Below are 56,822 nucleotides of genomic sequence, written 5' to 3'. Positions count from 1 at the left end.
AAAGTTTGCAGGTTTATTATTCAACTTTGAGCTTACAGAAAATGGTCCTCCGTTTGGTGGTAGCAAAGAAGAATATTTAAACTATTTTAGTCCGTATTTTGAAACTTTAGTCTTTGAACCCTGCTACAATTCTATTGCTCCCCGAAGCGGAAATGAATTGTTTTTTATATTTAAGAAAAAATAACTGCGCCATGCCTACATCAAATATTATTTTAAATAACGAGCAAATTAAACATAAGATCAAGCGTATAGCGTATCAAATTTATGAAAGCAATGTTAATGAAACCTATATTATACTCGCTGGTATCTCAAAGAGCGGGTTTACTTTTGCTAAACGCTTAAAAGCTGAATTGGAAGAAATCTCCGATCTAAAAATAGAGCTTTGTGAGGTAAAGGTAAACAAGAAAAACCCTTTAGATGAGGTTAAGACCTCTATCCCTGCCTCTGCCTATCAAAATAAGTCCATCGTTCTAACAGACGATGTTTTGAACTCGGGAGCAACCCTTATCTATGGTGTAAAACATTTTCTGGAAGTTCCTTTAAAGCAATTTAGAACTGCAGTGCTAGTAGATAGAAGTCATAAAAAATATCCCGTTAAAGCAGACTTTAAAGGGATATCTCTTTCTACTTCTTTAAATGAAACGGTGCAGGTAAGCTTTGCAAAAGGAAAAGATAAAGTAGAATTACTATAGCTTTGCTTCTATCTCTGTTACAATTTCTTGGGGAGTTTTTCCTTCAACATCAATCAACACATCTGCCTGATGGTAGTAGAAGGCCCGTTCAAACATATGTTTTCTAACAAAGTTTTCAAGATCTGCCTTATTAACAAGATGGCTTATCATGGGCCTAGAGTCTTGCTCTTTACTTAAGCGCTCAGTTAAAAACTCTACAGAGGCTTTCAGGTAGATAGTTTTAGAGGAAGTATTATTTTTAATAAGGTCCATATTCATTCCATAACAAGGAGTTCCTCCCCCTAGTGCTACAATCATATTTGATGGATCTTCTAAAATATCAGTGAGGACACGAGATTCCAACTTTCTAAAATAGAGTTCTCCTTTCTCCTTGAAAATTTGAGAAATGGATTTTTGCTCTATTAAACTAATTTGATCATCCAAATCTATAAGAGGATAATCTAATTTTGCTGCAAGCTGTCTTGAAACTACCGATTTACCGACACCCATGTAGCCGGAGAGAAATATTTTCATACTGAAAAAGAGAGGTTTACAAATTAATTTAAAACATTTGCAAATTTATATCAATTTCTTCTTGAAAAATAAATTAATGATAGTATATTTGCACCCGCATTACAGAAAACAATGCACATCATGATCTGGTAGCTCAGTTGGTAGAGCATCTCCCTTTTAAGGAGAGGGTCCTGGGTTCGAGCCCCAGCCAGATCACTTTTTTAAGTTAGTTCTTATTTATATTGAAAATTTAGATCTGGTAGCTCAGTTGGTAGAGCATCTCCCTTTTAAGGAGAGGGTCCTGGGTTCGAGCCCCAGCCAGATCACTTTTTAAATTCTATAACTTTTCTTTGAAGTTATAATAGCAGCCCTTAGAAAGATCTTTTCTAATCGCTCATTAGCCCGGGTGCTGGAATTGGTAGACAGGCATGGTTGAGGGCCATGTGTCCATTAGGGCGTGCGGGTTCAAGTCCCGCTCCGGGCACTCAATCTCATTAGATGTTAACCACTTTCTTTTTAATTGTCGTAACACTTCACTTCCCCTTCTATTCTTTCAATATTGTAAAATAGCGTGTTCCATCAGGAACCTCATATTTCAATATTTCATTGTACCAAACTTTTTTAGCCAGAGTATTATTATCACTTAAGTTAAACGCTACTTTTAAGATGTCTTGATCGCCATTAGAAAACTCTAGTTTCGTTTCTGAATAACTATTATCTATAATATTGTCGCTGGGAAATATTTGTAAATAACTCTCATCTTCAATTTCAATAATAGAAAATCCCTTTGATGCATCCATGTTGCCATTATAATATGCTTTCCATTCTCCTGCTTTCTTATAAAAGATATTCACATCAGCTGCCGTATAAATTCCCTCCTCAGGATCAAATAAATTGCGACCTTCTGCATTTACAAATTTGATAGAAACTGCTGTATCAATATTAACGCAACACAAAGAGCGTCCTTCGCTTTCACAAGCATAAAAATACTGCACAGCATTAGAAGTATAATAATCTTTTTCATATTGACAATATTATAGAGAGTCTGCTCTTAGATTCAACAATTTGATGATTCAGGTTTAAAAATAGTAAGCTACTAAAGACTAATAAATAATATTATATTCATAAAATATATTTAAAAAATTTGATAATCGAATATTTTAAGTAATTTTGTTTAATGTTTTAAATAAATGATTAAACATTTTGTTTCATCAGTCTAAAACATATTATTTTCATTAGATTTAGAAATGGAGCATCTGAAACAAAATTTTAGCATCAAAGATCTAGAGCACCTTAGCGGTATAAAAGCTCATACCATACGTATTTGGGAGAAGCGATACAATATTTTAAACCCGGATCGCACAGAAACCAATATTAGAACCTACGATCTCAGTAATCTTCAAAAGATCTTGAATGTAACCTTTCTAAATGAACATGGCTATAAAATATCCCGAATAGCCAAACTAAGTGATCCAGAGATCAATAAAATGGTAAAAGAGGTTGCTGCCAGTGCCAGTGAGGAAAATCGTGCGGTAAATTCCTTTAAAATCGCCATGATTAATTTCGATCAGGCCTTATTCAATGGAACCTACAATCTTCTGCTTCAAACTAAATCCTTCAGAGAAATATTTCAAGAAGTTTTTATTCCCTTGTTAAATGAGATTGGACTGCTTTGGCAAACGGATACTATAAATCCGGTACATGAACATTTTTTAACAGGAATGATTAAACAAAAACTTTATTTGAATATTGCACAACTCGAAGAAATTGAAAATTTCGATAAAGACGAACTATATGTACTCTTTCTACCGGAGAATGAGATACATGATCTAGGCATTCTCTATCTTAATTACGAGCTCAACCTACATAATAAAAAAACCATCTACCTAGGACCCAGCATGCCTTTACGAGATATGAAATACCTACTGGAAATACATCCTAATATAAAATTTATTAGCTATCTAACTATAGTTCCAACTGAGTTACCTGACTTTATTGATGAATTTACCAAGGAATTATGTACTGACAAGGCTCGAGATCTCTATTTATTAGGAGGAAGAATACAAAATTTAGAACCAGAAGATTTTCAACAAAATATCAAGATTTATAAGTCTATTCCAGAATTTTCAAACGAACTAATTTATAATGACTAAAAAAGTAAGCATAATTGGTTCGGGATTTGCCTCCTTGGCAGCTTCTTGCTATCTGGCTAAAAACGGATACCAGGTAACTATTTTTGAAAAAAACGATGGTATAGGTGGACGTGCGAGACAATTCAAAAAAGATGGTTTCACTTTCGATATGGGACCTTCATGGTATTGGATGCCAGATGTATTCGATAGCTTTTTCACAGATTTTAATAAAAAAACTTCAGATTACTACCAGCTGAACAAACTCAATCCCGCCTACAAAGTTTTCTTCAACAAAGATGAAAGCATAACAATAGAAGATACTTTAGAAAAAATATATGCTGCTTTTGAAATAGAAGAATCAGGAAGCTCGGTAAAACTAAAAAAGTTTATTGATCACGCACAAGACAATTACAACATTGCTATTAAAGACTTGGTTTACCGCCCTGGAGTTTCTCCTTTAGAGCTGGTAACAGCAAAGACTATTAAAAAGATAGGGCAATTCTTTAGTACGATCTCCAGAGATGTGCGCAAGGAATTTAAGAATGAAAAGCTTATCCAGATATTAGAGTTTCCAGTGCTATTTCTAGGTGCTAAACCTAGTGATACACCATCTTTCTATAGCTTCATGAATTACGCCGATTTCGGATTAGGAACATGGCAACCAAGGGGCGGTATGTTTCAAGTTATAAAAGGGATGGAACAACTGGCGCTTTCCCTTGGTGTGAAAATACAGACGAATGCAAACATAGAAAAAATACATATTTTAAATAAAAAGGTAACGTCCATCAAAATTAATGGAGAAGTTATAGATACTGATATCGTTGTAAGCGGTGCCGATTACCATCATAGTGAAACCTTGCTAGAGCCAGAACACCGACAGTATTCAGAAAATTACTGGGAGAAAAAGACCTTTGCGCCTTCCTCCCTGCTCTTCTTTGTAGGATTTGATAAAAAATTAAAGAATGTGCATCATCATAATCTGTTCTTTGATGTAGATTTTGATGCCCACGCCAAAGATATTTATGATGAACCAAAATGGCCATCAGAACCACTATTTTACGCAAATTTCACTTCGATAACAGATCCTGAAACAGCACCAGAAGGTTGTGAAAATGGCTTTTTCTTAATCCCGTTAGCTCCGGGACTAAAAGATACTCCAGCCCTTAGAGAAGAATATTTCAATAAAATACTAAGTCGGTTTGAAGAAATAACAAACCAAAGTATTAGAAATAACGTACTTTTTAAAGAATCCTTTTGTGTAAACGATTTTATTAAAGACTATAATAGTTACAAAGGAAATGCATATGGCATGGCAAATACCCTTTTACAAACCGCTTTTTTGCGCCCTAAGCTAAAAAGCAGCAAAGTAGAAGGTTTATTTTTTACCGGACAATTAACAGTGCCGGGGCCGGGAGTACCTCCTTCCCTTATTTCAGGAAAATTAGTTTCCGGACTCATTCAAAAAGAACATAAATTATGAAATCAATTTTTGATACAGTTTCAAAAGCCTGCAGTAAAACTGTAACCCAGGCTTATAGCACGTCCTTCTCCCTGGCAACCAAAATGCTGGCCCCGAGCATTCGCCAGGATATATACAATATTTATGGTTTTGTTCGATTTGCCGATGAAATCGTGGATTCCTTTCATGGATACAATAAAGAGGAACTTTTAGAGGACTTCAGTAATGACCTATACAAAGCTATTGATAATAAAATTAGTTTAAATCCAATTCTCAATTCCTTTCAGGAGACCGTTCATAATTACGGGATTGAAAAATCATTATATGATGCCTTTTTAAAAAGCATGAAGTTAGATCTGCATAAATCAGTTTATCTTACACAACAGGAATATAAAGAGTATATTTATGGCAGTGCCGATGTGGTTGGCTTGATGTGTTTAAAGGTATTTGTAAATGGCGATCAGAACAGGTATGATGATCTAAAAGAATCGGCAATGCACTTAGGTTCGGCATTTCAAAAAGTCAATTTCTTAAGAGATCTAAAAGCCGATTTTGAAGATCTTAGTAGGAGTTATTTTCCTAATACTAATTTGAATGCTTTAGATGAAACAAGCAAACAGCGAATTATTAAAGAAATCGAGGCCGATTTCCATGAGGGACTAAAAGGAATTTCCAAACTACCTGTAGAAGCCAAATTCGGAGTTTACACAGCTTATATCTATTATTATAAATTACTGCATAAATTGAAAAAAACTCCATCTTTAGAAATTAAGAATAAAAGAATAAGTGTGCCCAACTATCAAAAAGCGGGACTATTAGCAAAATCATACATATCATATAGATTAAATTTAATATAATGGATATTTTACTTTGGATCTTGGTATTTTTAGGAACCTTCTTAATAATGGAGGGAATGGCTTGGTTTACTCACAAATATGTAATGCACGGGTTTTTATGGAAACTCCATGCAGATCATCACAGGAAGGACCATAGCAGTTGGTGGGAACGCAACGATTTGTTCTTTGTTTTTTATGCAATTGTAAGTATCAGTTTCTTCCTGTCATGGAAATACAACGACCTGTGGATTGGCTTACCTATTGGCGCTGGAATTCTAGCTTACGGAATTGCCTATTTTACCGTGCATGATATTTTTATTCATCAACGCTTTAAGATATTCAGAAATGCCAATAACCGGTATGCTAAAGGTGTGCGTCGTGCCCATAAAATGCACCATAAACATTTAGGGAAAGATCACGGGGAGTGTTTCGGAATGCTTTGGGTACCAATTAAATATTTTAAGAAATAGATTCTTAAAATAATCTTCTATGTCTAAAGAGTTTGATTACATCATAATTGGCGGAGGACTGGCAGGACTGCAGCTTGCGTTAGCATTTCATAAAGATGATTTTTTCAGTAATAAGCGTATAGCCATCATTGAACCCTCTTCAAAAAAGAGCAATGATAAAACCTGGTGTTTTTGGGAAAAGGGTCCGGGAAAATGGGATTCACTTATTACCAAACGATGGACAAAAGCAAACTTTTTTTCTTCTGAAGGAAAACTTGAATTAGCACTCCTACCCTACACCTACAAAATGTTGAGATCTATTGATTTCTATGATTTTGCTCAGGCTGAATTGCGAAAAACAACACAGTTTGAATTCATAGAAGATCTCATTATAGATATTGACGAAAAAAATTCTATTGCAATAGGAGAAAAGGACACCTATTTTGTAACCCACTTTTTCGACAGCCGTGTTTCCAACGAGTACCTCGAAGACAATGCTTCTACTAAGATCTTTCAACATTTCAAGGGATGGATGATTGAAACCCCTTCATCGCAATTCAATCCTTCAGAATTCACAATGATGGATTACAGAGGGAAGTATAAAGACACAACAAGTTTTATATATGTACTTCCTATTTCTGAAACAAAAGCGCTGGTAGAATCTACTTTTTTCACCCCTTTCCTGACGGAGGATAAAATATATGATGAAATGCTGAAAAAATATTTGGAGAAAAATTTACAGCTTTCAGAATACAAAATATTGGAAACTGAAAAGGGAATTATCCCAATGACTGATTTTCCTTTCCATAAGCACAGTAATTCCAAAGTTACTAAAATAGGAACTGCGGGGTCTTGGGTAAAGGCTTCAACGGGATATTCCTTTAAGCATACAGAAAAAAAGATAAGTTTGATGCTACAGAATATTAAACTGGGGAAACGCCCTTCTTATAAATTGCTTAAAAAAAGATCAAGATGGTATGATGCTATTTTCCTTGATGTTCTTTTTAACAATAATGAAATGGGAGAAGAATTATTCGCCAAATTCTATAGAAAAAACTCTATCGAACACATCTTTGAATACTTAGATGAAGAAACTTCATTAAGAGAAGAATTAAAAATAATGTGGTCCTTATACCACCCTGAATTTATTAGATCTTTCTTCAGAAAAACATTCTAATTGAGATATTACTCCTCCAATAATTTATCTATAGTCTCCCTTACACTTGCGCTATTCCAATTTGCTGAACCCACTTTTTCAATTACTATTTTACCGGTCTTATCTATTAAATAACTGGTAGGCAAGGTAGAACCATTTAAAGGTTTTGGGGCTTCACTTAAGGGCCTGTATGCTGGAAGGCTATAGTTCTTTCTGTCCAAAAATCCTTTAACAGCATCTCTGTCTTCTGAAGAAACAAAAAGAAAAACCACTTTATCTTTATAATCCTGATATAACAACTCATAACTTGGCATTTCAGCAATACAGGGAGGACACCAGGTAGCCCAGAAATTTATTAGCACCACTTTATCCTCATACTGAGAGAACTCCACTCTATCCTTGTTATTTTTCTCCAAGACCCAGTTATAATCTACCAGACGTTCTCTATCCTCTTCAGAAGTAACAGACGGACTGAAAGAAAGCAACTTATTTACAAATATTTGGATAGGCTTACGTGTTCCGGGAATAATAAGAACCAATACTATTAGAGCGGTAATAATATTAGACCATTGATTTTTGAATAATTTCATGCTTTAAAATTTCAGGTTTAGTCGAAATATTGCTGATCTCTTTCAGGGAATAAAAATAATCCTGAAATTCTAAATTTCATAGAAGTGAACAAAAAAAAACTCCCACAAAAGCGGGAGTTTTTCGTTCAAATTATACAAATGTTTAACCAGCATTTTGCAATTTAATCAAATTTAAAGCAGATCCTTTTCTGAACCACTCGATTTGAGAATCGTTGTAAGTATGGTTAACCATAACTATATCTTTACTTCCATCGGCATGTACAACTTCTATAGTAAGTTGCTTGTCTGGCGCAAAGTTTTCAAGGTCGATAATGTTAAACGTATCATCTTCCTGAATAAGATCGTAATCACTTTCATTAGCAAATGTAAGACCTAACATTCCCTGCTTTTTCAGGTTGGTCTCATGTATACGCGCAAACGATTTTACCAATACAACCTTCACCCCTAAATGGCGAGGTTCCATAGCTGCATGCTCACGTGAAGAACCTTCTCCATAGTTATGATCTCCCACAACTACAGTTGGAATTCCGGCTGCTTTATAGGCACGAGCCACTGCTGGCACTCCGTCATACTCTCCTGTGATCTGATTTTTCACAAAGTTGGTCTTCTTATTAAAGGCATTGATAGCACCAATAAGCATGTTATTAGAAATGTTATCTAAATGACCTCTGTAACGCAACCATGGCCCGGCCATAGAAATATGGTCGGTAGTACATTTTCCAAAGGCCTTAATAAGCAATTTAGCTCCTGTAAGGTTTTTACCATCCCAAGGCTTAAACGGCTCTAATAATTGTAAACGCTCGCTATCTGAAGCAACCTTAACTTCAATTTCACTACCATCTGGTGATGGAGCTACATATCCGGGATCTTCAACATCAAATCCCTTTGGAGGAAGTTCAATTCCTGTTGGTTCATCCAACATCACTTCTTCTCCATCTTCATTTAATAATTTATCTCTGGTAGGATCAAAATCCAATCTTCCGGAAATTGCAATTGCCGCTACCATTTCAGGAGAACCTACAAAAGCATGGGTGTTTGGGTTTCCATCAGCTCTTTTAGAGAAGTTACGGTTAAAAGAGTGCACAATAGTGTTCTTCTCTTCCCCTTTTCTATCACTTCTATCCCATTGCCCGATACATGGTCCACATGCATTGGTAAAAATAGTAGCATCAAGATCTTCAAAAATCTGAAGTAATCCGTCGCGCTCTGCTGTAAAACGGATAGTCTCAGACCCCGGGTTAATACCAAAATCAGATTTCGCCTTAACCTTTTTATCTACCGCCTGCTTAGCAATTGAAGCGGCACGGGTTAAATCTTCATAAGATGAGTTGGTACAAGAACCAATTAGTCCCCAGTCCACTTTAATAGGCCAGTCGTGTTTTTTAGCTTTCTCAGCCATTTCAGAAATAGGAGTAGCTAAATCTGGCGTAAATGGTCCGTTTAAATGGGGACGAAGTTCAGAAAGGTTGATCTCAATTACTTCATCAAAATATTGCTCAGGGTTAGCATATACTTCTGCATCTCCAGTAAGGTGTTCTCTCACTTCATTTGCAGCATCGGCTACATCAGCTCTATTGGTAGCTCTTAAATAACGCTCCATAGAATCATCGTATCCGAAAGTAGAAGTCGTTGCTCCAACTTCAGCTCCCATATTACAAATAGTACCTTTACCGGTACAAGACATAGAGCGAGCTCCTTCTCCAAAATATTCAATAATTGCTCCGGTACCACCTTTTACGGTTAATATCCCTGCAACTTTAAGTATAACATCTTTTGGAGCTGTCCAACCAGATAATTTTCCGGTTAATTTTACTCCAATAAGTTTAGGGAATTTAAGTTCCCAAGCCATTCCAGCCATAACGTCTACAGCATCGGCTCCACCAACACCAATGGCAATCATTCCAAGTCCACCGGCATTTACCGTGTGAGAATCGGTTCCAATCATCATTCCACCTGGGAATGCGTAGTTCTCCAATACAACCTGGTGAATAATACCTGCACCCGGTTTCCAGAATCCAATTCCATATTTATTAGAAACAGATTCCAAAAATTCAAATACTTCGTGACTGCTTTTATTGGCGGTTTGAAGATCGATAGCAGCTCCCATTTTTGCCTGGATCAAGTGATCGCAGTGTACCGTAGTTGGTACTGCAACATTCTTCTTCCCTGCCTGCATAAATTGTAACAACGCCATTTGCGCAGTTGCATCTTGACAAGCAATACGGTCTGGAGCAAAATCTACATAGTCCTTCCCTCTGGTAAAACCTCGTGTTGCATTACCATCCCATAAATGAGAATAAAGTATTTTTTCTGAAAGTGTTAAAGGCTTACCAACCACTTCACGTGCTTTTTCTACACGCTCGGTCATTTGGCTATAAACCTTCTTGATCATATCAATATCGTACGCCATTTCTTGTTTGATTTAATGTTCTAAAAAGTCTTGCGAAATTACGAATTATCGCTGGATTTTAAAAATCATAGGCTTATTTAGCAATTCGCTAACAATAATTTAATAATTCTTAAAATATGAATATCAAATTTAAGCAAATCGAATTTAAAGAGATAAAAATTAGGAATTTGACAAATTAAGACGACTTTCTATTACTCATAGTATTCTCTTGTAGCACTTAATTGCTGTATTAAAAAATGTAAAAGCAGCAACACCTTACTATTAGGCCATTAACCGGAAAGTTGAATATAAAGCGACTTAGGAATTTAGAATAACTGCCTTATAATATCTTCTTCGGTTAACCCCTCTGCCTCCGCTTTATAATTTCTAATAATTCTATGGCGAAGAATGCCAATTGCCACAGCTTGAATATTTTCAATATCCGGAGAGAATTTACCATTTAACAACGCATGAGTTTTTGCAGCCAATACTAAATTTTGTGAAGCTCTTGGTCCTGCTCCCCAATCTAAGAAGTTATTAACTATCTCTGGTGCTAGTTCACTTTGAGGTCGGGTTTTCCCAACCAGTCTCACCGCATATTCTACCACATTATCAGCCACAGGAACTCGTCTCACAAGTTCTTGAATATTAATGATCTCCTCTAGAGTAAACAACGGATTGATATTAGCTGTATTAAAGCCGGTGGTAGATTTAACCACGTCGACTTCTTCCTGAAAAGTGGGGTAGTTCAGATGAATGGCAAACATGAACCTATCTAACTGAGCTTCTGGTAAAGGATATGTCCCTTCCTGCTCGATAGGATTTTGAGTCGCCAGAACAAAATAAGGCAAACTCAATTTATAATGATTACCTGCTACTGTTACCGCACGTTCTTGCATCGCCTCTAAAAGAGCAGCCTGAGTTTTTGGCGGGGTTCTATTAATCTCATCAGCCAAGATGATATTTGAAAAAACCGGCCCTTTAATAAATTTAAAGTGCCGGTTTTCATCTAAAATTTCTGAACCTAAAATGTCGCTGGGCATTAAGTCTGGTGTAAATTGAATTCTTTTAAAATTCAAACCTAAGGCTTCAGCAATTGTATTAACCATTAAAGTTTTAGCTAAGCCGGGCACGCCTATCAATAAAGCATGTCCTCCAGAAAATATAGCAAGTAGAATTTGATCTACCACCTGCTCCTGACCGATAATTACCTTAGCAATTTCCTGCTTCAGGCGTTTATGTTTTTCAACTAAATCTTTAACGGCAGCAACATCAGACATTCGTAATTATTTAATTTTTTAACCAATTACTGTTATAATCGCAGTTACGATATTTCCCGTTTAGTTTAATATAGGTTTCCGCAATTTTTTCCTGTTGCCATTTATCAATAGCTTTTAATTGCTTGTCACGTAAAGCCAGTTCTTTTATCTTCAAATAATCCTGAGCAAAATTTGCTTTATGCTCAGGGTATCTTTTATCTAAAGTAATAATCTTATAAAAAACTCTTCCTGTACGATCCTGATCGGTTAACACAAGAGACACTTCTCCTTCTTCCAAATTTACAACCTGACCATACAGATCTGGATCTATTTTAGTTAATTGAAACCTCGTATCACCATTAGTAGGATTAATAAGTTTTCCTTTGTTCGCTGCCGTTTCTTCTTCGTCTGAAAACTTTTTCGCAGCCTCTCCAAAACTTAAATCTTTTGAAACTACGGCAGTTCTAATACTATCTATTTGCTTCTTCGCTTTTTCAACAGTAGCGTTGGTAACATCTGGGATTAGTAAAATATGTCTTATCTCTAGGTTTTGCCCTATTACCTTTTCTACTTTAATGATATGGTATCCAAACTGAGATTCAAATGGCTCACTTACTTCTCCCTCTTGTAAACTGAAGGCAGTATCTTTAAAATCCTTATCCAGACCATCTTTTCTGGTAATTATCATTCTACCACCATCACTACTTGATCCCGGATCCTGAGAGTATAATACTGCTTTGGTTGCAAAGCTGGCATCGTTATCTATGATATCTTCTCTAAATTGATTAAGTCTTTCAATTACCTTGTGTTTTTCACTTTCAGGGATTTCTGGTTTTATTATAATTTGCGATATTTCAACCTCATCGCCAAAAATAGGACGTTCTTCCTCTTTTATCCCCTCAAAATAAGCTCTTACCTCGTCAGGAGTTATTTCTACATTCTCTACAATATTTCGTTGCATTTTACTTGCAAGTTCACGTTGCTTATTCAATTCGAACATTTCATTTCTAAACTCCTGTTCAGAATCTCTTTTATAGAATTTCAAGACCTTATCTATAGAACCTAATTGCCCCACCATCCCGGTTATTTGCTGATCTACAAAACTTCTTATCTCTGCATCGGACACCAAGATACTATCCTGGATGGCATGATGAGCATATAGTTTATTCTCTAAGATGCTTCCTGCTAACTGGCAATCGGTAACATCGGCAGTAGAAACTCCCTGACTTTTAAGATCGGCATACATCATATCAACATCGCTGTCTAATACCACATATCCACCAACCACAGCTGCTATTCCGTCTACTTTGGTTCGCTTAAATTCTTGTGTTTTAGTCTCTTCTTTAACCAGTTCTTCCTTAGGTTGTATTGAAGTACTATCGGTTACTATTACTTCTTGTGCTTTGGCTTGTTTGCCAATCCCTACTATTAAAAGTAAAGCTGCGCAGTTATTGATTATAAATTTCAAATTGTTCGTTTTCAATTGCATCTTTTGTTATGTCTTTTTCTAATTCTTTAACCAGATTTGCTTTTCGCTTATTTAAAATAATCTGTTTTATTGTGGAAGTTGCATATTCCAGCGGTGCCTGGTCATTTCTTAACAGTAAATCATTTACATACACCAAATATACTTCTAATGAATCTTCAAGCTGAAGAAAATTCGCTTTTTTTAATAATTGTGATTTATTCCCGTCGTTAAGCGGCCTAATTCTGTCGTATACAGATTTGGTGCTTACCCAAACAGAATCATTAAACGAATAGGCTTTAAACTGAAGGGAGATCTTATCCAGTTCGCTTTTATCCTGATCGTTGAAACGTATGAATTTCTTCTTTATATCAGAAAAATCAATGCTATTCTTATCAAGGTTGATATATCTCAATTTTACAAGATCTTCATTCAATCTAAAATTATCCAGATGTTCCTGATAGTATTTTTTGATCTCATTTCCATTAAAAGAGGTATCTAATCGCTTAGCAACCAAAGCATCGGCATAAGCCTTAGTATACAGTTCATTCTTATAGTTTCGCACCAATTCATCAAATTCGTTTTGCTGCTCGCTACTTAAATTGAATTTAGCTCCGTCAATTAGCAGCTGTTGGGTGGCCCATCTATTTATAAAATTAGACACTATTAACGTACTGTCTTCTGAAGAAATACCTTCTCCTACCAAGGCTTCAACATCTTCCTTATAAAGATAGCTGTCATTCACCCTGGCAATAGGTTCTCGCTCCTCGGCCTTTTCAAAATAATTGCATGCCTGAAGAAACATCAGAACTAATATCACAGTAAATTTCAAGATGTGTTTCCGCATCAATTTCATAAAATTAATATTGATTCTCCTACAAATAAGAATTAGGTTGAAAGACAATCAAATAAATAAAAAATATCCCGACAAAAATAAGAAATCCTCTTGCATGTACAAGCTAATACCTAAACGTTTCCATAATCAGGAAATTATACAATAAAAATCAAAATTCTATTTAACTTAGAGAATCCTAAAAAGGCTGTATTATGAACTACTCAAAGGAGATCATTATTCATGCCCCCCGCGAAGAAGTTGTTGCTAAATTGAAAAATCCTAAAAATTTTAAGCACTGGCAGAAGGGGTTTATTTCATACAAACATATTACCGGGATACAGGGAAAGCCGGACGCCCGCTCCAGACTGAAGTATAAGATGGGGAATCGTAAAATTGAAATGATAGAAACTATAATTAAGGAAAACTCACCTAACGAATTACATCTTTCCTATGATGCCCAGGGGGTTTTTAACATTCAAAAAAATTATTTTGAAGTAGAATCGGAAAATGCTACACTTTGGATATCTTACAACGATTTTGAATTCTCCGGCTTCATGAAAATCTTGGGAACACTAATGCCCGGTATTTTTAAAAAACAATCCTTGAAATATATGCAGGATTTTAAAGCCTTTGTTGAAAACGGAACGAGCATATTGAACAAGTAATTATAATAAATGGAAAGACAAATTAAACTGATATGGGACTTTCGTGGTCCGCAATCTTTACCCACAGCAAAGCATCATGAAATACATTTGAAAGATTTTATTTTGGCAGAGAACTTAACCGATTGGGATATTACCGGGTTCGAGCAAATCACAGAAATGCATTCCATCGCGTTTTGGGTAGTACCAGAATCTCAAATATTAAAATATCGAGATATCCTTAAGCCAAATCGGGCTGTAGTATATACTTCCCCAGAAATTTAGCCATTTTTATTCTACATTATTAAATTGACTCATTTATATTTGTTGAAAATCAAATAAAACATGAAGAATTTAATTTTAACCTTAGTATTAATTTTATCGGCATTAGGTACCCAGGCCCAAACCAAATTAGGGACAATAGATGCGGAATATATCTTGGCTCAAATGCCTGAAAATTCCAAAGTAGAAGATAGCCTAAAAGCATACAACCTTACTCTGCAGGAAGATTTACAAGCTACCATAAAAAAATATGAAACCGCGGTAGCCGATTACCAGGCCAATAACACCACCTACACCGAAGAGATAAAAAAGACTAAAGAAGGTGAGATTATAGGAATGGAGAATGAGATCAAAAACTTTAGACAAAAAGCTTCTTTGCTACTTCAAATGAAAAGAAACGAACTCACATCGCCTCTTTATAAAAAAATTGATGAGGCCATGAAGGCAGTTATCTCATCTGAAGGGTACACGCAGATATTGAACGTTACCACTAACGGATTAGCTTATGCCGATCCAAAATTTGATATTACCGATACGGTTCTGCAAAAATTAGGATTAAGCGCTAAATAATAGCTATAATCAAAACGAAAAAAGGGCTCTGAAAATTCAATTTTCAGAGCCCTTTTTATTGATAATCGATGTTTATTATCTACTATAATTAGGAGATTCTTTTGTAATAGAAACATTGTGAGGGTGACTCTCATTGATTCCTGAAGAGGTAATTTTTACAAATCTACCTTTCTCTTTTAAAGTTTCAATATCCTTAGCACCACAATAACCCATTCCGGCGCGTAAACCACCTACAAACTGATAAATACTTTCTTCGAGATCTCCCTTATAAGGAACTCTTCCCACAATACCTTCAGGCACTAATTTTTTAATATCATCTTCAACATCCTGGAAGTATCTGTCTTTAGAACCTTGCTTCATAGCTTCAACAGACCCCATTCCTCTATAAGATTTGAATTTTCTACCTTCATATATAATAGTTTCTCCAGGAGATTCCTTTGTACCTGCCAATAATGATCCTAACATCACACAATCGGCTCCTGCAGCAATAGCTTTTGGAATATCACCGGTATAGCGAATTCCACCATCAGCAATAACAGGAATTCCTGTTCCTTTTAAGGCGTTAGCCACTTCAAGAACGGCAGAAAATTGAGGAAATCCAACTCCGGCTACTACTCTTGTGGTACATATAGATCCTGGTCCAATTCCCACTTTAACGCCATCTGCCCCCGCTTCAACTAAATATTTTGCAGCTTCAGCAGTTGCTATATTTCCAACGATGACTTCCATCTTCGGAAATTTTGCTTTTATTTCTTTTAAAACTCCAACTACACCCTTAGTATGCCCGTGAGCCGTATCAATAATCAAAGCATCAACTCCGGCGTTTACCAAAGCCTCTGCACGCTTTACTACATCAGGTGTAATTCCCAGAGCTGCTGCCACACGTAATCTTCCGTAACTATCTTTATTAGCAAGAGGTTTTTGGGTGAGTTTTGTAATATCTCTAAAAGTAATTAGTCCAACCAACACTTCTTCTGCATTGACTACAGGTAGTTTTTCAATCTTATTTTGCTGCAATATTACCTCAGCTTCTTGCAAAGAAGTTCCTTCTGAAACCGTTACCAGATTTTGTGATGTCATTACTTCAGAAATAGGGCGACTGTCGTTCTTCTCAAAACGAAGGTCTCTATTGGTAACTATCCCTAATAATTTTCCATGATCGTCCACAATTGGAATTCCTCCTATGCTATGCTCCTTCATGTTGTTCTTTGCATCTCCAACTACAGCAGTTATTGGAAGTGTTACGGGATCTATGATCATTCCGCTCTCTGCCCGCTTCACCCTTCTAACTTTTAACGCCTGTTCCTCGATGGTCATGTTTTTATGAAGCACGCCTATACCACCTTCTCTGGCTATAGCAATTGCCATTTTACTTTCGGTCACGGTATCCATTGCGGCCGATACAATAGGAACGTTAATTGGAATATTTTTTGTGAATTTTGAGCGAATGCTTACATCTCTTGGTAGAACATCAGAATAAGCAGGAACTAAAAGTACGTCATCGTAAGTAAGTCCTTCGCCAACAATTTTAGAATCGTGTGCAATCATAGCAATTAAAGATTTAATTGCGTGCAAATATACCACTTTTTAAGGAATGTAACCTTGTGATACTTAGCTTAATTTATATTTTTTAAATAATAGCTGATATAAGATAATTAGCACCGAAATACAGAAGATTAGAGTCATCAAAACCCCGGAGATCATTACCAAATATTTCATCCAGCTTACCCCTTTCCACATCAAATATATCCCTCCAAAGGTTATTAATATTGAAAAGAAAGGTTCTATAATTAGAAAGAATTTAAGCTTTTTAGGAAGTTGTGTAAAAACCATTATTCCACCTAAAAGAAAGAAGATAAAAGACATGGAAAGAATATGAGTGTGCACGATGGTAAGCATCTCTCGTTCGCCTTTCTCAAATTTCATCACAGCCACATCCTCCACATCTTCATTACCCATATAGTTTTCCTCTATTCCATCCGGTGTAGTGGTATCGGTTTGATTCACAAATAACAGACCGGTAAAATACCCCACACTTAAAACCATAACAAATACAGCCAAAAATGTTTTGATCTCCTTTGGAAGATTAAGAAGTAGTCCGTTATATCTCATTAAAGTAATTCTTTTGCTGAAGTAAGCCCACAGTGTCGAGAATATCATTCACTGCGGTTATCATAGACCTTACCGAAATGGTTGCACCGGAAATAGCCGCTATATCATTTAGATTATCTTTTGAAGACTTCCCTATAAATTGTTTTAGCCATCTTTTACTACCTATTTCCCCTCCATATTCTTCCCTATAAATAAGAACTTTGGTTTTTGCTATCTTCAAATTATTATCAAAAATAACCAAATAATCAAACTGTGCTGTTTTACTAGGAGCTTTATCTACGTATACGTAACCTAACACCTTCCCCTTTGCCGAGATCTTTGAAAAATTATCTTTACTTATTTTAGCAGGCAGTTTTAACATTGTAGCTTTATCTACTTTTACTTCTGAAAATGTATAGCCACTAACTTCAAAAGTACTTTTCACCTCTTTATCAATTCTCTTTTCCAAATTTTTCGGAAATGCGAAAGCCATCAAGAAGAAGCTGGTTAGTACAATTATAAATATCCCTTTCAGTTTCATAATGCAAAAATATTACTTTGTAACCTATTGGTCAATTAAAATACCAAAAGTTGAAACCACCATAGCCGTCTCAACTTTTAACATCTTTAAATTGAATGAAAATTAGAACCAAACACCAATTCCAAGATTGAATTGATTTTTAGAATTATTATTCAATTCATTATTCTTTATTTGATAATCTCCTTTAAAGACAACCCCCGGAGCTACGTGATAGCTAAGTCCCATTGTTAAATCATCTCTATTATAAGCAGCATTTTCAACCAAAGCGCCATCAGTATCGGCATGAGTATCATACATTTCATAACGAGTAAACGCATACAATCTTTGAGCATTGGTTTGAGGCAATAAATTATATGCAGCTTCAAGATACCAGCCAGATAATGCGCTTCCAAGATCTTTACCTGTTAAGGCGTTGTAAGCTTCGCTATCTTCAATAGAAGCATAGATATACTGACCTCTAGCGGAGAATTTATTATATACATAACGAGCATCAAGCCCTAGCATAGCCAATCCAACATCAGCCCCATCAATATGATCAATTTCGTCATCTGCTTGCGTTCTACCGAAGTATCCAGAAAGCCCCATTCTTAAACCTGGAATCCCGTAATAATCAACCTTTGCTGAAAGATTTGGTTTATTAACTGTAGATTCGATACCTTTTTGACGTCCTCCTCTTAGTCCATTGCTTCCCCCTAATAAACCTGTACCATCAGCATTTGTAGATTTAAATCCGTTAAATAGATAAGCCTGATAAGATAAAGAAGCGCTGTTCACTCTTCCAGAAACCCCTACTCCAATTTCCCTCCATGTACTTGGAACTATAGATTTATCTACCATTGGCCGCTCCACACCGTTGAAAGTTGTAGGTTCATGATATTCATTAACAATCCCCATTGGTACTAACATTAAACCTGCTCTCAAGTTCAAGTTATTAGCCACATTATAGTTAACAAAAGCTTGCTCTACATATACTTCTTTTACATGCTCGAATTCAATTTCAGATACAAACTGAACTTTATCACTGAATTGATATCCCAATAACATTACAAGACGATGCACGTCTAATTTTCCATTATCTCCTTCCGGCTGATTATATACCACTTCTCCATAAGCCCCAATTGTAACTGCATTCCCATTATTTGCAGATAAAATTCTTTGCGCTGCATTTTGTTGTTTCTGCGGATCAAAAGTGATGGAATCTTGTGCTGTTTGAGAAAAACCAAGTACCGAACTTGCTACTAATACCAATGAAAGTATCGCCTTTTTCATTTAATTCTTTATTTAGACTTGTTTAAAATAAATAATAATTTCGGGCGCAAAGATAGCTATGAAAATGGGTTACACAAATTTTATTTAGATCCTGTTTAAATAAATAACTTTATTCTAACCTAATGAAACTCTGAGAAAATCTTGCTAGCCTCATTGTATGCAGATTCGAAGCTGGTCATTTTAATATTGGTTTCTGCTTTTTTTGAAGTAAAATAAGACACTAATTTTTCGGTAGGCATATTCCCGGTAAGTTCATCCTTCGCCATAGGACAACCCCCAAAACCCTGAATGGCTCCATCAAATCTTAAGCACCCCCCTTTATAGGCTGCATTTATTTTTTCATACCAGGTTGATGGTGTGGTATGGAGATGAGCCCCAAATTCTATATCGGGATATTTAGGAATAAGGTTAGCAAATAAGTATTCAATTACCTCGGGTGTAGAACTCCCTACGGTATCGGAAAGAGACAATATCTTCACTCCCATATTAGAAAGTCTCTCTGTCCACTCCCCTACAATATCAATACTCCATGGATCTCCATAGGGGTTTCCAAAACCCATAGAAAGATATGCCACCACTTCCTTATTGGAAATTTTAGCAATCGCTAATATTTCACTTAACGTCTCTACAGATTGAGCAATTGTTTTATGGGTGTTTCGCATCTGAAAATTTTCAGAAATAGAAAATGGATACCCCAGATACTGAATATTGGAATGTTTGGAAGCATCTTCTGCTCCTCTGGTATTTGCAATTATTGCTAAAAGTTTACTCTGAGTGCTGGAAAGATCAAGACCAGCCAGCACTTCGGCAGTATCTGCCATTTGAGGAATGGCTTTGGGCGATACAAAACTGCCAAAATCTATAGTATCAAATCCGCAGCGTAATAAGGATTGAATATACTGGATCTTTTTTTGAGTAGGGATAAAGGTTTTTATGCCCTGCATAGCATCTCTGGGACATTCAATAAGTTTGATTTTATCCATAAATCAAAGATACTATTTTACACATCATATAAAAATTTCGTGTTTTCATTAAAAATTCCAGAAAAGTAATTTATGAAGGCAGTCTTCACCATACCGAAAAGCAAATAATTATATTTAATTATATCAGAATAAAAATTGCAATTCCAATGAAAACAAATATTTGTACCCATTTCAATATTAACCCGAAATGAGAATGACCTTTAAGGTAATTTGAGATCTTACCTGCAAGTAAAGCTATCGTTCCAAAAATAAAAAGAGCCTGTAACATAAATAAAAAACCTAGCATGTAAAATTGAAAAACCGTATTGTTATCAGACCACAAAAAACCTGGAAAGAAAGCTAAAAAAAAGATGGTAACCTTTGGGTTTAAAACATTCATTATAAACCCCTGCTTAAATAATCTTAATGAGGACTTTACCGGAACGTTTTCTTGAGTCAAACTAATATTCGCATCACTTTTATAAACTTTATATGCTAAATAAAATAAATACAGAGTTCCAAATAATTTGATCAGAAAAAAAAGATTTTCCGATTCCTTGATTATTGCTGAAACTCCGAAAGCCACCAGGCTTGTATGAACAAGAATACCGGAGACAAGCCCTAAAGCAGTAACTATCCCCGATTTCTTACCATTGGTAATACTTTGCAACAAAACATAAACTATATCCGGCCCCGGAGACAAGGTTAGCAATATTGATGCTGCTAAAAAAGGAATGAGCTGAGCTATCACAGGATAAGATCTTTATTTTTTTGCAAGAATTGCTTTATTAATTCTTTTAATTAACCCTGGGCCTTCGTAAATAAAACCTGTATATATTTGAACCAAACTTGCTCCTGCCTCTAACTTGTCTAATGCATCTTGTGCTGTGCTAATTCCGCCAACACCTATAATAGGGAAAGCCTTTCCACTTTTTTCAGATAAAAATCTAATAACCTCTGTAGACCTTTCCTTTAGTGGCTTTCCACTCAGCCCCCCCATTTCATTTTTATTTTCAGACTTCAATCCCTCTCTTGAAATAGTTGTATTCGTAGCAATTACTCCAGCAATTTTCGTTTCAGTAACAATATCTATTATATCTAATAACTGCTGGTCGGTAAGATCTGGAGCTATTTTAAGAAGAATTGGCTTTGCAGAAGGCATCCCATTATTTCTTTCCTGCAAAGTATTTAGCAATTTTGTTAGCGGCTCTTTATCCTGAAGTGCTCTTAGATTAGGTGTATTAGGCGAGCTTACATTCACTACGAAATAATCTACATAATTAAACAAGGCATCAAAACAAATTATATAATCCTGAACAGCATCTTCATTAGGAGTGGTTTTATTCTTACCTATATTCCCCCCTATAAGTACATTTTTATTTCGTCTTAGGCGTTTCACAGAAGCTTCTACACCTTCATTATTGAATCCCATTCTGTTGATAATAGCCTGATCTTCCTTCAAACGAAATAAACGTTTTTTTTCATTTCCTGGCTGAGATTTAGGAGTAACCGTTCCTATTTCTATGAAACCAAATCCAAGACCATCCAGTTCTTTATACAACTTTGCATTTTTATCGAAACCAGCTGCCAATCCCACGGGGTTCTTAAATTTAAGACCAAATACCTTTGTATGCAAACGGCGATCATTTACTTGGTATGCGCCTTTTAAAACTCCGGCTAAACCTGGAATTTTAAATGCGTTCTTTAAAATTTTAAAAGTAAAATAATGAACCTTTTCAGGGTCAAACTTAAAGAGTATGGGTCTAATAAGTGTTTTATACATATTCGGCTGGTTTGCACAAAAATAGTTTAATTTGAAAAACAGCAAGAAGACTATAACGAATTTCTGGTTTGTTTTATATTTTTGATTTCTATAACAAGGTCCCACGCCACAACTTTGTACCTTGGCAACCCTTTATAAAGAATATTTAAAGCGCTTTTAAGCAGAAAAAAATTAACTATTTATCGACCTTCAAAAATGATTTCAAAAAGTAATATAATTGATAGATTTACCAGTTACGTAACCATAGATACCGAAAGTAATCCGGAAAGCGAAACAACTCCCAGCACCAAAAAACAATGGGATCTTGCCACTAAATTGGCTGATGAGCTTAAAGTTATGGGAATGGCTGAAGTTGAAATTGATGAAAACGCATATGTAATGGCAAGCCTTCCCACGAATGTAGCGCATAAAGTCCCGGTAATTGGCTTTGTTTCACATTTCGATACTTCACCAGATTTTACAGGAAAAGGCGTAAAACCACAAATAGTTGAAGACTACGATGGGAAAGATATAATTCTTAATGAGGATTTAGACATAGTACTATCACCTGATTATTTCGAAGATCTTCTTCAGTATAAAGGTCAGACTTTAATAACTACCGATGGAACGACCCTGCTTGGGGCCGATGATAAAGCGGGAATTACAGAAATCATGACTGCTATGGAATATCTTATAAACAACCCGGAGATTCCTCATGGAAAAATAAGAGTGTGCTTTACCCCCGATGAAGAAATTGGAAGAGGTGCACATAAATTTGATGTTGAAAAGTTTGGAGCTGACTGGGCATATACTATGGACGGTAGCCAGATAGGTGAGCTGGAATATGAAAATTTTAATGCTGCCTCAGCTAAAATTACCATTTCAGGAAAAATTGTTCACCCAGGCTATGCCAAAGATAAAATGATTAACAGCATGTACATTGCTCAGGATTTCATCAATTCACTCCCACGTATGGAAACGCCCGAGCATACAGAAGATAGACAAGGTTTTTTTCATTTAACCCAAATAAACGGAAAAGTTGATGAAACAGTCTTACAATATATTATTCGTGACCATGATAAGAATCACTTTGCTGCAAGGAAAGAAATGATAGAAGATCTGGCTGCAGAAATTAATTCGCAACATGCGAGAGAAGCCGTTAAAATTGAGATCAAAGATCAATATTTCAACATGAAGGAGAAGGTAGAACCAGTTATGCATATAGTTGATATTGCAGAAGAAGCTATGAAAGCAGTTAAAGTTACTCCTATTATAAAACCTATTCGAGGTGGAACTGATGGTTCACAACTAAGCTATATGGGGTTACCCTGCCCTAATATTTTTGCTGGCGGTCACAACTTTCACGGCAGATATGAATATGTACCGGTAGAAAGCATGATTAAAGCAGTAGAGGTAATTGTGAAAATAGCGGAAATTACATCTGAAAAATATAAAGATTAAATAAAGATGGCTAAGGTATCTACAGTTGATGAGTATATAGAATTGCATTCTAAATGGGAAAATCACCTCACATCCCTGAAACAACTGTTAGAAACTACTAAACTAACTGAAAATATTAAATGGGGAGCGCCTGTCTACACCTTGAAAGGAAAAAATGTTATCGGGATGGGAGCTTTCAAAAATCATTGTGCGCTGTGGTTTTTTCAAGGAGTTCTTTTAAAGAAACATACTAAACTTCTGGTAAATGCCCAGGAGGGGAAAACGAAGGCCTTGAGGCAAATAAGGTTTGAACTGGATGATAAGATTGAGGCTGAAGAAGTAATAAAATACATCGAGGAAGCCATACAACTTCAGGAGCAAGGAAAAATTATAAAACCCAATTTGAAGAAGAAATTGAATCTTCCAATAGAAATGAAAGATCTTTTTGTCAAAGAAGTTGAACTGAAAGACGCTTTTTTCAGTTTAACTCCAGGTAAGCAACGCGAGTATGCCGATTATATAATGGAAGCGAAAAGACCAGAAACAAAACAAAGGCGCTTAGAAAAAATAAGCCCTATGATACGTTTGAGCATAGGCCTTCATGACAAGTATAAAAATTGCTAAATAAAAAAGGGGATGATAGAAAACATCCCTTTTTTATATTTCTTATTTCAATTTAAAAATAGCAACTTCCGCCTCGTCTTCTTTTATTACCAGATTCTTTTGAATCCCATAATTTTAGAGTAAGACTCACTATCAATTGATTTAGCCGAGCATCTGTGAAATTACCACGGTTAATTCCGTACGTACTATTTATAATATCTACTTCCTGGTTTTCTGCAGAGGATAATGCATAATCGTACCTCACATCCAGCCCAAAACTACCGAATTCTACTTTAGCTCCAAACTGTACTGAAGCAGGAGTATTTTGCACTACGATTTGATCATTTAATTCGTCACCTTCCAGAGTAGCATCTATAATATTCTTATAAGCCACACCTCCATAAATATCCAAAGGACCGTAAATGTTATAACCAACTAACACAGGAATACTTAATTCCTTAACTTGGTAAAGAGATGGTCGGTTAGGAAAATCGAATCGTGACTCTAAAGCAGAATATACCACTTCCGGACGAACAAAAAATTTCCCGAAATTTACTTGCCCCCATGCTCCCCCATGAAAACCAATTTCTCCTTCTGCATCAAAAGTATCATCTGTATAGATGTCTGCCGATTTTATTCCTGTTATAGATCCGCCAAAAGTTTTATTTATACCACCTTTCAACCCAACTTTAAATTCCTGAGCACTTACGGCTTGAAATTGCAGGAAACAAAGACATAAAAAGAAGGCTACACGTATTTTATTCATAAATAGGGACTTATTTTATTTATTAAATCGGGGGTAAATATAATCAACTAACTTTTCTTTTCCTTTTAACGTTTGAAATATTATTAAATTTCATAGATAACCGAAAAAAGGGAAAAGAATTCCTATTGTTCGACTTTCTCTTTATGATTCACCCATTTTTTTATACCTCCATCCAATATATAGATATGAATAAAACCAGCTTCCTGTAAAATTTTTGCTGCTTTTTCACTTCTATTTCCTGCAGTACAATACACAGCCACCGGCTTCAACTTATCTAATTTTTCAAGATTATTTCTGAATGCTTCATCATAAATAATATTTGTAGCATTAAAAAGGTGAGATTTACTAAAATCCTCTTTAGAGCGAACATCTACAAGTTGTACCTCGCCATATTTTAGATGATTTTTCATCTCTTCTACCGATACGGTTTCTATTTCATGAGCTTCCGCATCTTTACAACCATATATAATAAGAGTAACTGTTGCTATTAACCAAATCTTCCATTTCATAGAAGTGATTTTATTTAGCAATATCACCATCCCATTCAGTGATACCTCCCATTAAATTATAGGCATTCTCAAAACCTTCTTGGTGCATTAAAGCACAAGCCTGAGCACTTCTTGCGCCAGAACGGCAATAAACGTAATAAGTCTTGGATTTATCCAGCTTGTTCACTTCGTCTAAAAACTCTTGCCCCTTATATATATCGATGTTTTTTGCCTCGGGAATATAACCTTCTATAAATTCCTCTTCAGTTCGAACATCTAGAATTACTGCATCTTCTGTATTTTCTACAGCTTCTTTCCACTGATCTTGTGTGAGATTTTTCATAATATCTTTTTACTATTATTTTAATTTTCTGAAGGTAAATATACGTGAAACCTAATCAACTTAGAAAATCTGTAATTGTAATTTATGAAGTCGGTTTCTGCTTATACCTGTGATTAAAATAAGTGAATATAAATTTTAACATAATTTTTAAACTACAGCTCTAAAATTTAATTACATTTGTATGTACAACAATTGTATATACAAATGAATATTGAAAAGATAATTAAAACCGATGCTCAACTTCCTTCTGAAAGAAGGTTGATACTTAGTTTGATATATACAGCCAACTGGATGAATGATCGCATCTCTGACAGTTTAAAAGCATTTGACATCAGCATACCGCAATTCAATGTGCTTAGAATTTTAAGAGGTCAAAAAGGAAAACCGGCAAATCTTAGCACCGTTCAAGACCGAATGTTAAGCAAAATGAGCAACACGACTCGCCTGGTAGACAAGCTAATTGTAAAGGAGCTCGCACAGCGCGTAACCTGTGAGCAAAACAGAAGAAAAGTGGAAATCTCTATCACCTCCAATGGCTTAGCTCTTTTAGACAAAGTAGATCCAGTTATAGCAGCCTTAGAAATAGAGCTATTGAAGAATTTAAAGTCGGAAGAAATTGAACAGTTAACCCAATTATTAGAAACCCTAAGAAAATAATAAATGCTATGAATACATATATAGAAAGTTTAAACTGGCGCTATGCCACCAAAAAATTTGACAGTACTAAGAAAATCGCTGAAGAGGATCTTGAAAAGTTATTAAAAGCTGTTCAACTTTCTGCTTCTGCTTACGGATTACAGCCCTACGAAATAATAGTTGTAGAAAACCCTGAGCTACGCGAAAAATTAAGAGCTGCTGCCTGGGATCAATCTCAGGTTTCTGAAGCTTCTCACCTAATAGTTTTAGCAAATCTTACACATATCAATGCAAATTATATCGATTCATATTTAGACAATATTGCTAACATAAGAGAATTAAAAAGAGAAGATCTTCAAGGTTTTGAAGATATGTTGCATAATACGGTATTAAAGTTCCCGGCACAGGAACAAAACGACTGGGCTGCAAAGCAAACTTACCTTGCATTAGGAAACATGCTTTCCGCAGCAGCCGATCTTCGAATAGACGTGTGTCCCATGGAAGGTTTTGATCCTCAAAAATTTGATGATATCTTGAATTTAAAAGAAAAAGGATTAACCACAGCTGTCATAGCACCAATTGGATATAGAAGTGCTGATGATAAAATGCAACATGCTACCAAAGTAAGAAAAAGTTCAACAGATTTAATTAATAGATTATAAACCAACAAAACAAGAATTATGAAAAAGAATATTTTAAAAGGCGTCGCTGCCTCTGCAATTATTTTAACAACTTTAGCTTTTACAACTATGAAAAAAGAAGTCAACATCAAAGAAAGTTCTGTAACCTGGACAGGAAAAAAAGTAACTGGTTCGCACACTGGAACCATCAAATTGAAATCTGGTCACTTTAATGTGGAAGATGGAAAACTTTTAGGAGGTGAATTTGTTATGGACATGACCTCGATTAATGTAACCGACCTTACTGGTGACAATAAATTAAAATTAGAAGGGCATTTAAAATCTGATGACTTCTTCGGAATAGAGAATCATCCAACTTCAAAATTAGTAATCACTAATGTTTCAAAAAAATCAAATAGTACATACGGTGTAGTTGCTAATCTTACTATAAAAGAAGAAACACACCCAATTACCTTCGATTTGAAATGGAATGAGAATTCGGCTAGCACTTCATTAACTATAGACCGCTCGAAATACAATGTAAGATATGGTTCCGGTAGTTTCTTCGATAACCTTGGAGACAATACTATTTATGATAATTTTGACCTGGAGGTGAACTTGAAATTCTAATATTTCAATAAAACGCTAAACTAGAGAGCATTCCGGTTATAACCAGAGTGCTCTTTTATTTTTAGGTGTAGTTTAAATAAAACCAGAATGCTTTTGTCATTTAAAAATACATAAGTATATTTGAAGCAATGAAAATGAATACAGTACATACTTGGTGGTGGAATAATTTACGTCAAAACGTCGTGAACTAACACTCCTATAGTATTATTTATATACAAAAAGGCTTGTCTCACGACAAGCCTTTTTTTGTTCATCATTATATCAAGTATAGATATTGATTTAAAGCCGTTAATTTTGAAACAAGCATTATGTTTAAATTAGAAACCACTTATAAAAAAATACTTGCAGATACCATTACCCCGGTAAGTGTATATTTAAAAATAAGAGACAAATACCCTAATAGTCTTTTACTGGAGAGTAGCGATTATCACGCTAATAATAATAGTTTTTCGTATATCTGTTGTAATCCCATTGCGTCCATCAAAGTTGCTAATAATGAGATCTCTCAACATTTCCCTGATGACACCTCTAAAAAAGATGAGATTTCAGCCTCTACAAATGTCACAGAAAAGATTCAGGAATTCTCAAAGCAATTTGAATCAGCAAACTCCGATTTCAAATTCATTAATAATGGTCTATTCGGATATATTGCTTACGATGGTGTAAAATATTTCGAGAATATCAACATCACTAAAAAAAGTGGAGATCTTGAAATTCCAGACATTTACTACGCAGTATATCAAAATATTATTGCCATAAACCATTTCAACAATGAAGCTTATATTTTTGATCATTCCTTTAATACTGAGAGTAAGATTGGCGAAATTGCACAATTATTACAGGTAAAGAATTTCGCTACCTATAATTTTACTCGTGAACAAATTCCTATTTCAAACTTAACCGATGAGGAGTTCAGAGAAAATGTGAGACTTGGTAAAAAACATTGTCAGCGTGGCGATGTGTTTCAGTTAGTTCTTTCCAGACGATTTTCCCAAGCTTTTAAAGGAGATGAGTTCAATGTATATCGTGCATTAAGAAGTGTAAACCCTTCTCCGTATCTATTCTATTTCGATTATGGAAATTTCAAGATCTTCGGAAGTTCACCCGAAGCTCAACTAGTGGTATCGAACGGACAAGCGGAAATCCATCCTATAGCAGGAACATTCAAAAGAACAGGAAATGATGAACAGGATGCCGAATTAGCTAAAAAATTAGCTGCCGATGAAAAAGAAAATGCAGAGCATGTAATGTTAGTAGATCTTGCCAGAAATGATTTGAGCCGACACAGTAAAGATGTAAAGGTAGTAACCTACCGGGAAACCCAATTCTTTTCCCATGTTATACACTTGGTAAGTAAAGTAGTTGGAAATAAAAGTCCTAATACTCCTACCATGCAAATTGTGGCAGACACCTTTCCGGCAGGAACCCTAAGTGGGGCTCCCAAACACAGTGCCATGACGCTTATTGAGAAATACGAAAATGTGAATCGAAGCGCATATGGTGGTGCCATTGGCTTTATGGATTTCCATGGAAATTTTAATCACGCCATTATCATTCGCTCCTTTGTGAGTAAGAATCATAAGTTGCATTATCAGGCGGGGGCCGGTATCGTTTCAGAATCTAAAGAAGAGAATGAATTACAAGAAGTATATAATAAATTAGGTGCTTTAACCAAAGCATTGGAGCTAGCAGAGGAAATGTAGTAGAAGAAATCTCAAAAGCACAATTAATAAGAAAATTGATCAAAATGTCAGACAATAATATAAATAGCAATTCGAAAGAGATCTCCGTGCTAGTGATAGATAACTACGATTCTTTTGTTTACAACCTAGTTCATTATCTGGAAGAAATGGACTGTAAAGTTACCGTGGTGCGTAATAACGAAATTGCTTTAGAGGAGATCGAGAAATATGACAAAATATTGCTCTCCCCAGGGCCTGGTATTCCCGAAGAAGCAGGACTGCTAAACGCAATAGTAGAAAAATACGCCCCTACCAAAAGCATTCTTGGTGTATGCTTAGGAGTGCAATCTATTGGGCAGGTCTTCGGAGGAAACTTGATTAATCTTGATTCCGTATATCACGGGGTAGCTACTAAAATGAAGATTTTTGTAGATGATGAAGCTTTATTTAATGGCTTGGATAAAGAGCAGGAAATAGGTAGATACCATTCTTGGGTGGTAGATAAGAACTTACCAGATTGTTTGCAAGCAACCTCTTACGATGAGAATGGCCAGATCATGTCTTTAAGACATCGGGAATATGATGTAAGAGGTGTTCAATTTCATCCGGAATCGGTACTTACTCCAAACGGAAAGCAAATGATAGCCAATTGGATCAACCAACCGAACTCCAAATAAATTTGATTTTAAATATTAGATTAGTCAAAGGAATGTAAAACGCTCGCTCTCTAATAGTGTGAGAACATGAATATAAAATGAAATTAATTTTAAACAGACTTATAAATCACGAGACCATTTCTAAGGAAGAGGCAAGAGAAGTACTTGTAAAAATCTCCCAAGGTGAGTACAATGAAAGTCAGATAGCAGCTTTTCTAACAGTTTATATGATGAGAAGCATTACTATTGAAGAGCTGGAGGGATTTAGAGATGCATTACTGGATCTTTGTATCGCGGTTGATCTAAGTGCTTATAATCCTATAGATCTCTGCGGAACAGGTGGTGATGGAAAAGACACGTTCAATATTTCTACCCTATCATCCTTTGTTACAGCCGGTGCGGGAATTAAGGTTTCCAAACATGGAAATTACGGAGTATCTTCTATTAGCGGAAGCTCAAATGTGATGGAATATTTAGGCATCAAATTCAGTAATGACGCTTCCTTTCTTGAAAAATGTATTTCTGAAGCAGGAATTTGTGTGCTGCATGCACCTCTTTTTCACCCGGCTATGAAGAATGTGGCACCCATTAGAAAATCTTTAGCAGTAAAAACCTTTTTCAATATGTTAGGTCCTATGGTGAATCCGGCATTTCCCAAGAATCAGCTGGTAGGGGTTTTCAGCTTAGAACTCGCTAGAATGTATGGATATCTTTACCAGAACACCAATAAGAACTTTACCATACTTCATGCTTTAGATGGTTATGATGAAATCTCACTAACGGGTGCCACTAAAACCATTTCTAATACGGCAGAAAGCATGCTGGAAGCATCAGATTTTGGTGTAGAACCATTGCTAGCTTCACAGATCTCAGGCGGTAATTCTATAGAAAATTCAGCTAAGATATTTACTGATGTTCTGGAAGGAAAAGGAAGCACTGCACAAAACAATGTTGTATGTGCCAATGCAGGAATGGCCATTGCGACCGCTTCAGGAATATCTCCGAAAGAAGGTTTTGAAACAGCAAAAGAATCTCTTCAATCAGGAAAGGCCTTGGCCGCATTAAAAAAATTACAGGAGTTGAGCAGAACCAATGCATAAACTAAAAATCAAATGAACATTTTAGATAAAATAGTAGCCGATAAATTCAAGGAAATCCAATTAAAACAAGCCTTGATCCCATCAGCTCAACTGGAAAAATCTCCTATTTTTCAAAGAGAGACTACTTCATTAGCTTCAGCATTAAAAAACAGTAAGAGCGGAATTATAGCTGAGCATAAACGGAGATCACCTTCAAAATCTATGATCAACCAAAGTTTAAATGTACAGGATGTTGCTAGCGGATATGAGGATGCAGGTGTATGCGGAATGTCTGTGCTTACCGATTCCAAATATTTTGGGGGTTCTTTGGAGGATCTACTTTTAGCAAGAGCAAGTGTAAAAATGCCATTGCTCAGAAAAGAATTTATAATCAGCGAATACCAGATCTTGGAAGCAAAAGCCCATGGAACAGATGTCATCTTATTAATTGCTGCTATTCTAACGCGAGATGAAATCAAAACATTTTCTGAATTAGCCAAAAGTCTTGGTTTAGATGTTCTGCTGGAAGTGCATAATCTGGAAGAATTAGAAAAATCGATCATGCCCAGTTTGGATATGCTGGGAGTGAATAACAGGAATTTGAAAACTTTTGAAGTCAGCACCAATATCAGCAAAGAGCTCTCTGCTAAAATTCCACAGGATTTTGTGAAGGTTTCTGAAAGTGGGATAAGCAGTATTGCTGCCATCAAAGATCTCAAGCAGTATGGCTATCAGGGTTTTTTGATAGGAGAAAATTTTATGAAGACAGACGATCCCGGAAAATATGCTAAGGAATTCATCCAGCAATTATCTTAAATCATGGAGCAATTAAAACTCAAAATATGTGGAATGGGCACCGCAGAGAATATTCTTGCTGTGGCGGCTTTACAACCAGATTATTTAGGATTTATATTTTTTGAAGCATCTCCACGCAATTTTGATGGAGTAATCCCAAAGATAGATCCATCAATTAAGAAAACAGGAGTTTTCGTAAATGCTTCTTTAGAATTCATCCTGAAAAAAGTGGATCAATATCAATTGAATGCTATTCAGCTTCACGGGGAGGAATCTGCAGCATTTTGCGAAAAATTAAAAGCGGCTTGGCCTGATAAGCCTATAGAATTGATAAAAGTGTTTTCTATTAAGGATCACTTCAATTTTGAAGAGCTGGAAGCCTTTGAAGGTAAAGTAGATTACTTTTTATTTGACACCAAAGGAAAGAACAAAGGCGGAAACGGTTTTACTTTCAATTGGGAAGTATTAAAAGATTATCCCTCAAAAACTCCATTCTTTTTAAGTGGTGGAATTGGATTAGAGGAAACCAATAAACTGAAGGAATTTAGCAAGCATTTAAACGATAATGGCAAACTAGAATTGCTTCATGCTTTGGATGTAAATAGTAAATTTGAATTGAGGCCGGGACTAAAGAATATTGAAGAACTTAAACAATTTCAGACTAAATTAAACTTTCAACTATAATAGATACGAATCGCCCTTGAGGCAGAAAAAATAATAAAATGAGCTATCAAGTTAATGAAAAAGGATATTATGGAGAGTTTGGAGGAGCATATATTCCTGAAATGCTTTATCCAAATGTAGAAGAACTACGAAGTCAGTATCTCGAAATCATGAAAGAGGAATCCTTTCAAGAAGAATTCAAACAACTGCTAAAAGATTATGTAGGTAGACCCACCCCACTTTATTTTGCAGAACGTTTCAGTAAGAAATATAATACCAAGGTTTATTTAAAGCGCGAAGATCTTTGTCATACCGGAGCTCATAAGGTAAATAACACAATCGGCCAGATTCTGATGGCGAGGCGTTTGGGGAAAACCAGAATCATTGCTGAAACCGGCGCAGGTCAGCATGGAGTGGCTACAGCTACCGTATGTGCCTTGATGGGAATGGAGTGCATTGTATATATGGGCGCAATAGATATAGAACGTCAAGCACCGAATGTTGCCAGAATGAAAATGTTGGGAGCTACTGTAATTCCCGCTTTATCGGGAAGTAGAACGTTGAAAGATGCTACCAATGAAGCTATAAGAGATTGGATAAATAACCCGGTAGACACACATTATATTATAGGATCTGTGGTAGGACCTCACCCTTACCCCGATATGGTGGCCAAATTTCAGAGTGTGATTTCTGAAGAGATCAAAACTCAGCTTTTGGAAAAAGAGGGACGTGAAAATCCAGATTACGTGGTAGCATGTGTAGGTGGCGGGAGTAATGCTGCAGGTATTTATTATCACTATCTAGACAAACCCGAGGTTGGTATTATCGCAGTAGAAGCTGCCGGAAAAGGAGTATTTACCGGTGAAAGCGCTGCCACCTCAGCATTAGGAAAAGAAGGTATTATCCATGGGAGCAAAACTTTATTGATGCAAACCGAAGATGGCCAGATAACCGAGCCTTACTCTATTTCTGCAGGATTAGATTACCCAGGAATTGGCCCAATGCATGCCAATTTATTTAGAACTGGACGTGCCGAATTCATTTCTATTACCGATGATGATGCCATGAAAGCAGGTTTAGAGCTGTCGAACCTCGAAGGAATTATTCCAGCTATTGAAACCTCCCATGCCTTGGCGATCTTTGAAACCCGTAAATTCAATGAAGATGATGTGGTAGTTATAAATCTTTCCGGTAGAGGAGATAAAGATTTGAATACTTATATAGAGTACTTCAATCTATAATTTCATTTAAAAAAGAATAGACATAAAGGAGTGTTTCATACTAATGAATTCATCCTTCAAAAATATATTTCATGAACAGAATAAATCAAAAATTACAAGAGGATAAAAAATTGCTCTCTATTTATTTCACGGCTGGCTATCCTAATTTGGGTGATACCGTTTCCATTATTCAAGATCTGGAAAAGAACGGTGTGGATATGATAGAGATAGGCCTTCCATTTAGCGATCCTTTAGCCGATGGGCCCACCATTCAGGAAAGTAGCACGAAGGCAATCAGAAATGGAATGACCACTCATAAATTATTTGAGCAATTGCAGGGAATTCGTGATACAGTTTCTATACCACTTCTTATTATGGGATATTTCAATCCAATTCTTCAATATGGTGTGCAAGAATTTTGTGAAAAGTGTCAGGAAATAGGAATTGACGGCCTGATCATTCCCGACCTTCCCGTGGATGTATACAACGAAAAATACAAAACTATTTTCGAAGCTCATGGTCTCAACAATGTATTTCTAATCACTCCCCAAACATCAGTGGAGCGTATCAACTTTATAGATTCTGTTTCCAACGGCTTTATTTATATGGTGAGCAGTGCGAGTGTAACAGGAAGCAGTACTGGCTTTAGTAATGATACTAGGGAGTATTTCAAAAGAATTTCAGAAATGAAATTAAAGAATCCCCAGGTTATCGGTTTTGGAATTAGTGATAGTGAGAGTTTCCAACAGGCCACAAAATTTGCCAAAGGTGCTATTATAGGAAGCGCCTTTATTAAACACCTAACTAATAAAGGGACTTCTAAAATTGCAGAGTTTGTAAAGAACATTAGGTAGCTTTAACCTTCCTGTAACAGGCTGTTAATACTTTTTATGATTCCAAACCTTTATCTTTAAACAAATTAAAAATCTTTATATCATGGAAAAGAAATTTGAAAGAAAAGAGGAACAAAAGAATCCTACTAATCTTACTGGAGATAGAAACCAAAAGACCAATAAGGTTGATATAGATGAAAAAACCATTAAAGATCAACAAAACAAAAAATAATGGGAAGAGGAGATAAAAAGACTAAAAGAGGAAAAATTGCAATTGGAACTCACGGTAAATTAAGGCCGAAGAGGAAAAAATTCAAGATCAAACCTTCTACCCTAGCCGATCAGGATAAAAAAGAATTACAGTAAGTTACATCTACCCCTAAAAATACCCCCTATATTGAAGAACTCTGAAATCAATTGTATTGAATTCAGGGTTTTTCATTTTTATAGACTTATACAAATCCATTCCACCTATGGCTCTATTCGCAGAACCTGAAGGAGCTGTTAGAGAAACTGTATTTATCAATCTTCCATCTAAGAGAAATTGATGTATTCTTGGAATTTCATTAGACACTACTTTTAAGTTGATCTTTTCATCAAGCGTTCTTAAATGTCTTCGGAAAAAATATTCGGGACCATTCTTGCTGTTCCCACCTGTAAAAATAAGAGTGTCCACTTTTGGATGATTTCTAAGTATAGTAATCATATCACGAAGTTCTACCTCCTGCATTCCTAAATCTGAGGCATCCACTTTTCCACGACGACTGCTTTCCACCATGTCACAAATCCCTATTCCTCTGCTCTTAAGAAAATCGGCACGTTGAATAACAGCTTCTGAGGTATTCTCAAATTTCAAACTTAAATGGAATAACCTATCCAGTACTACCCATAGTAAACCATCTCTGCTTCCATAGCAAAAATCGACATCTCCCTCTTTTAATTGCCCTGTAGTAAATCGCGGAGGTGGCAAGGTACCAACAATGAGCTTAGTAGCATTTTCGGGTATAAAAGGGCGATAAGGATGTTGATGATGGAACATTCCTTTATCATCCCTCCACTTCCCGCGATTCATTTCAGTCTTTTTGAAAACCAATATTAAAGTAGTTTACTTTATAATTACTACAAGATCATCTGCAAATACCATTCTGCCTTGAGGTAATATAACTTTATCGATTACCCCTTCTTCATTAGAAGTAATGGTAGTTTCCATTTTCATGGCTTCTATAATAAACAAGGGCTGATTTTTCTTCACTTTTTGTCCTTGTTTCACAAGTACTGAAGCCAGAGAGCCTTGTAACGGAGCTCCTATTTCCTTGGAGTTATCTTTATCTGCTTTTTGGTGTACCACTCGTTCTACTTTTATGGAAGTATCCTGCACTTGCACTGCGCGAGTTTGACCGTTCACTTTAAAGAATACATCCACAAAACCATCACTGTTCGCTTCCCCTACAGAGATAAGTTGTATCAATAAAGTCTTTCCTCTATCCATTTCTACAATAATCTCTTCCCCTTGTTCCATTCCGTAGAAGAAATTCTTGGTAGGGATGGTGATTACATTTCCGTATTTTTTATGATGATTATAGGCATCTGTAAAGACTTTAGGGTATAACTTATACGATAAGAAATCGGTAATATCCAAAGGTCTTCCCATTCCCTCTTTAAAAGCTTCCTTAAATTCTGAAAATTCCGATTCAAAATCTATAGGCTCGAGATGCATATTTGGCCTATTGGTGTAAGCTTCTTCATCTCTAAGAATGATCTTCTGGATTTTCTCCGGGAAACCACCCACGGGCTGACCAAGATCCCCCCTAAAGAAACTCTTAACCGATTCCGGGAACGAAAGAGTTTCTCCGCGTTCCAGAACATCTTCTATTGTTAAATTATTACTCACCAGATATTGCGCCATATCGCCCACTACTTTAGAACTTGGCGTGACCTTAACCACATCTCCAAAAAGGTCGTTTACCTCATCATACATTTTAGTGATCTCATGAAACCTGCTACTTAAACCTAAAGACTCTGCCTGTGGTTTTAAATTAGAATATTGCCCTCCGGGAATTTCATGCTTATATACTTCAGCTGTCCCAGCCTTTAGTCCGCTTTCAAAAGGATAATAATAATTTCTAACACTTTCCCAGTATTGAGAATATTCATTTAATTTATCCATATTAAAATCATGCGCTCTACTCTCAAACTTCAGCATTTCCACTATAGAGTTGAAATTGGGTTGAGAGGTAAGACCGGAAAGACCTCCCAAAGCAACATCTACCACGTCTACTCCAGCTTCTATAGCCTTTAAGTACGTAGCGGCTTGTATGGAAGAGGTATCGTGAGTATGTAAATGAATAGGTATATTTATATACGATTTTAATGCTGAAACCAGTTCTTCAGCCGCATATGGTTTTAAAAGTCCGGCCATATCTTTTATTCCAAGAATATGTGCTCCGGCATCTTCCATTTGTTTTGCCAATTGCACATAATACTCCAAAGTATATTTGGTCCTTTTAGGGTCGAGAATATCTCCTGTATAGCAAATGGAGGCTTCGGCCAGTCCCTGTGTGTTATTTCTTACATATTTAATACAAGGCTCTATAGATTGCATCCAGTTAAGGGAATCGAAGATCCTGAATACATCTACCCCATTCTCCCAGGCCTCGCTCACAAATTTCTCTATAAGATTGTCGGGATAAGCGGTATATCCAACGCCATTGGAACCTCGAATTAGCATTTGTAAGAGCACATTGGGCATAGCAGCTCGTAAAAGCCGTAATCGCTCCCATGGATTTTCTTTTAAAAAGCGCAGACATACATCAAAAGTCGCACCTCCCCAAACCTCTAAACTAAAGATATTGGGATGATTTTTAGCGAATCCTTCTGCAACCTTCATCATATCGTAAGTACGCATTCGAGTGGCCAGTAAGCTCTGGTGCGCATCCCTCATGGTAGTATCGGTAAAATGGACCTTATTTTGATGTCTTAACCATCTGGAAAATTTCTCCGGACCGTATTCGGTTAAAAGATCTTTAGTTCCTTGTGGATAAGCTGCATACTCATCAAATTTTGGAACCTTAGGAAGGATCAGTTTCTTAGAAGGATCTTTGAATTTCACATCGGCATTTCCATTCACTGTGATATCCCCTAAAAACTGCACCATTTTGGTAGCTCGATTTCGAGGTTCTTTTATCTTAAAGAGCTCAGGATTATCCTTTATGAAATTTACAGTTACTTTTCCTTCTCTAAAGGTTGAGTTGGCTAAAATATTATCTAAGAATGCCATATTGGTCTTCACACCTCGCACTCTAAATTCAGCAAGAGCTCTTCTCATCTTACGGCATGCCCCATCTAAGGTTCTACTGCTGGCAGAAACCTTTACCAGCATAGAATCGAAGAAAGGTGAAATTGTAACGCCCTGATAAACACTTCCCGCATCTAAACGAATACCAAATCCTGAAGCACTTCTATATGTTGTTATGGTTCCGTAATCCGGTTTAAAATCGTTTTGAGGATCTTCCGTGGTAATTCTGCATTGAAGCGCATAACCGTTAATCTCTATGCTTTCCTGCCCATCAATTTTAATTTGCTGGTCGCTTAGCTTATAACCTCCTGCAATGAAAAGTTGGGTTTTAACCAGATCGATATTGGTAATAACTTCAGTAACAGTGTGTTCTACCTGAATACGCGGATTTACTTCTATGAAGTAGATCTCATTATCTTCTACTAAGAACTCTACTGTACCAATGTTGTTATAATCTACCGCCTTACAAATATCAATTGCGTACTTATATAATTTATCTTTTGTTTCCTGGGCTAAGCCAAGCGATGGTGCAAATTCTATCACCTTTTGATAACGACGCTGCACAGAACAGTCTCGCTCAAAAAGATGAACCATGTTTCCATGAACATCGGCAACTATCTGAATTTCTATATGTTTAGGATTTTCTACGAATTTTTCGAGAAAAACTGTATCATCTCCAAAAGCATTTCCTGCTTCACGTTTCGACTCTGGAAAAGCCGATTTTAACTGGTTTTCATCTCTTATTACCCGCATCCCTCGGCCACCACCTCCGGACGCTGCTTTAAGCATGAGGGGGTATCCTATTCTCTTGGCTTCTTCCAAAGCAGTTTCTATGGAATCCAGCTCTTTATTATTGCTTTCAATAATAGGCACATTATTGGCAACCGCCACCTCTTTAGCCTTCACCTTATCGCCTAAAGATTTTAAAACAGAGACTTTTGGACCAATAAAAATTATTCCATTCTCTTCACATTGTTTCGCAAATTCTGCATTTTCAGAAAGAAAACCATAGCCCGGATGGATGGCATCCACATCATTTTTCTTTGCTACCTGAATAATGGCGTTGATATTCAAATAAGGCTTTAACGGATCGGTGTCTTCTCCAATTTGATAAGATTCATCTGCTTTATATCTGTGCAGGGAATACCTATCTTCAAATGTATAGATCCCAACTGTTTTTATACCAATTTCGGTACAGGCACGAAATATCCTGATTGCGATTTCTCCTCTATTAGCAACTAAAACCTTTTTAATTTTCATTATATCAACGCTTTTTTAATTAAAACATATGAATTTGAAAGTTATTAAATAATTTACTGAAAGAAGAAGCTTTGACCGGCTTTTGATCTATTTATCAATTTCGAAAAAGTGCTGAATTTTATGACTTTTGAATAACATTTAATTTAAAATATCTGTTCGAAATATGAGAATATCATAAAAATGATCTGTATATCAGTCAAATGATATATGGCGATACACTTTAATAATGTAAAAAAATTGACAGCCTAACGACTGCTTTGGAGATAAAAAGGTGTTGCGCAAATTATTAAGCGTGAAAATAATTTTTTGAATATAATGCCTGTTGATATTAGCAACAACCGAGAGCAATTTAAATAATGCTGTGAAATTTAATTTCTAGATAGTTGAATACGCTATATTTTTAGGACTACACTCTATTCTTTGATTCTTATAATTTCTGTGATCTTGGCTAAATGATGATCATCATGTTCAGCTACAAAAAGAAATAGATCCATCGTTCTCATTGGCGTTTTAAGTCTTGGATGTAGCGCTGTTTTATATACATCTTCTTCTTCCAAGCTCGCTAGATTTTTTAAAGTTATCTCCCGAATTTCTCGAAACTGCTTCAGCAATTGGGCTATATCAGTATTATTATGTTGTGCTATATCAGTTTGTGTATTATTTAAATCGGTAGAAGACAGATATTCTTTATTATCTAATATATCGTGTAACCTTCTTTGCCATAAAGATTCCAAATCTATGAGATGACCAACATTTTCTTTAATAGACCACCCCCCTCTTGGTTTTAATATCAACACACTCTCTGGTATATTCTCAAGTTTTGCTTTTAATCTTACGGAAGTTCCGTCAAGCCTTTCAACAATTGAAGGAAAAATATTTTGTTCGAATGTAAAGTCGAACGTTCTTTCAAACCATCTTATTTGTTGCATAAGCTTCGTTTTAGAGATTACACTCCGCTATCTTGTAAACACCAGCTCGTTGGCTTTTGTAGATTCAGCTTCACTGTATTTATAACCATCGTAATCAAAACCCTTTAATTGCTCTAGGGTTTCAACATTCTTATCTAAGATATAACGTACCATAGAACCTCTGGCTTTCTTCGCAAAGAAACTGATGATCTTCAATTTACCATTCTTAAAATCTTTAAATACAGGAGTTATTACAGGTGTTTTCAGCTTTTTGGTATCTACAGCCTTGAAATATTCGTTACTGGCTAAATTAATGAAAAGTTCATCTTCTGACATTCCTTTGTTAAGATGATCGGTAATCTTTTTACGCCACACCTCATAAAGTGTATCAGCTTTCCCTATACCTATGGAAGTTCCCATTTCCAATCGATAAGGCTGGATAAGATCCAGAGGTCTTAAAACTCCATATAGACCAGATAGAATGCGTAGGCTATCCTGCAATTTATCAAGTTTTTCTGTAGGGATCGTATAGGCATCCAATCCTGAGTATACATCGCCATTAAAAGCATAAACTGCCGGGCGGGAATTGGTTTTGGTATGTTCTGGTTCAAAAGACTTATATCTCCCGTAATTAAGATCGGCCAATTTATCGCTGATATGCATTAAATCGGAAATTTCAGATTTGCTTAATCTGGACAGTTTCTTGTTGATCTTTTCTGTAGTATCTAAAAATGACGGTTGCGTACCCCTAGTGGTAGGCAACTTACTTTCAAAATCTAAACTTTTAGCGGGGGATATAACTATCTTCATATTATTGCATATTTTTTTTTCTGATGGAAATGCTTTGCGGAATTTCCAATCTTTCACAAAAATAACATTCTTAAAGTAAGATATAAACTCCTTACCTAAGATGTTTTAAATGCAACTATTGAATGTGTTTATAATGTGCGTGAGGGATAGAGGCATTGTTGGAGCTCTCCCGGTGTTAAACCGGGAAGCGACTGCCGAAAGCCCGACCCCTTTATGGGGTCACGCCCTTATTCTTCTTCTATAAATTCCTTTTGATTTTTGGAATATGCACGCCATTTTTCGATACAATCCTGCATATCCTGTGGCAGTTCTGAGTCGAAACTCATCCATTCTTTAGTTACAGGGTGTACAAATCCAAGAGTTTTTGCGTGCAACGCTTGACGCGGAAGGATCTTGAAACAGTTATCTACAAATTGTTTATATTTAGTAAAGGTAGTACCCTTTAAAATACGCTCTCCGCCATAACGCTCATCGTTGAACAACGTATGCCCTATATGCTTCATATGAACACGTATTTGGTGAGTTCTCCCGGTTTCCAATTTACAGGAAACCAGCGTTACATAACCAAAGCGCTCAAGCACTTTATAGTGGGTTACAGCTGGTTTTCCCATTTCTTCGTCATCTCCAATATACACGGTGTTTTGAAGTCGGTTCTTAGGGTGTCTTCCAATATTACCTTCTATTATACCTTCTTCTTCTACCACATTTCCCCAAACTAAAGCAACATATTCTCTGGAACTGGTCTTCTTAAAGAACTGCTTAGAGAGGTGCGTCATGGTCTGTTCTGTCTTGGCAATTACTAGTAGTCCGCTGGTATCCTTATCTATACGGTGAACTAATCCGGGGCGCTCGCTGCTATTATTCGGTAGATTATCGATATGATAAACCAGGGCATTGATTAAAGTGCCACTGTAATTACCATGACCGGGATGTACTACCATTCCTGCCGGTTTATTTACTACCATCAAGGCATCATCTTCATACACGATATCCAGAGGAATATCTTCTGGGGTAAGTAAGAATTCGTAAGGCGGATGTTCAAAAAGTACCTGCACTACATCTCCGGGCTTAACCTTATAGTTCGATTTTACAGCGACATTATTAACATGGATATTTCCATCTTTTGCTGCCTTTTGAATTTTATTTCGAGTGGCATTCTCAATATAGTTCATCAGGTATTTATCTACGCGTAAAGGTTGTTGGCCTTTATCTGCAGTAAATTTATGATGTTCATAGAGTTCGTCATCCTGAGCTTCCAACTCCGGATCAATATTAGAATTCGTCATTAGTTGTTTCTGTTTCGGGTTCATTTATCTCCAACGTATCTTCATCCATTTCATTTCCGAAGGATTGTCCGGAATCATCACCTAACACAAGATCGATTACTGAAGTTTTCATCAGTTCATCTCCCGGTTCGATCAATTTCCCTTTATGTCTTAATTCCAGTACAGCATCTTTTGCTATATCTGGTTTGTAGCTTATGGTTCCAATTACAAACCCAAGAGAACGCAAAGTAGGTTCTGCCTGTCTTCGTGTTCTTCTAATAAGATCTGGCACTACCACTTTTCTATATCCGGAAGGATTTAGAGTAAGATAGATTTTTCTATTCTCCTTTACGTACTTTCCCGGTAATGGCACTTGGTCTATAACCGCATATCTTGGATAATCGGGATTGAAATTCGCTGAGTCGAGAATTTCATATCGTAAATCCATTTCGCTCAATTTATCTTCCACATCATCTAAAGACAAGCTGGCCAGATTAGGAACCTCAATGCGTTCATCCTGATTCGTAGTGAATTCCAGCCACTGCATGGCCAAAAAGGCAATAACCACCAAGGCAATTGCAGCTAAAACCAATTGAATTACAAAGGTCTTGCTAAAGATAAATTTAAGTAGGCTCATAGTTAAATAATAAAAAGCAAAGATATAAAAACAGGCGGGTTTTGGTAGCACCCTTGAATAGTCATATTTTTGTTAACGCAAATCAAGTGTTATTATTTAATATGAAGAAAAATATTGCCATCGCCATGGGCGGGTATTCCAGTGAATTCCGCATCTCTATTAACAGTGGGAATGTGGTTTACAAAAATCTTGACCGCTCACTTTACGAGCCTTACAGAGTTCACATTATGCGAAACGAATGGTTTGTGGTAACCGATAATGACACTCCCTACCCTATTAACAAAAGCAATTTTACGGTAAAGATAAACGACAAGACCATTGTTTTTGATTGCGTTTTCAATACTATTCATGGAACCCCTGGCGAGAATGGATTATTGCAAGCATACTTAGAACTTATTGGAATCCCTCAAACCAGCTGCGGATTCTATCAGGCTGCCCTCACCTTTAATAAACGTGACCTAATAAGTGTTCTAAGACCTTATGGCATCAAAACGGCGACCAATTACTTCTTAGATAAGGGCGATGAAGTACCGGTAGATGAAATAATTGAGAGAGTGGGTCTACCTTGTTTTGTTAAAGCCAATAAAGCGGGGAGTAGTTTTGGAGTGACAAAAGTAAAGGAGGCTGAGAATTTAGAACGCGCTACTTTGGTTGCCTTAAAAGAAGATGATGAGGTTATTATTGAATCTTTTTTAGATGGTACTGAAGTTTCTGTAGGTGTTATTACCTATAAAGGAGAGGTACTTGCATTACCCGTTACCGAAATAGTTTCAGAGAATGAATTCTTCGACTATGAAGCAAAGTATTTGGGGAAGTCGCAAGAAATAACACCTGCCAGACTTACCGAAGAGCAAACCCTGAAGGTTCAGAACATTTCAAAGATGATCTATTCAAAGTTAAAGATGAAAGGCTTAACCCGATCTGAGTTCATCTTTCATAACGGGGAACCTCATTTTATAGAAATGAATACCACCCCCGGATTAAGTGAAGCCAGCATTCTACCTCAACAAGCGGAAAAAGCAGGGATCAGTTTAAAAGAACTTTTTGGAAGTGCTATAGAAGCGGCATTAGTAAGATAACATCTATATTTAATTATATTTACCTATTGATATTGGTTTAATTATAAATTATGAGAAGAGCTGTTTTTCCAGGATCTTTTGACCCTATTACCCTTGGACACGTCGATATTATTGAACGTGCATTACCCCTGTTCGATGAGATCATCCTTGCGATTGGTGTAAATTCTGATAAAAAATATATGTTCTCCCTGGAGGAACGTCTTCGGTTCTTGAATGAAACTTTCAAGGACGAACCCAAAGTAAAGGTTGACACCTACAAAGGGCTTACTGTCGATTTTTGTAAAAGAGCTGAAGCAAAGTTTATCCTTCGCGGACTTAGAAATACAATTGATTTTGAATTTGAAAGAACCATTGGCCAGACCAACCTAAAAATGGCAGACATAGAAACCATATTTTTGATCTCTTCTTCCGGGAAAGGCCACCTTTCTTCAACCGTTGTACGAGATATTAAAAAGAATGGTGGAGACATTTCTTTTCTGGTTCCCAAAGCCGTTGTTTCCAAAGCATAAATGCTTTTCATTTTCTATTTGATATTGATTTATAAATACTTAATTTTAAGTGACTTAAAATTAATATCATGAAAAATATATTATTCATTACCGGTGACTTTGCTGAAGATTATGAAACCATGGTCCCTTTTCAAATGCTGGAAATGATAGGACATCGCGTACACGCTGTTTGCCCAGATAAAAAGAAAGGTGACAAGATAAAGACCGCTATTCATGATTTTGAAGGAGATCAAACTTACAGCGAAAAACCGGGTCATCTCTTTCAGCTCAATTATACGTTTGACGAGGTGAATGAAAAGGAATATGATGGACTTTTTTTAGTGGGAGGGCGTGCTCCCGAATATTTACGACTTAATAAACGGGTTATAGAACTCACACAACACTTCTTTAAAGAAAATAAACCCGTGGCCGCCGTGTGCCATGGCATTCAAATTCTCACCGCTGCGAACGTTGTAAAAGGCAGAAAGTTGACTGCTTATCCGGCAGTAAAACCCGAAGTTATCCTGGCAGGAGGAAACTTTCAGGATGTTGATGTTACAAAGACCGTAGTAGATGGTAATCTTGCCACTTCTCCAGCCTGGCCGGGACATGCCACCTTAATTAGGGAATTCTTAAAGTTATTAGGAACCAAGATAAGCTTGTAAAGATCAAAAGATATAATTCAATCCTATACCTGCAAAGTAATTTCGCGGATTTCCGGGATAATAATATCTGGGAGACGCACCTCCAAAACCTACAGCATTTGGTAAAATGCTAGAAGCATATTTTTCATTTAATAAATTATTTATTCCTGCCGACAAATTTAAATTCATCACCTTAAAAAGCGGTAGCTGGTAAGAGGCTTTCACATTAAGCAATTGATAAGCGTCACTAAAAAGAGAATTTGCATCATTTAAAGCAATTTGCCCAACGTTCATTAAACTGCTATATACCCTAAGAGAATTAAAAAAGGTAATATCCATACCTAAATTAAAAGTATATTCCGGAACTCCCGGAAGTTGTTTCCCTGAATAATCTATTTCATTATTCGTAAAATCTTCAAATTCAAAGAAGTTTATAGCTGAATTAAAATAGGGGTTTATTGCGATATTGTCTGAAACCAGTAAATTATAGGTTGTAAATAGTTCTATTCCATTATGATTGGTTTTTCCTGCATTTACCCCCACATAGCGGTCTTCAGCTATTCGTTGCGCGACTAATAAATTTTTAACCTGAATAGAATATAATGCGAGTTCTGTATAAAGAGCATTATTAAACCAATTCCCTTTAAAACCAATTTCATAATTAATTCCCGTTTCAGGTTTAAGCGAAGTATTTATTTCCCCTTCGGGAGTGAGTGTTTCTGAAACACTAGGAGTGGAAAAACCGTGGCTTATAGATGCGTATATATTCTTTTGGGAAGCTACTTCATAACTTGCAGCTAACCTGGGAGAAAGAACTGTTTTAAATTTATAATTTCCGCTTTGGTCTAAATCATCATTCTCAAAGATATCATTAAGCTGATACTGCGTTGTGTTAAAATTTAGTCCCATTTCCAGATCAAGAGATTTTGTAGCTTCAACTTTAAATTGTCCAAAGAAATTGACGTAACTCCTATCCTGTTCATTATTGCTTAACTGACTTCCTCGCAGGCTTCCCTGACCTTCATTTTCTTCGTATAAATTTTGAAAAGTCGCCATTTCATACCACTCCCTGTAATATTCCCCACCAAAAACAAGATCTGAAGGCAACTCAAAAAATTCAGTGAGGTACCTAAACTTTGTACGCATTCCTGTAGAAATTCGCTCTTCCTTTAGTATATCAAAAGGTCGCGGCTCAAAGGCATTTTTAAAATTAATATAAGTGGCAGTAGTATTTTTTAGTTTAGGAGCTATGTTAGTAGTATACGCAACTCCCAGCAATCCGCAATTATAAGATTCGTAACCCTTCGATTTCCCCCATGTAAATGCAGCTTTCTCCGGGGAATTTATAAAATCGTCTTCGTTTAGTGAGCTGGGAATAAATGCTTTTAAATGAGTATAATTTGCCACTACATTCAGGCTATTTCCGTTAGTGGAAGGAAATTCAATATTTACTAAACCCGACTGGCGCTTGTAAGAACCGTTATCCCTATATCCATTACTTTGCAAATCGTTATAATTAGCATACACATTTATATCTGCAGTTGCATGGGAGGCTACAATAGTATTTTTCAAAAACCCATAACTCCCAACTTGTGTAGCAGCTGAAGTTTGAGTTTTCTCGGCATTCTCACTTTTCGCATATAGGTTTATTACTCCGCCCAAGCCTGCACCGTAGAGACTGGAAGTAGGGCCTTTTATTATTTCTATCGAAGAAAGGGATTCTACATCAAGATCATCTAAAGTTAGTTCCCCCTCACCCGTTGTAAGCGGAATTTCATTTAAATAAGCCTGAATTCTATTGGTGTTATATTGTGATCTTGCGCCAATTCCGCGAATGCTTAACTTAGTAGTATTTAAAGCCCCCTGATTAACATATATCCCAGGAATGTTATTGAAAACCTGAACCATGTTTCCGGCATCAATTCTTTCTAGATCTTTCTTAGTAAGCATTCCTACCGAGGCAGGAACTTGACGTAGTTCGTTTGAAAAAACACTTCCTTTGACTATTACTTCGGAAAGCATTTCCGGCAATGGAAGAAGGGCTATTTCTAAAAGATCAGCAACAGGTATCTCTACTTTTTTAATATAATATGATTTCGCTGTAATCTCCAATCGCAAGGTCTTTTGGTTGGAAGTTATCTCAAACTCTCCCCTAGCATCCGAAAAAACAATAACTCCGGTCGTGACATCAAGAATGCGAGCATTCTCGACTACTCCCGAAGTAGTAGAATTTATTATTCTACCCTTAATTTGCTGAGCATTCACAATGGAAGCCACAGCAAATAAGAAGAGTGAGAGAAAGTATCTTTTCAATTTTTTGATATTATTCGGCTATAACTCTCCAAAGGATATTTGAATCGTCATCGTTAACTAACAAAGACCCATCAGGTAAAGTGGTTACTCCAACTGGTCTTCCATACACTTCACTTTCCTTTTCATTTGCTAAAAATCCGGTTAAAAAATCCTCCGGCTGCTGTGGAACTCCGTTAATAAAAGGCACAAATACTACCTTATAACCCGATAAATTTGCGCGGTTCCAAGATCCGTGCTGTCCAACAAAAGCTCCGTTTTTATATTTATTCGGAAATTGATTTGCTGTATAGAAAGAGAATCCTAAGGAAGCAGTATGCGCGCCAACTGCTACATCTGGAACGATAGTTTTTTCTACAAGAGCTGTATGAGGGTCGTCTTCCCATCTCGGATCTTCAATTTGCCCGAAATAAGAATAAGGCCAGCCATACCATCCGTTTTCCTTTACACTTGTTATATAATCTGGCACTAAGTTATTTCCAATCTTATCCCTCTCATTTACTGCTGTCCAGAGTTCGCCCGTAACAGGATTCCAGTCCATACCTACCGGGTTTCTAATTCCGGAAGCAAAGATACGTTCACCACTTCCATCAGGATTAATCTCCAAAATCCCTGCACGTTTCACTTCTTTGTCCATTCCATACTCTCCTACATTACTGGCAGAACCTACAGAAATATAGATCTTGGATCCATCGGCATTAGCCAGTAGATTACGTGTCCAATGATTATTATATCCACCGGCCGGAAGCTCTACTATTTTCTCACCTTTAGATTCAATTTTCAAATCACCTTCAGAATAGGGATACCTATATAAACCATCAGTATTGGCCACATAGAAGTAGCCGTTTAAAACCAGCATACCGAAGGGCTGATTTAAACCCTCCATAAAAACACCTCGATGCTCAAAAACACCATCTGTATCAGTATCTCTTAAAATTGTAATTCTATCGGCACTATTTCGGGTATTTGCCTCTACGACAAAAATATCTTTATTAGGAGCTATATAGGTCCATCGTGGATGTTTAAAGCCATCGGCATATCTCTCAACTTTAAAACCCTGAGGAGCTTTAGGGGTTTTATTTTCCGGCCAGCCTATTACTTTACTAACTTTTTGAATAGAAGCCGAATGAAAGGGTGCCGGCAAAATTAATTCCCCAATTGTAGTTTGAACGGTGTCGGGGGCTCTTTGAGATAATTCCTCTTTTCGTTTGTCATCAAGCTCCTTCATCTGTGCATTAGCACTAAATCCAACAGTCAGCAATAAGAAGCCTAAGGTAATCTTTTTCATATTTTTTTTTAATTTGAGCTTAAAAATAATCTTTAAATTAAATGAGGTGAAATTTTGAAGTCTCATTGGGTTTAATTTAACAATAGATAAGGAATATCTACTTATATATTTAGGTTTGGCAGCCTTGGTAGATTTGAGTAAGTTTATATTATTAATTGGTTCAGCTCTATGAAAAAAATAGCTATAGCGGCAATTTCCCTTATTTGCCTGATATCTTGCGATCTATCTAAGTATAAGTTGGAAAAAAAATACGATTTTGAAACCGTATTTGAGAAATCTGAAGGCAAAAAAACAGCTACTTATAAGCAGATTATCGATTTTTATCAGGAATTAGCCGAAACCTATCCTACTGTAAGCTTTGAAGAGTATGGTACTACAGATAGTGGAGAGCCTCTACATTTAGCAATTTTTAGCCCCGATGAGGAGTTCGATTTTGACAATTTAAGAGAAGACCACAATATTGTCCTTATCAACAATGGAATTCATCCCGGAGAAAGTGATGGAATTGATGCAACCATGCTTCTTTTTAGAGACCTTGCTCAGGATTCTATCAATGTGCCAAAAAACACTATTCTTGCTGCTATCCCGGTTTATAATATTGGAGGAGCATTAAACAGAAATTCTACGTCAAGAACCAATCAAAACGGACCAAAGGAATACGGATTTCGCGGAAATGCCAGAAATTACGATCTAAACCGAGATTTTATTAAAAGTGACACCAAGAACACAAAAAGCTTTGCCGAAATTTTCCATAAGGTGAAACCTGATATTTTTATTGATACTCACGTTAGTAATGGTGCCGATTATCAATATACCCTAACTCATTTATTCACTCAACACAATAAACTAGGAGGAGAACTGGGTAATTATCTTCACAAAAAAATGATGCCCTCTTTAGAAAAAATATTATGGGAACATGAATGGGATATCACCCCTTATGTGAATGTTTTTAACGCGGTGCCAGAAAAGGGTTTCACCCAATTTATGGATCACCCTCGTTATTCTACCGGCTATACCAGCCTTTGGAATACGCTTGGGTTGATGATTGAAACGCACATGCTGAAACCATATAACAAACGAGTACGCGGTACCTACAAAGCTCTTTCCTCTATTATAGATATCGCTGAAAGAGATGTTGAAACCATAAAAGACCTTCGAGCACGGGCGCAACGAAAATACCTCACAGAACGCTACTACCCAACTAATTTTAAAGTAGATAGCAGCAAAGTGACAAAACTAAATTTTAAAGGTTTTGAAGCAGAGACCATTACCAGTGAGATAACCGGTGAAAACAGGTTAAAGTACGATACAACTAAGCCTTTTACTAAGGAAACCGACTACTATAATAATTTTAAGGCCACAAACCAGATAGAAATTCCGCGAGCTTATATAATTCCCCAAGGCTGGTGGAATGTATTAGAAATTCTAAAATCTAATAAGGTGGAAATGACCGCTTTTGAAAGAGATACTACGCTTCTGGTTGAGGTATATCATGTCGACAAATACGATACTTCCAACACGCCTTATGAAGGTCATTATCCTCATTCCAATACTTCGGTGCTCACCACCAAAGACAGTGTTAAGTTCAGAAAAGGCGATATGTACATAAAAAGCTTTCAGCCTGCGGTACGATATTTATTAGAAACACTGGAACCTATTGCTCACGATTCGTTTTTCAACTGGAATTTCTTCGACAGTATCCTTCAGCAGAAAGAAGGGTTCTCCCCCTATGTGTTTGAAGATATTGCAAAAAAAATGCTCGATAAAGATCAAGCATTGAATGAAGAGTTTCAGGATAAGAAAAAAAGTGACGCTGAATTTTCCAAAAATTGGTATTCACAATTAGAATGGCTTCACAAAAAATCTAAATATTACGAAAAAGCACACTTACGCTACCCTATCTTCCGGGTGGGTCGTTAAATATTCTTTTGGAAAAAGTAATTTTATGTTAGCATAAGATTTTGTGAGGGCTTTTTGAGACTTTGCAAAGTTCTTCCACTTCACTTTCTTAATCCCTTCCGAATGTTCGGGTATCAGCTCTCCTGTATAGGGAGAATACATTTCATACCAGTGAGTGACCTTCAGCTTAAATTTATCCTTACGCTTAAAAATATGATAGGTCTTTCTAAGGAAACGTCTAATCTCAAGATCCTTCACTCCCGTCTCCTCTTCTACCTCCCTGATAGCACTTTCTTCTAAAGACTCACCTTTTTCAGTCTTTCCTTTAGGAAGGTCCCAACGTTTATTTCTGTAAATAAATAGTATTTCTTCATTATCGTTAAACACCATTCCTCCGGCAGCTGTTACAACCGGTAATTTTTTAAGCAAATGCTTAAAAAGTTTCTCTTCATCTTCATGATAAAGATTAACATATAAAAGTTCTCCGGCGTTTATTTTATTAATAATCCGCTTTAACTTTGCGGTTTTAATAGGGTAAGAGGAATAGTTCTCGCCAATATCCTTATTTGTTGAAAGAATTATTGGAATATCATTTACAAAAACTTTATACATTTGCAGTATGATTTTAAATAAAGAAACAGCGATAAAAACTGCTGAATTGCTTTTGCAAATTAAAGCAATTAAATTAGAACCACAACAACCCTTTACATGGGCCAGCGGATGGAAATCACCTATCTACTGCGATAACAGGATCATTTTGTCTTATCCTCCAATAAGAAACTTCGTAAGAGAGAACTTTGCTCGCCAGATAGAAGAATTATACGGGAAACCCGACGTTATTGCCGGGGTTGCCACGGGTGCCATTGGTATTGGAATGCTGGTTGCTGAATATATGAATCTCCCATTTATATATGTTCGCCCTGAAGCAAAAGGTCATGGCAGGAAAAACCAAATTGAAGGAAATCTTGAAAGCGGACAAACCGTAGTGGTGATTGAAGACCTTATTAGCACTGGAAACAGTAGCTTAAATGCCGTAAAAGCGCTGCAGGAAGCCAATGCACATATTAAAGGCTTACTCTCTATTTTCACTTATGGCTTCTCAATTTCAGAAGAGAATTTCAAAAAGGCAGGAGTAGACTTTTACAGCTTAAGCAATTATGAACATCTTATAGATACTGCGTTAAAAACAAATTATATTAAAACATCTGAAGCCGAGACCTTAAAATCCTGGCGTAAAGACCCAAGTAACTGGAAACCATAAAATGAATTTAGAAAGTCCACGCGTAACCGCACCAAAGAACCAACAGGAAATGTATAATTTCCTAACCAACATAGAGAACTACAAGCAATTAATGCCTAGCAGTATTGAGAAGTTTGAAGTTACTGCACCCGATACCTTTTTATTTGCTTTAAAAGGAATGCCACAAATAGAGCTTCAAATTAAGGAGACCCGTGAACCAGAATTGGTAGTATTAGGATCTACCTCTCCTAAATTCGATTTCTCATTAAGCATCGCTATTAATGCTGCTGCAGAAGATAAAAGTGAAGTACAACTCACCTTCGACGGTAAATTTAATGCCATGATGGCTATGATGGTAAAAGGCCCATTACAAAAGTTCATTAATACGCTTAGCGAAAACGTATCAAAGCTTTAAAAGAGCAACTTAAGCTCCTTTAAATCAAATTGTAAGATCTTATTATCCTCCACTTGTACTTTTAGTAGTCCGGTGGAGGTTATTCCTACAATTATCCCTGTTAACATAGAAGAGTCTTTTAATTGAAACGTAGAAACCTTTCCTTTTCTAAATAAGACATCTTCATACTCCTTTAATACTTCTTCTGCTAATGTTACCGGCAAGGAGTCCAATCTATCATTTAGTTTTTGCAAGAGCACGCTTAACACCTCTTCTAATTCAAATTGCCTTCCATTTAAGCTCTTCAAAGAGGAAGCTTTGGGTAGACCGGGAAATGAAAGCTGGTTCACATTCAGGCCAATTCCTATAATACAACTATCAATTTTTCCGGAGTTTAGAATATTCTCTATTAAAATACCTCCAATTTTAAAATTAGCTGCCAATATGTCGTTAGGCCATTTTAAATTTAAATTATAAATATTTAGTTCTTTCATGGCATCTAAAATTGCCAACCCCACACTTGCACTTAACAAAAATTGATCCTGAATAGCCAATTCGGGATTTGGGTATACCACGCTAAAAGTGAGGTTTTCACCAGCTTTTGAAACCCACGTCGCACCCCTCTGACCGCGTCCCGAAGTTTGATTTGCCGCAATAATGCAAACCGGCAAAGAACTTCTATTAGATTGATACCACTCCCTTGCAAAAGAATTGGTAGATTGGGTGGCACTAACTTTGATTATACGCATATATGAAAAGGACTTACCTAGGCGTTAATTATTTTGTTAACGACAGTAAAAAAGACTAAAAAGTAATAACTTTGCGTAAAGAAAATAATTTAATGGCAAATAAAGAAATTAACAACGATCAACTTATAGCTCACATTATAAAAGGAATTGAAGAAGTAAAAGGAAATGAAATCGATATTCTTGACCTAAGAGAAATTGAAAATACCGTTTGTGATTATTTCGTTATCTGCAGTGGGACTTCAAATACGCAGGTAAACGCCATAGTAAACTCTATCCAAAAGACAGTTAGTAAATCTCTAAAAGATAAGCCTTGGCATATTGAAGGAACCGATAATGCTGAATGGGTGTTAATGGATTATGTGAATGTAGTGGTACATGTTTTTCAAAAACATATTAGAGAGTACTATGATATTGAAAGTTTGTGGGGGGATGCAAAGATCACTTCCATTGAAACTAATTATTAAGAAACAAGTAAATTAGAATGGCTAATAAGCAAGTAAATAAAAAATTAGAACCTAAAAAACCTAAGTTTAGCGCATATTGGATTTATGCGGCTATCATTATAATTTTTATAGGAATCAATTTCTTTGGGGGTTCAGGATTCAACGAACCTGCAAAAACAAATCCGGCAGAATTTGAAAATTTTTTGAAGGCGGGCGATGTAGATAAGGTGGTTATAGTTAACCGAAATCAGGCAAAGGTATATTTAACCGAAGAGGCAAAGGCAAAAGATCTTCATAAGAAATCTAAAGAGCCAGAGCTTTTTACAGGGGGCGACAGTCCGGCTTATTCTTTTGAATTTGGAGATCTACAGAATTTTGAGAACAAAATTCAGACTATAAAAACCGAATACAATCTCGATACTATTGTAACCTATAACACTCAAACCAACCTTTGGGGTGATCTAATTATAGGAATTTTACCATTTGTATTAATTATAGGGATTTGGATCTTTATAATGCGTAAAATGAGTTCTGGCGGTGGCGGTGGCCCCGGGGGTCAAATTTTCAATATTGGAAAATCCAAGGCAAAGCTTTTTGACCAGAATACAGATGTTAAAACATCCTTTAAAGATGTTGCAGGATTGGAAGGTGCAAAAGAAGAAATTCAGGAAATCGTAGACTTCCTAAAAACACCGGAAAAATACACTGCTCTTGGTGGTAAAATACCAAAAGGTGCTTTACTAGTAGGACCTCCGGGAACAGGTAAAACCTTACTTGCTAAAGCAGTTGCAGGAGAGGCTAAAGTTCCTTTCTTTTCCTTATCGGGTTCAGACTTCGTAGAGATGTTTGTAGGAGTTGGAGCTTCCAGAGTTAGAGACTTATTCAAACAAGCAAAAGAAAAATCTCCGTCTATCATTTTTATAGATGAAATTGATGCTATAGGTAGAGCAAGGGGAAAAAGCAACTTCTCAGGTTCTAATGATGAAAGAGAAAACACTCTTAACCAGCTTCTTACAGAGATGGACGGTTTTGGAACCAATACTAATGTTATTGTTATAGCTGCAACCAACCGTGCCGATGTTTTAGATAAGGCATTAATGAGAGCAGGGCGATTTGATAGACAAATTTATGTAGACCTTCCAGATGTTAGAGAACGTAAGGAGATATTTGAAGTACACTTACGCCCTATCAAAAAGGTTGCTGAAGAACTTGATATTGAATTTTTAGCGAAGCAAACTCCGGGATTCTCAGGAGCCGATATTGCCAATGTGTGTAATGAAGCCGCACTAATCGCTGCTAGAAAAGGAAACAAAGCTGTAGGAAAACAGGATTTCTTAGATGCCGTAGATAGAATTGTTGGCGGACTGGAAAAGAAAAACAAGATTATCACCCCAGACGAGAAAAAAGCAATCGCTTTTCATGAAGCAGGGCACGCAACTGCCAGCTGGATGCTGGAACACGCTGCTCCTTTAGTAAAGGTTACTATTGTACCTAGAGGACAATCTCTTGGTGCCGCCTGGTATTTGCCGGAAGAACGTCTAATTGTTAGACCGGAACAAATGCTGGACGAAATGTGTGCTGCATTAGGAGGTAGAGCTGCAGAGAAAGTTATTTTCAACAAAATATCAACCGGAGCTCTTAGCGATCTTGAGAAAGTAACCAAACAAGCTCGTGCCATGGTAACTATCTATGGTCTTAATGACAAAGTTGGAAACTTAACTTTCTACGATTCAACAGGACAAAGTGAATATAACTTCACAAAACCATACAGCGAAAAAACTTCGGAACTCATAGATAAAGAGATATCTAACCTAATAGAGTCACAATATCAAAGAGCAATAGAATTACTAGAGGCCAATAAAGATAAACTTACTCAGTTGGCAGAAATTCTTCTTGATAAAGAAGTTATTTTCAAAGATGATTTGCAAAAAATATTTGGAGATCGTCCGTTTGCACCCAAAGAGGAAGTGCCATTAGTGACAAAGAATACAGCAGGAAATGCTGCTGAAATTTCTAATGATGATACTAAATTAAACGAAGGTTCTTCTATAAATAATTAATTTTACCGAACTATTGGAAAAAATCTTAATTTGACGTAGCGTTAAATTAAGATTTTTTACCTTTGGTAATAGGCGATATATAACCCCTTATCTCATTATGAGTCTATTTAGAAAATTTTTGAACCCCAAATCTAAATCAGACAAAGGTCAAGATGCTCCAGAGCAAACCGACCGTGGTAAATATATGCCTGATGTTAAGCTTCCTACTGATGAGCGATTTATGCTCAATTTCAAAAATAATGGCGGGAAATTCTTATACTGCGAGAACGATCAGGAAGTACAAGATGCTTTTGATAACATCTTGTTAGAAAATGATTGGTATGAAAATGAGACCTGTTGTTTTGACCCAAATTTGAGGAGTAAATTCGATAAATTCAATCTTGAATTCAATAAATCCGGAAGTTCTTCCTTCTTCCTTTCCACATGTGAATATTTAATTGCCAACGACGGCTCAATCCTTATCTCCTCTAACCAGATTAAAGAGAAAAAATTAAATGAGTTGCCAGACAACTTCATTATCCTGGCATCTACAAGTCAGTTAGTTGATACAATTGGCGAAGGCCTAAGAGGAATCAAATTCAACAATAAAGAAAGAATACCTTCAAATATCACCACCATTAAAAGTTTCGAAACTAAAAAAGAAGGTGATTTTATGAGTTATGGAAGTAGTACAAAAAACCTATATTTGCTGCTGCTGGAAGATCTATAACATATGAAGGAATCTATTATTAGGGCAATTTCGGGTTTATTGTATATCGCTATTTTGGTGGTTTCCATAATCTCCTCAGAATCAATATTCATATCCCTGTTTTTTCTAATTGGCTTTGTTTGCTTATTGGAATTGGAAAAATTATTGCGCTTAAAAAGTTATGCATTGTACTTTGTACATGCACTGTTCTTTCTGCTTTTCAGCTACATGAAATTCAGCACCAATGCCACAATCCTGTTATTGTGCATAACGATATTTGTAAATCTTTTTCTAGTTAAGGATCTATTATTCATTAGAAAGATACCTGTATTTGAAAAGAAGAAATATATCATCCTCATTTTCTATCTTATATCATCTATCATCTTCCTTACTCTTATACCAACATATACCGGGGTTTTCAATCCTGAATTGATCGTTGGAGTATTTGTACTAATTTGGACCAATGATACGTTTGCTTATATAGTAGGTAAGAATTTTGGAAAAAATAAGCTATATGAAAAGATCTCTCCTAATAAAACTGTAGAAGGATTTTTAGGCGGATTGGTGTTTAATTGCATCGCGGGTTACTTCATATTTTATTTCACTCATTACCTCAATTTTCAGTTCTGGTTGGGAATGGCAATAATATTGAGTATTTTTGGCACCCTCGGAGATCTTATTCAGTCTAAATTCAAAAGGCAGGCAGGAGTAAAAGATAGTGGTAAATTAATGCCTGGTCACGGAGGACTCTTTGACAGATTAGACAGTATCATTTTTTCTAGTCCGTTTGTATATGCTTACTTATTAATAGTTAATTATGTTTCATAAAGAAGGCTACAAAATAATTACTTCTACCGTGCTATTGTTGCTTGCGGTAAATATTATCTCTTATTTATCCATTAATACTTATTGGATAAAATTCTCTATTCTAGCGGTTAGTATCGTTATTTTAATAATGATACTTCAGTTTTTTAGAAATCCTAAACGCTTAACCCAACTCGACAGCTCATATGCGGTATCTCCAGTTGATGGAAAAGTG

62 protein-coding genes and 3 tRNA genes (2 of these 65 cut by a window edge) are annotated in these 56,822 nt (G+C 36.2%); 38 read left to right on the top strand and 27 right to left on the bottom strand.

Translation table 11 applies throughout. The annotated features are described in order from the left end of the window. Nucleotides 1–184: the 3' portion of a methyltransferase gene (locus L1I30_RS12545; protein ID WP_236134636.1), read on the top strand. Its footprint begins 398 nt before the window's first position; the window shows 184 of its 582 coding nt (coding positions 399–582); the start codon falls outside the window, past its left edge; the stop codon is at nt 182–184. Between the two features lie 7 nt (nt 185–191). After that, nucleotides 192–692, top strand: a complete 501-nt coding sequence (locus L1I30_RS12540) for a phosphoribosyltransferase family protein (protein WP_236134635.1) — start codon at nt 192–194, stop codon at nt 690–692. Here L1I30_RS12540 and L1I30_RS12535 read toward each other — a convergent pair. Continuing rightward, on the bottom strand, nt 687–1,205 hold the full coding sequence (locus L1I30_RS12535; RefSeq protein WP_236134634.1) for a shikimate kinase: 519 nt from the start codon (nt 1,203–1,205) through the stop codon (nt 687–689). The genes L1I30_RS12540 and L1I30_RS12535 overlap by 6 nt on opposite strands. Nucleotides 1,206–1,327: 122 nt before the next feature. Here L1I30_RS12535 and L1I30_RS12530 point away from each other — a divergent pair. From L1I30_RS12530 to L1I30_RS12520, 3 genes are all read left to right on the top strand, one after another. Next, a tRNA-Lys gene (locus L1I30_RS12530) sits at nt 1,328–1,400 on the top strand. A 37-nt stretch (nt 1,401–1,437) separates the two neighbouring features. Continuing rightward, nucleotides 1,438–1,510 (top strand) — tRNA-Lys (locus L1I30_RS12525). Between the two features lie 74 nt (nt 1,511–1,584). Further along, nucleotides 1,585–1,668: transfer RNA gene (locus tag L1I30_RS12520), tRNA-Leu, on the top strand. 61 nt (nt 1,669–1,729) lie between these two features. On the opposite strand, the gene L1I30_RS12515 is transcribed toward L1I30_RS12520, so the two are convergent. Beyond that, nucleotides 1,730–2,179, bottom strand: a complete 450-nt coding sequence (locus tag L1I30_RS12515) for a hypothetical protein (protein WP_236134633.1) — start codon at nt 2,177–2,179, stop codon at nt 1,730–1,732. A 252-nt stretch (nt 2,180–2,431) separates the two neighbouring features. On the opposite strand from L1I30_RS12515, the gene L1I30_RS12510 reads away from it, so the two are divergent. From L1I30_RS12510 to L1I30_RS12490, 5 genes are read left to right on the top strand one after another with little or no spacing between them, the layout of a single operon-like run. After that, entirely contained in the window at nt 2,432–3,337 is a 906-nt protein-coding gene (locus tag L1I30_RS12510; protein WP_236134632.1) for a MerR family transcriptional regulator, read from the top strand. Further along, nucleotides 3,330–4,796, top strand: a complete 1,467-nt coding sequence (crtID, locus tag L1I30_RS12505) for a bifunctional phytoene desaturase/3,4-desaturase (protein WP_236134631.1) — start codon at nt 3,330–3,332, stop codon at nt 4,794–4,796. The genes L1I30_RS12510 and crtID overlap by 8 nt, the downstream gene beginning before the upstream one ends. Further along, the gene (locus tag L1I30_RS12500; protein WP_236134630.1) at nt 4,793–5,632 is read left to right on the top strand and encodes a phytoene/squalene synthase family protein; all 840 of its coding nucleotides are present in this window, start codon (nt 4,793–4,795) and stop codon (nt 5,630–5,632) included. Before crtID ends, L1I30_RS12500 begins: the two co-directional genes overlap by 4 nt. Further along, nucleotides 5,632–6,081: a sterol desaturase family protein gene (locus tag L1I30_RS12495; RefSeq protein ID WP_236134629.1), complete on the top strand. Its 450-nt coding sequence runs from the start codon at nt 5,632–5,634 to the stop codon at nt 6,079–6,081. Before L1I30_RS12500 ends, L1I30_RS12495 begins: the two co-directional genes overlap by 1 nt. Before the next feature lie 19 nt (nt 6,082–6,100). Beyond that, nucleotides 6,101–7,237 (top strand): lycopene cyclase family protein, encoded by a 1,137-nt coding sequence (locus L1I30_RS12490; protein WP_236134628.1) that lies wholly within the window; start codon nt 6,101–6,103, stop codon nt 7,235–7,237. A gap of 8 nt (nt 7,238–7,245) precedes the next feature. Here the strand turns inward: L1I30_RS12490 and L1I30_RS12485 are convergent, their stop codons facing one another. The 5 genes from L1I30_RS12485 to L1I30_RS12465 all read right to left on the bottom strand — a co-directional run bounded on the left by L1I30_RS12485 (nt 7,246) and on the right by L1I30_RS12465 (nt 13,766). Next, the gene (locus L1I30_RS12485; RefSeq protein WP_236134627.1) at nt 7,246–7,806 is read right to left on the bottom strand and encodes a TlpA family protein disulfide reductase; all 561 of its coding nucleotides are present in this window, start codon (nt 7,804–7,806) and stop codon (nt 7,246–7,248) included. A 142-nt stretch (nt 7,807–7,948) separates the two neighbouring features. After that, nucleotides 7,949–10,216: an aconitate hydratase gene (locus tag L1I30_RS12480; RefSeq protein WP_236134626.1), complete on the bottom strand. Its 2,268-nt coding sequence runs from the start codon at nt 10,214–10,216 to the stop codon at nt 7,949–7,951. 305 nt (nt 10,217–10,521) lie between these two features. Beyond that, nucleotides 10,522–11,475, bottom strand: a complete 954-nt coding sequence (locus L1I30_RS12475; RefSeq protein WP_236134625.1) for an AAA family ATPase — start codon at nt 11,473–11,475, stop codon at nt 10,522–10,524. 10 nt (nt 11,476–11,485) lie between these two features. Next, nucleotides 11,486–12,943: a peptidylprolyl isomerase gene (locus L1I30_RS12470; protein ID WP_236134624.1), complete on the bottom strand. Its 1,458-nt coding sequence runs from the start codon at nt 12,941–12,943 to the stop codon at nt 11,486–11,488. Then, nucleotides 12,903–13,766, bottom strand: a complete 864-nt coding sequence (locus L1I30_RS12465; protein ID WP_236134654.1) for a peptidyl-prolyl cis-trans isomerase — start codon at nt 13,764–13,766, stop codon at nt 12,903–12,905. Before L1I30_RS12465 ends, L1I30_RS12470 begins: the two co-directional genes overlap by 41 nt. 200 nt (nt 13,767–13,966) lie before the next feature. Here L1I30_RS12465 and L1I30_RS12460 point away from each other — a divergent pair, with 200 nt between their 5' ends. From L1I30_RS12460 to L1I30_RS12450, 3 genes are read left to right on the top strand one after another with little or no spacing between them, the layout of a single operon-like run. Next, nucleotides 13,967–14,419 (top strand): SRPBCC family protein, encoded by a 453-nt coding sequence (locus L1I30_RS12460; RefSeq protein WP_236134623.1) that lies wholly within the window; start codon nt 13,967–13,969, stop codon nt 14,417–14,419. Nucleotides 14,420–14,428: 9 nt separating this feature from the next. Beyond that, nucleotides 14,429–14,680 (top strand): hypothetical protein, encoded by a 252-nt coding sequence (locus tag L1I30_RS12455; RefSeq protein ID WP_236134622.1) that lies wholly within the window; start codon nt 14,429–14,431, stop codon nt 14,678–14,680. A 60-nt stretch (nt 14,681–14,740) separates the two neighbouring features. After that, complete coding sequence (locus L1I30_RS12450) at nt 14,741–15,247, top strand: OmpH/Skp family outer membrane protein (protein ID WP_236134621.1); 507 nt, start codon at nt 14,741–14,743, stop codon at nt 15,245–15,247. 75 nt (nt 15,248–15,322) lie between these two features. On the opposite strand, the gene guaB is transcribed toward L1I30_RS12450, so the two are convergent. From guaB to L1I30_RS12415, 7 genes are all read right to left on the bottom strand, one after another. Beyond that, nucleotides 15,323–16,795, bottom strand: a complete 1,473-nt coding sequence (gene guaB, locus L1I30_RS12445; protein WP_236134653.1) for an IMP dehydrogenase — start codon at nt 16,793–16,795, stop codon at nt 15,323–15,325. 63 nt (nt 16,796–16,858) lie between these two features. Next, entirely contained in the window at nt 16,859–17,359 is a 501-nt protein-coding gene (locus L1I30_RS12440) for an Aq_1264-related membrane protein (RefSeq protein ID WP_236134620.1), read from the bottom strand. Then, nucleotides 17,349–17,879: an FMN-binding protein gene (locus L1I30_RS12435; RefSeq protein WP_236134619.1), complete on the bottom strand. Its 531-nt coding sequence runs from the start codon at nt 17,877–17,879 to the stop codon at nt 17,349–17,351. The genes L1I30_RS12440 and L1I30_RS12435 overlap by 11 nt, the downstream gene beginning before the upstream one ends. A gap of 102 nt (nt 17,880–17,981) precedes the next feature. Continuing rightward, nucleotides 17,982–19,148, bottom strand: a complete 1,167-nt coding sequence (locus L1I30_RS12430; RefSeq protein WP_236134618.1) for a putative porin — start codon at nt 19,146–19,148, stop codon at nt 17,982–17,984. A 119-nt stretch (nt 19,149–19,267) separates the two neighbouring features. Next, entirely contained in the window at nt 19,268–20,131 is an 864-nt protein-coding gene (locus L1I30_RS12425; RefSeq protein ID WP_236134617.1) for a hydroxymethylglutaryl-CoA lyase, read from the bottom strand. A 118-nt stretch (nt 20,132–20,249) separates the two neighbouring features. After that, nucleotides 20,250–20,861, bottom strand: a complete 612-nt coding sequence (locus tag L1I30_RS12420) for a LysE family translocator (RefSeq protein WP_236134616.1) — start codon at nt 20,859–20,861, stop codon at nt 20,250–20,252. Between the two features lie 12 nt (nt 20,862–20,873). Next, a complete protein-coding gene (locus L1I30_RS12415) occupies nt 20,874–21,893 on the bottom strand; it encodes a quinone-dependent dihydroorotate dehydrogenase (RefSeq protein ID WP_236134615.1) in 1,020 nt (339 codons plus the stop codon). 195 nt (nt 21,894–22,088) lie between these two features. On the opposite strand from L1I30_RS12415, the gene pepT reads away from it, so the two are divergent. Then, entirely contained in the window at nt 22,089–23,333 is a 1,245-nt protein-coding gene (gene pepT / locus L1I30_RS12410; RefSeq protein ID WP_236134614.1) for a peptidase T, read from the top strand. A gap of 6 nt (nt 23,334–23,339) precedes the next feature. Further along, nucleotides 23,340–23,936 carry a YdeI/OmpD-associated family protein gene (locus L1I30_RS12405; protein ID WP_236134613.1) on the top strand — a complete coding sequence of 199 codons (597 nt, stop codon included), beginning with the start codon at nt 23,340–23,342 and terminating at the stop codon, nt 23,934–23,936. Between the two features lie 52 nt (nt 23,937–23,988). On the opposite strand, the gene L1I30_RS12400 is transcribed toward L1I30_RS12405, so the two are convergent. From L1I30_RS12400 to L1I30_RS12390, 3 genes are all read right to left on the bottom strand, one after another. Then, nucleotides 23,989–24,681, bottom strand: a complete 693-nt coding sequence (locus L1I30_RS12400) for an outer membrane beta-barrel protein (RefSeq protein ID WP_236134612.1) — start codon at nt 24,679–24,681, stop codon at nt 23,989–23,991. Nucleotides 24,682–24,803: 122 nt separating this feature from the next. Then, nucleotides 24,804–25,190 carry a rhodanese-like domain-containing protein gene (locus L1I30_RS12395; protein WP_236134611.1) on the bottom strand — a complete coding sequence of 129 codons (387 nt, stop codon included), beginning with the start codon at nt 25,188–25,190 and terminating at the stop codon, nt 24,804–24,806. Nucleotides 25,191–25,200: 10 nt separating this feature from the next. Next, nucleotides 25,201–25,512 (bottom strand): rhodanese-like domain-containing protein, encoded by a 312-nt coding sequence (locus tag L1I30_RS12390; RefSeq protein ID WP_236134610.1) that lies wholly within the window; start codon nt 25,510–25,512, stop codon nt 25,201–25,203. 204 nt (nt 25,513–25,716) lie between these two features. Between L1I30_RS12390 and L1I30_RS12385 the strand changes: the two genes are divergently transcribed. The 12 genes from L1I30_RS12385 (at nt 25,717) to L1I30_RS12335 (ending at nt 34,692) form a co-directional block, all read left to right on the top strand. Further along, nucleotides 25,717–26,169 (top strand): MarR family winged helix-turn-helix transcriptional regulator, encoded by a 453-nt coding sequence (locus tag L1I30_RS12385; protein WP_236134609.1) that lies wholly within the window; start codon nt 25,717–25,719, stop codon nt 26,167–26,169. A gap of 8 nt (nt 26,170–26,177) precedes the next feature. Continuing rightward, nucleotides 26,178–26,810: an NAD(P)H-dependent oxidoreductase gene (locus L1I30_RS12380; protein ID WP_236134608.1), complete on the top strand. Its 633-nt coding sequence runs from the start codon at nt 26,178–26,180 to the stop codon at nt 26,808–26,810. Nucleotides 26,811–26,828: 18 nt separating this feature from the next. Then, entirely contained in the window at nt 26,829–27,398 is a 570-nt protein-coding gene (locus L1I30_RS12375; protein WP_236134607.1) for a YceI family protein, read from the top strand. Nucleotides 27,399–27,706: 308 nt separating this feature from the next. Then, entirely contained in the window at nt 27,707–29,101 is a 1,395-nt protein-coding gene (locus L1I30_RS12370; RefSeq protein ID WP_236134606.1) for an anthranilate synthase component I family protein, read from the top strand. 44 nt (nt 29,102–29,145) lie between these two features. Then, entirely contained in the window at nt 29,146–29,757 is a 612-nt protein-coding gene (locus tag L1I30_RS12365; protein WP_236134605.1) for an anthranilate synthase component II, read from the top strand. A gap of 77 nt (nt 29,758–29,834) precedes the next feature. Continuing rightward, the gene (gene trpD, locus L1I30_RS12360) at nt 29,835–30,836 is read left to right on the top strand and encodes an anthranilate phosphoribosyltransferase (protein ID WP_236134604.1); all 1,002 of its coding nucleotides are present in this window, start codon (nt 29,835–29,837) and stop codon (nt 30,834–30,836) included. A gap of 12 nt (nt 30,837–30,848) precedes the next feature. Continuing rightward, nucleotides 30,849–31,631, top strand: coding sequence for an indole-3-glycerol phosphate synthase TrpC (trpC, locus tag L1I30_RS12355; RefSeq protein WP_236134603.1), 783 nt, complete (start codon nt 30,849–30,851; stop codon nt 31,629–31,631). Between the two features lie 3 nt (nt 31,632–31,634). Further along, nucleotides 31,635–32,294, top strand: coding sequence for a phosphoribosylanthranilate isomerase (locus L1I30_RS12350; RefSeq protein ID WP_236134602.1), 660 nt, complete (start codon nt 31,635–31,637; stop codon nt 32,292–32,294). Between the two features lie 38 nt (nt 32,295–32,332). Then, on the top strand, nt 32,333–33,514 hold the full coding sequence (gene trpB / locus L1I30_RS12345; protein WP_236134601.1) for a tryptophan synthase subunit beta: 1,182 nt from the start codon (nt 32,333–32,335) through the stop codon (nt 33,512–33,514). Nucleotides 33,515–33,585: 71 nt separating this feature from the next. Beyond that, nucleotides 33,586–34,347: a tryptophan synthase subunit alpha gene (gene trpA, locus L1I30_RS12340; protein WP_236134600.1), complete on the top strand. Its 762-nt coding sequence runs from the start codon at nt 33,586–33,588 to the stop codon at nt 34,345–34,347. A gap of 82 nt (nt 34,348–34,429) precedes the next feature. Continuing rightward, complete coding sequence (locus tag L1I30_RS14325) at nt 34,430–34,558, top strand: hypothetical protein (protein WP_262911059.1); 129 nt, start codon at nt 34,430–34,432, stop codon at nt 34,556–34,558. Continuing rightward, nucleotides 34,558–34,692 carry a 30S ribosomal protein THX gene (locus L1I30_RS12335; protein ID WP_236134599.1) on the top strand — a complete coding sequence of 45 codons (135 nt, stop codon included), beginning with the start codon at nt 34,558–34,560 and terminating at the stop codon, nt 34,690–34,692. Before L1I30_RS14325 ends, L1I30_RS12335 begins: the two co-directional genes overlap by 1 nt. Nucleotides 34,693–34,705: 13 nt before the next feature. On the opposite strand, the gene L1I30_RS12330 is transcribed toward L1I30_RS12335, so the two are convergent. From L1I30_RS12330 to L1I30_RS12305, 6 genes are all read right to left on the bottom strand, one after another. Further along, entirely contained in the window at nt 34,706–35,365 is a 660-nt protein-coding gene (locus L1I30_RS12330; RefSeq protein ID WP_236134652.1) for a uracil-DNA glycosylase family protein, read from the bottom strand. A 66-nt stretch (nt 35,366–35,431) separates the two neighbouring features. After that, entirely contained in the window at nt 35,432–38,881 is a 3,450-nt protein-coding gene (locus tag L1I30_RS12325) for a pyruvate carboxylase (protein ID WP_236134598.1), read from the bottom strand. Nucleotides 38,882–39,294: 413 nt separating this feature from the next. Then, the gene (locus L1I30_RS12320) at nt 39,295–39,810 is read right to left on the bottom strand and encodes a DinB family protein (RefSeq protein ID WP_236134597.1); all 516 of its coding nucleotides are present in this window, start codon (nt 39,808–39,810) and stop codon (nt 39,295–39,297) included. A gap of 27 nt (nt 39,811–39,837) precedes the next feature. Then, complete coding sequence (gene yaaA / locus L1I30_RS12315; protein WP_236134596.1) at nt 39,838–40,599, bottom strand: peroxide stress protein YaaA; 762 nt, start codon at nt 40,597–40,599, stop codon at nt 39,838–39,840. A 227-nt stretch (nt 40,600–40,826) separates the two neighbouring features. After that, nucleotides 40,827–41,885 (bottom strand): RluA family pseudouridine synthase, encoded by a 1,059-nt coding sequence (locus L1I30_RS12310; RefSeq protein ID WP_236134595.1) that lies wholly within the window; start codon nt 41,883–41,885, stop codon nt 40,827–40,829. Beyond that, nucleotides 41,872–42,501: a PASTA domain-containing protein gene (locus L1I30_RS12305; protein WP_236134594.1), complete on the bottom strand. Its 630-nt coding sequence runs from the start codon at nt 42,499–42,501 to the stop codon at nt 41,872–41,874. The genes L1I30_RS12310 and L1I30_RS12305 overlap by 14 nt, the downstream gene beginning before the upstream one ends. 101 nt (nt 42,502–42,602) lie before the next feature. Between L1I30_RS12305 and L1I30_RS12300 the strand changes: the two genes are divergently transcribed. From L1I30_RS12300 to L1I30_RS12290, 3 genes are all read left to right on the top strand, one after another. Then, nucleotides 42,603–43,580, top strand: a complete 978-nt coding sequence (locus L1I30_RS12300; protein WP_236134593.1) for a D-alanine--D-alanine ligase — start codon at nt 42,603–42,605, stop codon at nt 43,578–43,580. Between the two features lie 50 nt (nt 43,581–43,630). Continuing rightward, a complete protein-coding gene (coaD, locus tag L1I30_RS12295) occupies nt 43,631–44,089 on the top strand; it encodes a pantetheine-phosphate adenylyltransferase (protein ID WP_236134592.1) in 459 nt (152 codons plus the stop codon). A 68-nt stretch (nt 44,090–44,157) separates the two neighbouring features. After that, a complete protein-coding gene (locus L1I30_RS12290; protein ID WP_236134591.1) occupies nt 44,158–44,733 on the top strand; it encodes a DJ-1/PfpI family protein in 576 nt (191 codons plus the stop codon). Nucleotides 44,734–44,736: 3 nt separating this feature from the next. On the opposite strand, the gene L1I30_RS12285 is transcribed toward L1I30_RS12290, so the two are convergent. After that, nucleotides 44,737–47,025, bottom strand: a complete 2,289-nt coding sequence (locus L1I30_RS12285) for a TonB-dependent receptor (protein WP_236134590.1) — start codon at nt 47,023–47,025, stop codon at nt 44,737–44,739. Nucleotides 47,026–47,035: 10 nt separating this feature from the next. Further along, nucleotides 47,036–48,310: a PQQ-dependent sugar dehydrogenase gene (locus L1I30_RS12280; protein ID WP_236134589.1), complete on the bottom strand. Its 1,275-nt coding sequence runs from the start codon at nt 48,308–48,310 to the stop codon at nt 47,036–47,038. A gap of 168 nt (nt 48,311–48,478) precedes the next feature. Between L1I30_RS12280 and L1I30_RS12275 the strand changes: the two genes are divergently transcribed. Further along, on the top strand, nt 48,479–50,230 hold the full coding sequence (locus L1I30_RS12275; protein ID WP_236134588.1) for a M14 family metallopeptidase: 1,752 nt from the start codon (nt 48,479–48,481) through the stop codon (nt 50,228–50,230). On the opposite strand, the gene L1I30_RS12270 is transcribed toward L1I30_RS12275, so the two are convergent. Further along, nucleotides 50,198–50,821 carry an NUDIX hydrolase gene (locus L1I30_RS12270; RefSeq protein WP_236134587.1) on the bottom strand — a complete coding sequence of 208 codons (624 nt, stop codon included), beginning with the start codon at nt 50,819–50,821 and terminating at the stop codon, nt 50,198–50,200. The genes L1I30_RS12275 and L1I30_RS12270 overlap by 33 nt on opposite strands. A 7-nt stretch (nt 50,822–50,828) precedes the next feature. Between L1I30_RS12270 and pyrE the strand changes: the two genes are divergently transcribed. Then, nucleotides 50,829–51,470, top strand: a complete 642-nt coding sequence (pyrE, locus tag L1I30_RS12265; RefSeq protein WP_236134586.1) for an orotate phosphoribosyltransferase — start codon at nt 50,829–50,831, stop codon at nt 51,468–51,470. 1 nt (nt 51,471) lies between these two features. Further along, entirely contained in the window at nt 51,472–51,864 is a 393-nt protein-coding gene (locus L1I30_RS12260) for an SRPBCC family protein (protein WP_236134585.1), read from the top strand. On the opposite strand, the gene L1I30_RS12255 is transcribed toward L1I30_RS12260, so the two are convergent. Next, entirely contained in the window at nt 51,861–52,592 is a 732-nt protein-coding gene (locus tag L1I30_RS12255) for a biotin--[acetyl-CoA-carboxylase] ligase (RefSeq protein WP_236134584.1), read from the bottom strand. The two genes, L1I30_RS12260 and L1I30_RS12255, sit on opposite strands and share 4 nt — an antisense overlap. A gap of 92 nt (nt 52,593–52,684) precedes the next feature. Between L1I30_RS12255 and rsfS the strand changes: the two genes are divergently transcribed. The 5 genes from rsfS to L1I30_RS12230 all read left to right on the top strand — a co-directional run. Then, nucleotides 52,685–53,056, top strand: a complete 372-nt coding sequence (gene rsfS / locus L1I30_RS12250) for a ribosome silencing factor (RefSeq protein ID WP_236134583.1) — start codon at nt 52,685–52,687, stop codon at nt 53,054–53,056. Between the two features lie 17 nt (nt 53,057–53,073). After that, on the top strand, nt 53,074–55,095 hold the full coding sequence (ftsH, locus tag L1I30_RS12245) for an ATP-dependent zinc metalloprotease FtsH (protein WP_236134582.1): 2,022 nt from the start codon (nt 53,074–53,076) through the stop codon (nt 55,093–55,095). Between the two features lie 97 nt (nt 55,096–55,192). Continuing rightward, complete coding sequence (locus L1I30_RS12240; RefSeq protein ID WP_236134581.1) at nt 55,193–55,804, top strand: LUD domain-containing protein; 612 nt, start codon at nt 55,193–55,195, stop codon at nt 55,802–55,804. Nucleotides 55,805–55,807: 3 nt separating this feature from the next. Further along, nucleotides 55,808–56,611: a phosphatidate cytidylyltransferase gene (locus L1I30_RS12235; RefSeq protein ID WP_236134580.1), complete on the top strand. Its 804-nt coding sequence runs from the start codon at nt 55,808–55,810 to the stop codon at nt 56,609–56,611. Further along, nucleotides 56,601–56,822, top strand: the beginning of a protein-coding gene (locus L1I30_RS12230) for a phosphatidylserine decarboxylase family protein (protein WP_236134579.1). Its footprint extends 429 nt past the window's final position; only the first 222 of its 651 coding nucleotides appear in the window; it begins with the start codon at nt 56,601–56,603; its stop codon lies off the right edge, out of view. The genes L1I30_RS12235 and L1I30_RS12230 overlap by 11 nt, the downstream gene beginning before the upstream one ends.

Origin of the sequence: Gillisia lutea (genome assembly GCF_021568705.1) — a bacterium.
GTDB classification, from domain to species: Bacteria; Bacteroidota; Bacteroidia; order Flavobacteriales; family Flavobacteriaceae; genus Gillisia; species Gillisia lutea.
The sequence above is the reverse complement of the archived record's forward strand: the minus strand, read 5'-3'. Positions and strand labels throughout refer to the sequence as shown.

Bases quoted from the DNA above. Each gene is read 5' to 3' on its own strand.
- L1I30_RS12540 (WP_236134635.1), top strand. From the start codon at position 192: ATGCCTACATCAAATATTATTTTAAATAACGAGCAAATTAAACATAAG.
- L1I30_RS12535 (WP_236134634.1), bottom strand. From the start codon at position 1,205: ATGAAAATATTTCTCTCCGGCTACATGGGTGTCGGTAAATCGGTAGTT.
- L1I30_RS12510 (WP_236134632.1), top strand. From the start codon at position 2,432: ATGGAGCATCTGAAACAAAATTTTAGCATCAAAGATCTAGAGCACCTT.
- crtID (WP_236134631.1), top strand. From the start codon at position 3,330: ATGACTAAAAAAGTAAGCATAATTGGTTCGGGATTTGCCTCCTTGGCA.
- L1I30_RS12500 (WP_236134630.1), top strand. From the start codon at position 4,793: ATGAAATCAATTTTTGATACAGTTTCAAAAGCCTGCAGTAAAACTGTA.
- L1I30_RS12495 (WP_236134629.1), top strand. From the start codon at position 5,632: ATGGATATTTTACTTTGGATCTTGGTATTTTTAGGAACCTTCTTAATA.
- L1I30_RS12490 (WP_236134628.1), top strand. From the start codon at position 6,101: ATGTCTAAAGAGTTTGATTACATCATAATTGGCGGAGGACTGGCAGGA.
- L1I30_RS12485 (WP_236134627.1), bottom strand. From the start codon at position 7,806: ATGAAATTATTCAAAAATCAATGGTCTAATATTATTACCGCTCTAATA.
- L1I30_RS12480 (WP_236134626.1), bottom strand. From the start codon at position 10,216: ATGGCGTACGATATTGATATGATCAAGAAGGTTTATAGCCAAATGACC.
- L1I30_RS12475 (WP_236134625.1), bottom strand. From the start codon at position 11,475: ATGTCTGATGTTGCTGCCGTTAAAGATTTAGTTGAAAAACATAAACGC.
- L1I30_RS12470 (WP_236134624.1), bottom strand. From the start codon at position 12,943: ATGCAATTGAAAACGAACAATTTGAAATTTATAATCAATAACTGCGCA.
- L1I30_RS12465 (WP_236134654.1), bottom strand. From the start codon at position 13,766: ATGCGGAAACACATCTTGAAATTTACTGTGATATTAGTTCTGATGTTT.
- L1I30_RS12460 (WP_236134623.1), top strand. From the start codon at position 13,967: ATGAACTACTCAAAGGAGATCATTATTCATGCCCCCCGCGAAGAAGTT.
- L1I30_RS12455 (WP_236134622.1), top strand. From the start codon at position 14,429: ATGGAAAGACAAATTAAACTGATATGGGACTTTCGTGGTCCGCAATCT.
- L1I30_RS12450 (WP_236134621.1), top strand. From the start codon at position 14,741: ATGAAGAATTTAATTTTAACCTTAGTATTAATTTTATCGGCATTAGGT.
- guaB (WP_236134653.1), bottom strand. From the start codon at position 16,795: ATGATTGCACACGATTCTAAAATTGTTGGCGAAGGACTTACTTACGAT.
- L1I30_RS12440 (WP_236134620.1), bottom strand. From the start codon at position 17,359: ATGAGATATAACGGACTACTTCTTAATCTTCCAAAGGAGATCAAAACA.
- L1I30_RS12435 (WP_236134619.1), bottom strand. From the start codon at position 17,879: ATGAAACTGAAAGGGATATTTATAATTGTACTAACCAGCTTCTTCTTG.
- L1I30_RS12430 (WP_236134618.1), bottom strand. From the start codon at position 19,148: ATGAAAAAGGCGATACTTTCATTGGTATTAGTAGCAAGTTCGGTACTT.
- L1I30_RS12425 (WP_236134617.1), bottom strand. From the start codon at position 20,131: ATGGATAAAATCAAACTTATTGAATGTCCCAGAGATGCTATGCAGGGC.
- L1I30_RS12415 (WP_236134615.1), bottom strand. From the start codon at position 21,893: ATGTATAAAACACTTATTAGACCCATACTCTTTAAGTTTGACCCTGAA.
- pepT (WP_236134614.1), top strand. From the start codon at position 22,089: ATGATTTCAAAAAGTAATATAATTGATAGATTTACCAGTTACGTAACC.
- L1I30_RS12405 (WP_236134613.1), top strand. From the start codon at position 23,340: ATGGCTAAGGTATCTACAGTTGATGAGTATATAGAATTGCATTCTAAA.
- L1I30_RS12400 (WP_236134612.1), bottom strand. From the start codon at position 24,681: ATGAATAAAATACGTGTAGCCTTCTTTTTATGTCTTTGTTTCCTGCAA.
- L1I30_RS12395 (WP_236134611.1), bottom strand. From the start codon at position 25,190: ATGAAATGGAAGATTTGGTTAATAGCAACAGTTACTCTTATTATATAT.
- L1I30_RS12390 (WP_236134610.1), bottom strand. From the start codon at position 25,512: ATGAAAAATCTCACACAAGATCAGTGGAAAGAAGCTGTAGAAAATACA.
- L1I30_RS12385 (WP_236134609.1), top strand. From the start codon at position 25,717: ATGAATATTGAAAAGATAATTAAAACCGATGCTCAACTTCCTTCTGAA.
- L1I30_RS12380 (WP_236134608.1), top strand. From the start codon at position 26,178: ATGAATACATATATAGAAAGTTTAAACTGGCGCTATGCCACCAAAAAA.
- L1I30_RS12375 (WP_236134607.1), top strand. From the start codon at position 26,829: ATGAAAAAGAATATTTTAAAAGGCGTCGCTGCCTCTGCAATTATTTTA.
- L1I30_RS12370 (WP_236134606.1), top strand. From the start codon at position 27,707: ATGTTTAAATTAGAAACCACTTATAAAAAAATACTTGCAGATACCATT.
- L1I30_RS12365 (WP_236134605.1), top strand. From the start codon at position 29,146: ATGTCAGACAATAATATAAATAGCAATTCGAAAGAGATCTCCGTGCTA.
- trpD (WP_236134604.1), top strand. From the start codon at position 29,835: ATGAAATTAATTTTAAACAGACTTATAAATCACGAGACCATTTCTAAG.
- trpC (WP_236134603.1), top strand. From the start codon at position 30,849: ATGAACATTTTAGATAAAATAGTAGCCGATAAATTCAAGGAAATCCAA.
- L1I30_RS12350 (WP_236134602.1), top strand. From the start codon at position 31,635: ATGGAGCAATTAAAACTCAAAATATGTGGAATGGGCACCGCAGAGAAT.
- trpB (WP_236134601.1), top strand. From the start codon at position 32,333: ATGAGCTATCAAGTTAATGAAAAAGGATATTATGGAGAGTTTGGAGGA.
- trpA (WP_236134600.1), top strand. From the start codon at position 33,586: ATGAACAGAATAAATCAAAAATTACAAGAGGATAAAAAATTGCTCTCT.
- L1I30_RS14325 (WP_262911059.1), top strand. From the start codon at position 34,430: ATGGAAAAGAAATTTGAAAGAAAAGAGGAACAAAAGAATCCTACTAAT.
- L1I30_RS12335 (WP_236134599.1), top strand. From the start codon at position 34,558: ATGGGAAGAGGAGATAAAAAGACTAAAAGAGGAAAAATTGCAATTGGA.
- L1I30_RS12330 (WP_236134652.1), bottom strand. From the start codon at position 35,365: ATGTTCCATCATCAACATCCTTATCGCCCTTTTATACCCGAAAATGCT.
- L1I30_RS12325 (WP_236134598.1), bottom strand. From the start codon at position 38,881: ATGAAAATTAAAAAGGTTTTAGTTGCTAATAGAGGAGAAATCGCAATC.
- L1I30_RS12320 (WP_236134597.1), bottom strand. From the start codon at position 39,810: ATGCAACAAATAAGATGGTTTGAAAGAACGTTCGACTTTACATTCGAA.
- yaaA (WP_236134596.1), bottom strand. From the start codon at position 40,599: ATGAAGATAGTTATATCCCCCGCTAAAAGTTTAGATTTTGAAAGTAAG.
- L1I30_RS12310 (WP_236134595.1), bottom strand. From the start codon at position 41,885: ATGACGAATTCTAATATTGATCCGGAGTTGGAAGCTCAGGATGACGAA.
- L1I30_RS12305 (WP_236134594.1), bottom strand. From the start codon at position 42,501: ATGAGCCTACTTAAATTTATCTTTAGCAAGACCTTTGTAATTCAATTG.
- L1I30_RS12300 (WP_236134593.1), top strand. From the start codon at position 42,603: ATGAAGAAAAATATTGCCATCGCCATGGGCGGGTATTCCAGTGAATTC.
- coaD (WP_236134592.1), top strand. From the start codon at position 43,631: ATGAGAAGAGCTGTTTTTCCAGGATCTTTTGACCCTATTACCCTTGGA.
- L1I30_RS12290 (WP_236134591.1), top strand. From the start codon at position 44,158: ATGAAAAATATATTATTCATTACCGGTGACTTTGCTGAAGATTATGAA.
- L1I30_RS12280 (WP_236134589.1), bottom strand. From the start codon at position 48,310: ATGAAAAAGATTACCTTAGGCTTCTTATTGCTGACTGTTGGATTTAGT.
- L1I30_RS12275 (WP_236134588.1), top strand. From the start codon at position 48,479: ATGAAAAAAATAGCTATAGCGGCAATTTCCCTTATTTGCCTGATATCT.
- L1I30_RS12270 (WP_236134587.1), bottom strand. From the start codon at position 50,821: ATGTATAAAGTTTTTGTAAATGATATTCCAATAATTCTTTCAACAAAT.
- pyrE (WP_236134586.1), top strand. From the start codon at position 50,829: ATGATTTTAAATAAAGAAACAGCGATAAAAACTGCTGAATTGCTTTTG.
- L1I30_RS12260 (WP_236134585.1), top strand. From the start codon at position 51,472: ATGAATTTAGAAAGTCCACGCGTAACCGCACCAAAGAACCAACAGGAA.
- L1I30_RS12255 (WP_236134584.1), bottom strand. From the start codon at position 52,592: ATGCGTATAATCAAAGTTAGTGCCACCCAATCTACCAATTCTTTTGCA.
- rsfS (WP_236134583.1), top strand. From the start codon at position 52,685: ATGGCAAATAAAGAAATTAACAACGATCAACTTATAGCTCACATTATA.
- ftsH (WP_236134582.1), top strand. From the start codon at position 53,074: ATGGCTAATAAGCAAGTAAATAAAAAATTAGAACCTAAAAAACCTAAG.
- L1I30_RS12240 (WP_236134581.1), top strand. From the start codon at position 55,193: ATGAGTCTATTTAGAAAATTTTTGAACCCCAAATCTAAATCAGACAAA.
- L1I30_RS12235 (WP_236134580.1), top strand. From the start codon at position 55,808: ATGAAGGAATCTATTATTAGGGCAATTTCGGGTTTATTGTATATCGCT.